Genomic DNA, 44,167 nt, shown 5'->3' on the forward strand with positions numbered 1-44,167 from the left:
CCAACGCTAGCTCGCCAAAGTCGCCTTTGAGCGTCTTGCCGCTATGGCCGTTGCGGGCATTTCCTTCTGCATTGGTCACCGCTGCGCTTTTGTCATGACCCAGATGTTCGGTCATTTCAGCTTCCAGGGCACGTTCGACCAGCATCTTGGTGAGCTGCTTGAGCAGACCATTTTCGCCGATCAGATCTTCAGGCTTTCGGTAATTGGCCAACAGACTGTCGGTCAGCTTCACCAGCTCAGGATCGGGTTTGACTCGTTTAGTGCGCTTGGGCTCGGTCATTGAGACTCCTTGGGAAAGGCAGTGTGCACCTAATGACCGTTTACACAAACTTCAGAACACCCTCCTGCTTCGCAGCCCAGCGGGGATAAATCCCCTCGCCACAATTCAGCGGCAGGCCTCATTACTGTGTTTTTTTAAGATCACGAGCAGACTCCCGTTGAGTTGCTCAAGAACGAGATTTTTTGGAGATGTGCCATGGCTGAAGAATACAAAAGTGAAGCTCTCGAATCGATTCACAACTCGGCTGAAGCGCTGCTGAAGATCGGCGCTATCGACACGGCCACTATGCGGGAGTTCGACGAAGCCTGCATTGTTGAGGTGCCTGCTGAAATCTCAGATCAGGAAAACTCTTCCGAACTCACGACCGTCCCTCAAAACTCTCGATGATGTCCCCGGGGGTGCGGTCAAAATCCGCCGACGCCCGAATCTTCCCCTTCAACCGACCTGGCTTGCGCACCTGAGGCGTATCGGCATGAGGTAGCAGATCCAGATGAGGCTTATCGGCCTTAGTGATCATCACCCTGTCGCCCTCCCACGCACGCGTACCTACGGATTTTGCGTCATCACTCATTCGATCCCCCTTGTCATCATCCTTGGCCTTCGCAATGCCTCGCAGTGTAACAACGCTCGCTTCAGGAGCAGGCTTGTCCAACATAGTCGGAACTATAATGCCGATTGTCGTGGCTCAAGCCTCCACTTCCGGCAATATAATTCCGGTTATGCACTCGCGTGGTTAAGCGAGTTGTAATTGCGACGTTGCCGTCTGTGTCCGAGCGGCGGCTTTTATTGGCTTTATGAATTGGGGGCTGCTTCGCAGCCCAGCGGGGATAAATCCCCTCACCACAGGGTGATCGTCGTGCTGGAGGAATATCAATAACGTCTCGGGCGCTGTCCATGGGCGGGGCATTGCTACAAATTTGCTCTGTTCTTAAAACAGTCAGTGCAACCCACCCCGCCTCCCGCTATTAATACCCTTCCCCCTCAAGGACCCGAGCCCGCCATGAAATTCGACCTCGCCTATTGCCGCAGCCTCGACGACAAGCTGTCGATCTATGACGTGCGCGATCTGAATTTCGACGAGACGGTGGCGTTCGATTCCGCGAAGGAACAGTTCCAGTGCCCCAACGATGCCTGTCGAATGACGTTTGATGCGGCGAATGTGTTGGGGACGTTCAACGCCAAGAATGTGAATTACGTGCGCACGCCGCACTTCAAGAACATCCCCAGCACGCGGCATATCGAGGGTTGTCCTTATGTCAGCCTGAAGGCATCGGCGTCGGGCCTGGAAGTGGATGGTGCGGAATCGGATGACGGTCGGGAGGAGCATTTCCCTTCGGAGTTGTTGCTGACTCGGCGTGAGTATGTGCGCAAGCCGTCCAACCCGACGGCGACGGCAGACGTGATACGCGATGAGCGCATGCCTTCAGCCGCCAGGCATGACGAGCACCTGGGCCGTGACTCGGCACCGGACAAGACCCATGTCTTCGCCCATCCGGTGGAGTGCTTCGTGTCGAACTTCGCGGACAAGGACCTGCTCAAGCGCATGATGCTGAAGATTGGCGAGCACACGGCGCCCTATGGCTCGTTCTTCAAGAAGGTCGAGTACCTGCTGGATAACAAGGGGCTCATTTACTGGGGCAAGATCAAGGAGATCAAGGATTACACGCAAAGCTTTCGCATCGATTTCGAACCCAAGGTCTGGTTCAAGCAGCCGGACGAGGCGAAGAAGAAGCCTTACTCAGTCAATGTTTACCTGAGCAAGAAGCTGATCGACAACTACCGCAAGCGCAAAGCGTTCCTGGAAGAGATCAAGCACGCCGCCGACAGTGACGCGCCGTTGTATTGCTTCTTTTATGGCGTGACGCCGGAGCTCAAGCAGGTACCGAGCAAGAAAAACCCCGACCAGACGTTCGGGGTGTTCAGTGCCAATATCGAGAACCTGGATCACTTCATTATTCGGGAAGCGCCGGGGTTGGATGAAAAGTAATTTCGCCTGAGAGACTGTTGTGACTCAGACGACGAGCTGCAGAGCGTCGTCGCTTTTCCTATTCATTGCGCTTCTTGCGCAAGTTGCCGTTCGAGTGCCCAGATTTCCCGTCTCACTTCCATACGTCGTTCACGAGCAGCCTCGGCGGCGGAATCATCCACGCCACCGTACACCCGCAACCAGTGAATGATCATTTCCTCATCCGGGTAGTAATAGTCCTTATGCCCCTTACTGCTTCTCGGGGTGTTATTCCTATTGCCATCGAAGCGGCCCGCAGCGTATTCATCTGTGGGTAACGTTCCCCATTCGGCGGCACGGTCCTCGAAAATCCAGGAAATTTCGTTGATGTGCTTTTGCGCACCACGATGACCACGTTTGTAAAAAACGTACTCACGGCAACTTTCCCGGAAGCGTTCCATCATCGGTTCGTCATCGACCCAGCGAAGGAGGTCGTGCTGTCCCGCGTGACGCATCAGGCCATTGATCCATCGCTCGGAAAACCGCTGAACAAAACCTTCAATATCAGCCTTTTTAGCATCGGCGAAAATCATGCAGTAACGGGTTTGCACATGGATGACGAACAACACGTGTTTGCGCTGCACGGTGATAGCATGGATCAGCCACTGTTCGGCGAACTCAACCACCACCTCATCGTCCTCGATAACGGGTGATGGTGGTTTCTCCACTGGGGTAATCTTCTTACCTTTGCTCACGCGGCTGAAGAAGTTGCTGGCCGCTTCGGTGCAGTTGAAGATTAACATTCAGACTCTCTGGAAAATGCTTGAAAAATACTTATGTGTCTTCAGCCCATTCAATCTCAAAGGGTTGGCGAACGGCGTCAGAAACCCTTTCACGCAGCTCCTCGCTCAGGACCGCCAATTCCTGATCGCTCAGCAGGTCATATGCAATCATCAATCTCAAAGATAAAGAGACGTCTCGGCGTCGAGATACATTGAATGCCATCGCCAAGTCCTTGTCCCGATTTCGCATGAGGCGATAGAGCGTACGATATCGCGCGTGAGCTGATAAAGCTTCGCTCTGAGCGATGGTCTGGGCATCAGCAAGAACGCCTTGGCAGAAGCGCTCTAGCGCCAGATCGTAGAGTTCGTTGTAACTCTTCCAGTCACTGTCGGATATCGACATGGCACCCTCCTTCACTGGATTTCGAGCAACGCCGTGCAGCGATTTATTGTATCGATATGCCCAGCATCACAATGACTAACAATCCAATATAGACCCACGCGTGCAGCCGATCCGGTATCCGCCCGATCCATGGCGTTGCCAGGCGAATGCCCAGTAACGCGCCAAGTGTGAGCGCAACAAAGGCCAGTAGATCGATATAACCGATAAACCACGGGCCGAAGTCTGTATCGGTGAAACCGGCCATGGCCATGTAGGTAACAGTACCGGCCAACGCGACGGGCAAGCTCAGCGGATTGGCCATCGACGTGGCCTGGGACATGCCCAGGCCGCAGCGGCGTAGCAACGGCACGGTCATGACGCTGCCGCCAACCCCCAGGACCGTGGCGATGATTCCGATGGTGGTGCCACCCAACGCGGTCTCCATTGTCGCCAAAGGTCGTGGGACGGCATCGCTGGTGTGTGTCAGAAAACCTCGCCGCAGCAGGCAATCCAAAATGGTCAGGCCCAGGTAGGCAATGAAAGCGTAGCGGATAATCTCGCCGCTCATCCAGGTGGCAGTAGCTGCGCCGAGGGCCGCGCCCAGGGCAATGAAGCCGCCGAACGGCCACAAATAACGACGAATCAACTGACCGGCGCGGCGTTGTTTTCGAGTGGCAACCAGGGCGTTGACGATCATGACGCAGGTGGAGGTAGCGACGGCGATGTGCATCGCCGACTCACCGATGACGTCACCGGTGTGATGGACCGTCAGCATGCGATACATCAAGGGCACCACGACAAAGCCGCCGCCGAACCCGAACAGCACGGCTGTCACGCCACTCAGGCAGCCGAAGCATGCGAGCAATATATAGAACATTCGAGGTGATTCCGTGAAATGTGGGCGCCCACGATAGGTAAGCGACGCTTGGCCTGCTGTAGCAAACAGGCCAATAATGTTCGCGTTTACGCCAATCACGAGTGGCCCGTTGATGCGCAACACTTCGATCGATTTATTGGATGCGACCCCCAGGGCAGTCGTCGCCATTGGCACCGATTACCCCCACGGACATTTGTTGCCATTGCACCGCCATCGTCGGGCGCAGTTGCTCTACGGCGCCACCGGAGTCATGCAGGTCAGCACCGCGGACGGCAATTGGGTGGTGCCGCCGCAACGGGCGGTGTGGATCCCGCCCGGGGTTGCCCATGAGGTGCTGATGCTGGGCGTCAGCACGCGAAGTTTGTATATCGAACCGGCTGCGGTAACGGCCATGGACGCCCGTTGCCAGGTCATCAGCGTGTCGCCGCTGATGCGCCAGTTGCTGATGGAAGCCGTGGAACTTGCGCCGGACTATGACGAGGCTGGACGCGACGGTGCATTAATCGATCTATTGCTGCACGAGCTGGCCCGCTGCGCGCATTTGCCGCTGCACCTTCCACTGCCCAAGGATCCGCGTCTGCTAGGCCTGTGCCAGGGATTTCTGAAACACCCCAACGCCCACGTCTCGCCCGTGCAATGGGCGGCGCAGTTACATATCAGCTTGCGCTCGTTCAATCGCCTGTTCAGCCAGCAAACCGGGGCAAGTTTCAGCCAATGGCGGCAACAGGCGTGTGTGATGTCGGCATTGTCCCGATTGGCCGTAGGCGATTCGGTAACCCGCATTGCCCTGGATCTGGGCTACGACAGCCCTGCCGCGTTCTCCACCATGTTCCGGCGGGTACTGGGACACGCGCCGAGTGCCTGGCTGGAAAAGACCGCTGGTCATTGATCAAAAAAATGAGATTGATCGGGATTCAAAACAACTGTACAAAAACACAGTACTTTTTTAATCCCCACAGCTTTGGAGCCCCCCATGGCCTCTCTCGCAATCAAAACCACCCTGCAACGCATCGCTGTCTATCAATTCACCCCAGCCCACAGCGCGCAAGCCCGAGCCATGCTGGGCTGGAGTGTCGAGGAGTTGTCGCGGCAGTCCGGTGTTTCGGTCCAGGCCATCCGCCGCTTCGAGGCTGGCGGCGAGTTACTCGACGTGACCCGCCTGGCCCTGGCCTTTCGGCTGGAGGCCGAGGGCCTGGTGTTCTTCCCCGGCTTCGCACCGGGACGCGGCATGAACATCAAGGGCGCCACGCCGGATCCGATGGAGCGCCCAGACTACGCAATGATCGAATGATCGATGCGTCGGGAGTCAGGCCATGTCGGGCTGGTCCTGATAAGCCGAGGGCTCCACATCCAGCCACCAGGCGCGGCCACGTTTCGGCTGCGTCAGGGTGAATGCTTCGCCCATTTGCGGCGTAGCGATGCTGACGTTGCGCTCCCAGGCCAAGGCCAGGATGCGATCGAAGGGTTCATACCAGGCATGCATCGCCAGGTCGAATGTGCCGTTGTGAATCGGCAGCAACCAGCGGCCCCTGAGGTCGATATGAGCTTGCAGGGTTTGCTCCGGCTGCATGTGGACATGCGGCCAGTCGACGTTATAGGCGCCAGTTTCCATCAGCGTCAGGTCAAAGGGGCCGTATTGCTCGCCGATGCGTTTGAAACCATCGAAATAACCAGTGTCGCCGCTGAAGAAAATCCGGGTACCGGCGTCGATCATCACCCACGAGGCCCATAACGTGCCGTTGCTGTCGAACAGGCCGCGACCGGAAAAATGTTGGGATGGCGTGGCAATGAACTCGATACCGTCCACTTCGGTGCCTTGCCACCAGTCCAACTGACAGACCTTGCTGGCGTCGATGCCCCATTTGATCAGGGTGTCGCCCACGCCCAAGGGAGCCAGGAAGTGGCGAGTCTTGGCAGCCAGTTTGAGAATGGCCTGATGGTCGAGGTGATCGTAATGATCATGGGAAAGGATCACTGCTTCGATCGGCGGCAGTTCTTCCAGGCTGATGGGTGGCTGATGAAAACGCTTGGGACCGACCCATTGCACGGGTGAGGCACGTTCGGAGAAAACCGGGTCGGTCAGCCAGAACTTGTCCCGCAGCTTGAGCAGCACGGTGGAATGGCCGAGGCGCCAGACACTGTTGTTCGGCGCGGCCAGCAGGGTGTCGCGCGACAGCGGTTGAACCTCGATGGCGCCCGAAGGCCGAGTGGTGCGCGGCTTGTGGAAAATCATGTTCCAGATGATACGCAGGGTGGTGCCAAAACCTTCCCGAGGCGTGAAGGCATGATTGCGATACTTGCCCTGTTCACGCCGGGATGCGTCTTGGGCGGACGGATTGTCGGTCGAAAGAGAGGGAATGGTCATGATGCGATAACTCCAAGGGCGTCGGCGCAATTGCGCTTCGCCGTCGTGGGACGCTGGATGGCCGTTGCATGCACGCTCAGCCGCTTGACTCAAAAACTACACCACTCGGTGTACTTTCTAGATTGCATGAATCCCGGTAGCAAGTAAACTGCCGAGTGTAAGTTCTCTCATCTCACCGACGAATTGCCCATGACCGTACCGCAGCGCCTCACCGAGCGAAAACGCGAAGCCATCCTCCAGGCCGCGATTGCTGAATTCCGTAGCAGCGGTTTCGAGATCACCAGCATGGACAAGATTGCGGCGACTGCCGGCGTATCGAAGCGCACGGTGTATAACCATTTTCCGAGCAAGGAAGAATTGTTCGCCGAAATTCTGAATCGGTTATGGAACAGCATTACCGCAGAACAAGACATGCCCTACAGCCCGCGAAAGCCGCTACGGGAGCAGTTGCAAACGTTGCTGCAAGCCAAGCTGCACATGCTGGCGGACGAGAACTTCCTTGACCTGGCGCGCATCGCCATCGCCGCAACCATTCATTCCCCGGAGCGGGCCCGGGACATGGTGTCGCGCATGGGCCAGCGGGAAGAAGGCCTGACGGCCTGGATTCGCCAAGCCCAGGCCGATGGCCGGTTGAAACCCGTGGAACCGGCATTTGCCGCCCAGCAAATGCATGGGCTGCTCAAGACGTTCGCCTTCTGGCCGCAGGTCTCGATGGGGCAACCCAGCCTGACCCAGGATGAGCAGGCCCAGGTGATCGAATCGGCCCTCGACATGTTCCTGAGCCGTTACCAGGCTTGATCAAGAAGTCCTGGCGTGAAGGACTACTGCACCGATGGGTTGTGCACGACCTTCTGGTGCATTTCAGTGGTCAAGTTGTCGATGCGCTCGGTCAATGCCTTGGTCATTTCCGTCAGGCGGGTGTTCTGCTCCAACAATTCAAGCAACTGCGCCGTATTCTGCGCGGCCTGGGCCTGGCGCTCGCTGTTGGCGATGGCCAAGGCTTCACGATGCTGGGCATCGGCTTCGGCTTGGGCTTTGTCCCGAGCAGCCTGACGGGTTTGTGCCAGCAAGATCAGCGGCGCGGCATAGGCTGACTGCAGGCTGAACGCCAGGTTCAGCAAAATGAATGGGTAAGCATCGAAATGAAAGACCCCCAGCAGGTTCAGGCTGACCCATACCAGCACGATCAAGGTTTGCGCGCCGAGGAACATCGGCGTTCCGAAAAAACGCGCGAACGCCTCCGCTCTCAGCGCAAAGCGGTCATTACCGAAGGTCGGCGCCAGATGCGCGTGGGGGCGATGAAAACGCAAGTGGTCAACGGGTGCGGCGGGAGTGGGTTGGGAAGACTTCGTCATCGTGATGTTCTCTGCCAAGGGCGGGTGCTTGAGGCACTATAACCGTTGGGGGACCATCATCCATTGAGTCACGCATACCCTACTCGTTAAAAGTCAGCGCCAGCGCAGATTGCGCCCCAGCTCATCGAACAAGCTCACCACAGAGCGCAAGGCCCGGCAGTCGGGGCGAGTCAGGAGCCACAGGGCGGTGTCATACCCCTCCAGCGGTTCGCCAAGGGGTATCAGGCCCTGGTTTTCATCGATCAGAAAGTCCGGCAGCGCCGCAACCCCCAAGCCGGCTCGCACCAGTTCGGTGACCGAGAGCATGCTGTTGCAGCGATAGGCGGGCACCACGGCGGGTAGATGTTGGCGGCGCCAGGCTACGGTGGGGTGATCCGGGCGGAAATCGTCCGACGCGATCCAGGTCATGGAGGCCAGGTCATCCGTATTCGCCAAGCGCAGGTAGGTGGCGCTGGCGCATACCCGGTATGCCACATCGCCCAGATTTCGACCGACCAGGTGTTCCGGCGGCGTACGGGTCAGGCGTAACGCAATGTCGGCATCGCGGCGGCTCAGGTTGGCGAAGTCGTTCGAGGTGCTCAGCTCAAGGGTCAACGCCGGATACGCGGGCATGAAACGCGCCAGCGCAGGCAGCAGCAACGCTTGCAGGACCGAGTCGCTGCACGTCAAGCGTACCGTCCCGCTGATGACCTCGCCGCCCTGCTCCACCCCCACCCGTGCCGCCTCCAAGGCCTGTTCGGCGCGCTCGGCTTGCTCGGCCAGCGCCTGGGCCAGGCTCGTGGGCAAGTACCCGGAACGGCTTTTTTCGAACAAGGGCTGGCCCAAGGCCGCTTCCAGCCGACGTACCGAACGAAACACCGTGGACACATCCACCTGCAGCAATCGAGCGGCCCGGGCCAGTGAGCCGCCACGGACCAGTGCGAGGATCAGAGACAGGTCGGGATAGTCCAGACGATAGTGCGCTGCTGCATTGATCACTTGTATAAACGCCAATATTGATTGCGTGAACGCCAATCTATAGTGGCGACCAGGAATCAACAAGCGGCGAGTCCCTCATGGAAAAACAGCGTCCTTTACACATCGCCCTGATCGGCGACCATGACCCCCAGATAACGGCTCATCGGGCAATCCCCATCGCCCTTGAGCTCATCACCAGACAAACCGGCCAAGACATTCACTTCCAATGGTTGGCAACCGACTCCATCGCTGACAACCGCGTTCTAAATGACTTCAACGGCGTCTGGTGCGTGCCCGGCAGTCCTTACCGAAGTGAAGACGGCGCCGTGCAAGCGATTCGTTTTGCCCGCGAACAGCGTCGCCCTTTCCTCGGCACCTGCGGTGGTTTTCAGCATGCCGTGCTGGAATACGCGCGCAATGTGATGGGTTGGGCCGACGCCGCCCATGGCGAAACCGACCCCGAGGCTGAACGGGCGCTGCTGACGCCGCTGAGCTGTGCCTTGATCGAAACCATCGACAGCCTTCAGCTCGATGCGGACTCGTTGATTGCCAAGGCTTATGGTCGCCAGATGGTATTCGAGGGCTACCATTGCCGTTTCGGGGTCAACCCGAACTTTGAAGAAGACTTGCTCAATCAGCGCCTGCACCCCGTGGCCCGAGACTCGGCCGGCGGCCTGCGAGCGGTGGAGCTGCAGGACCATCCGTTCTTCGTCGCCACGCTGTTCCAGCCTGAACGTGCCGCATTGGAAGGGCGCGTGCCGCCACTGGTCAGCGCGTTTGTCGAAGCCTGCGCCAGGACAACGCCATGAACGCCCACTACTACGCAGTGATTTTCACCTCCCTGCGCACCGAGGGGAACCAAGGATACGCCGAAGCCGCCGAGCGCATGCTGGCCTTGGCTCGAGAGCAGCCGGGGTTTCTCGGTGTCGAATCGGCACGTGGCGAAGATGGCCTGGGGATTACCGTGTCCTATTGGAGCGATGAAGCCGCGATCCTGGCCTGGAAGCAGCATCCCGAACACCGCGCGATCCGTGAGCGCGGCCGCTCCACCTGGTATACCCATTGCCATACGAGGGTGTGCAAGGTCGAACGCGACTATGCCTTCCAACGCCCAATCTAATGTCACAGTGTTTACCGTTGATCAATCTGTAGCGTGATAGCAGGGAAGCTTTTGTGGCGAGGGAGCTTGCTCCCGCTTGAGTGCGCAGCGCTCATCGCTTTTTTGCGGGCCGCTGCGCGACCCAGCGGGAGCAAGCTCCCTCGCCACAGGACCGTGCCATTCCAAAAATCCTTGTGGGCTCCCACAGGATCTCTGTTCAACGCAAGATTGAGGGCTTCAGCCTTCCACCAACTGCCGCACCGCCACGATTTCCGGCAGGTCGCTGCGGGCCATGTACACCCGCAAGGGTTCGGTGAGGTTGATCCGGTCGTCGATGTGCTGGTCCAGCAGCAACTGGATCCGCTCGCGCTTGAGGGCCATGGTGCCGTCCGCCACGGGGGCCCAGACAAATTCGCAGGTGGGGATGATGCCGTCGTCGGCCACGTCCATGCCGAAAGCGTCTTCGCTGAAACGCACGATGTACTGGCCAGTCTTGCGGTTCAAGCCGACAAAACCCTTGAGCTGGTCGGCGGCCTGGCAGATGAATGTCGAAGTGGTGCGCATGGTAAACCTCATGGATGCGTCCCTCAGGACGTCTGATCAATGGTTTACACGCAGGGCAAGCGGACACAGGATTTAAGGTTTCCCTCTGCCGGGGAAACTGATGCGGCAAGGGTACTGCAAAGCAGCCTGGAAATGCGTGGGAAAAATCTTCTTTGCACAGTTTTATGTCGGTATGGCGATAGCGCCGACAGCGTTCAGTTGTTAAAAGATAGTTTTTGCACACACCGACGAAAGGATTTCGAGCATGCCTGTCACCTTCACCCGCACCGCCTTGATGCTGAGCCTGTTACTCGGCTTCGGCCAGACCCAAGCGTCCGAGGCCCCGAGCCCCAAGGCCCTGGCAACCCTCCAGGGCATTCCGCACCCCGCCGTGATCGCCCACCGCGGGGCCTCGTTCGACGCGCCGGAATCTACCGCTGCCGCCTACAAGCTGGCCCGCGACCTGGGCGCCGACTACCTGGAACTGGACCTGCAACGCAGCAAGGACGGCGTGTTGTTCGTCCTCCATGACGACAGCCTGCTGCGCACCACGGATGTCGCGGTCAAATTCCCCGAGCGTAAGGACAGCACCGCCAACGAATTCACCATGGCGGAGCTCAAGACCCTCGATGCCGGCAGTTGGTTCAACACTGCTTACCCGGACCGCGCGCGCCCTTCGTTCGCCGGCCTGAAGATCCTGACCCTCGATGAAGTGATCAATATCGCCGAGGGCAATCCGCAGCAAAAGCCCGGGCTGTACATCGAAACCAAGGAGCCGAAACTGTTCCCCGGCATCGAGCGCGACCTGAAGGACAAACTGCAGGACCGCGGTTGGCTGAGCCCGGCCGGGTCGAAACTGGCCAAGCGGGCCACGGGGGTCGGCCAGGGCAAGGGCAAAGTCGTCTTGCAGACCTTTGAAAAGAGCAGTCTCGAACTGCTGCACAAAGAAATGCCAAAGGTGCCGAAGATCCTGCTGTTGTGGGTGGGCGAAGGCAACATCGAGCCCAAATCCAAGGTGCCTTTTGCCGAGTCCGGCGAAACGGACAAGGCCGCCTATTACGCCAAGCAGGAACCCAAGGACAAGGCTGAATTCGAAAAATGGATTCAGTACGCCAAGGCCCAGGGCGCCATTGGTACTGGGCCATCCGCGGCGTTGACCCATGGCGGCAGCCAGAGTTACGCGGACCTGGTGCAGCCGTGGATGAACCAGTACACCCATGACCAGGGACTGCTGGTGCATGTCTACACCGTGGATGAAGCGGTGGACTTCAAGAAAGTGATGGATGCCGGTGTCGATGGCATCTTCACCAACCGTGCCAATGAGTTGCTCAAGTACTTCCAGCGACCCGAGACAGGCAGCGTGGCGCAACTATTGGAAAACAATGGCTACTGAGTCGCAAGACGGTTGCCAGGCAACTTGCTTCAGGTTTTTTCGAATTAAGGGTGAATTAAGTTGCCACAGTTAATCTGAGCTCACTTAAACGACTCACCCTTAACGACACCAAGGAAAGAACTCATGAAAACATTGACTGCCCTGTTTACCGCCGCTGCCCTGACCCTGACTGCTGGCCTGGCCCAGGCGGATGTTCGCGTCGATCAGATTCCTCAACTGATCAAGGAAGGCAAGATCAAGTCCCTTGAGTCGATGAACGCCGAAGCCCTGAAGTTGCACCCGGGCGCGACCATCACCGACACCGACCTGGATAACCACTTCAACGGTTATGAATATGAAGTCGAATTGAAAACCACCGACGGCAAAGAGTTTGATGTTGATTTCGATGCCACTACCGGCAAAGTCTTGAGCAACAAGCAAGACACTTGATCCATCAGCAAAAGAGCCGCGCAACCTTGGGGTTGCGCGGCTCTTTTGCGTTTATCAATACCTGTGGCGAACGACCGTCAGGCACTCAACCGCGCCGTCACTTCATTCAATTGTCCCGACAAACCGTGCAAATCCCGACTGGCGGCTTCGGTGCGCTGCACATTGTCCAGGTTAGTGCTGGCGATGCAGGTGATTTCCGTCAGGTTGCGGGAAATGTCTTCGGCCACGGAAGTCTGCTCTTCGGCTGCGGTGGCGATCTGGCGGTTCATGTCGCGAATCGCTTCGACAGCCTGGGTGATGCGTTCGAGCATCACACCGGCCTGGGTCACTTGCTCCACACTTTCTTCGCTGCGCGACTACCCACTCTCAATGGCGTGGGCCGCGTCCACCGCGCCCGTTTGTACAGTCTGGATAATCTGGTTGATCTCGATGATTGACGAAGCCGTACGCTGGGCCAGGCTGCGGACCTCATCGGCGACCACCGCGAAACCGCGCCCCGCCTCCCCGGCTCGCGCGGCTTCGATGGCAGCATTGAGGGCCAGCAGGTTGGTCTGTTCGGCGATCCCGCGGATCACCTCCAGCACCTTGCCGATGCGCCCGCTGTCGGTTTCCAACTGACGGATGACCGTGGCCGTGTTGGCGATCTCGCCGCGCATCCGGGTGATGGTGTGAATGGTCCCTTGCATGACCTTCTCGCCCTGCTGCGCCGATTGATCGGCGTCATCGGCCGCCCTTGCAGCGTCAGCCGCATGGCGGGCCACTTCCTGGGCCGTGGCGGACATTTCGTTCATCGCCGTTGCCACCTGATCGGTGCGTTCGAATTGCTCGCTGGTGCCCTGGCTCATCAGGCTGGCGATGGCATTGAGCTCACCGCTGGCACTGTCCAGTTCCGTGGCACTGCGTTGCAGGCGGGTAAAGGTTTCGGCAAGGAAATCGCGCAATGTGTTGGCCGCTACCGCCAGATTGCCCAACTCGTCCTGACGGTTGCTCGTCACACGCTCGGCGAAACGCCCATGGCTGAGTCGGGTCACGTAGTCGATAGGTTACGGATCGGTTGAACCAGGTTGCGATTGACCAGCCACAGGCTGAACAGCCCAATCAGCACGCCCGACACCAGCATGATCACGGTGCCCAGCATAATCGTGCGATCGGCGCCGGCACTGATCAGCGTCGATTGCTCGGTGCCCAGCTTGCGCAGCTCCACCACCAGCGCACTCATTTGCTCACTGGCCGCACGGTCCACGCCCTTGACCGCCGCATCGCCCGCCGCCGAATCACCACCGGAGGCGACAAATGCGTCACGGCCCTTTTGGTAGGCAGCGCCCAACTGACGATGTTCATCGCGCAGGGCCACGATGCGGGTCTTGATTGGCGCCGGTACACCTTCACGCCCGCTCAATTGGCCGAGGATGTCTTGGACCTCACGCTGACGCTCCTCGAACTGCTTCCAGTATTTATCCAGGTCCGCCGGCTGCTTGCCGCGCAGCAGGGCGAGAATCTGGGCTCGAAGGGATTTTTGTAGAATCATGGGGAGCAATCTCTAAGCAAGAGGAACAGGAACGATGTCCCGCCCCCATGTCCGCAACACACCGAATACGGGGGATATGTACACGACATCGGCCTGCCCGGGGCATTCTTGAAACTTGGCGACTGCCGGTAGCGCCAGCTTTGCGGTGCGGATGGAACTGTCACAAAACCATCAAGAAAGCTTGCGAAGATGGCGTTCAAGTGAACCTGTAGCCGCCACAGGCACTTCCCGCCAGCGAGACTTCATGAATCACAGCCTTGATCAAAGCCACCGTGATCCGGACCTGTTCGGCCTGCTTTACGGGTTCCGTTTCCGCCCCGGCGAACGCGGGCAGGAAATCGATTCGGCCCAGGCCTTACGGAGCCTGCAACACCCGCAAGACTCGGATGAGTTCCTCTGGCTGCACCTGAACCTGGCCCACGCTGCGTGCGAGCGCTGGATGAAAGGTCACCTGGCCCTGCCCCAGGAATTTTTCGAAGCCTTGCACGAAGGCTCGCGCTCGACCCGCATCGAGCATGTCGACTCGGCGTTGCTGGCCGTGGTGAACGATGTCGTGTTCAACCTCAGCAACATGGTCTCCTCGGATGTCTCCACATTGTGGGTTTGCGTGCACAGCCGATTGATCGTCAGCGCGCGCCTGCAACCCTTGCATTCGGTCGACAAGCTGCGCTCGTCGGTGAAGGCCGGCGAGTGCTTTCGCTCGCCAGTGGAATTGCTCGTGCACTTGCTGCGCGACCAGGGCGAAGTGCTGACCCAGATCGTGCGCAAGACCAGCCTGAGCGTCGACCAGGTCGAAGATCAATTGCTGTCCTCGCGGCTGTCCACCAACCGCGCCGAGCTGGGCAGCAACCGCCGGGTGCTGGTGCGCTTGCAGCGCTTGCTGGCCCTGGAGCCGGGTTCATTGCTACGTCTGCTCAACCGCCCACCGCAATGGTTGCAGAAAGAAGACGTCAAGGAGCTGCGCAAATCCACCGAGGAATTCGCCCTGATCATCAACGACCTCACCGCGTTGAGTGAACGGATCAAGTTGCTCCAGGAAGAAATCGCCGCCAATCTCAACGAACAAAGCAACCGCACCCTGTTCACCCTGACGGTGGTCACGGTATTGGCGTTGCCCATCAACATCATTGCCGGTTTCTTTGGCATGAACGTCGGTGGCGTGCCGCTTGCCAGCGATCCCGAAGGCTTCTGGATCCTGGTGGCACTGGTGGCAACCTTCACGCTGATTGCCGGCCGCTGGGCATTTCGCAAGCGAGGTGACTATTGAACATGACGTGTCTAGACAATCCCTTTTGTCGGCCCGACGGGATTTAAAAGTCTTTTTGTCATTTCTCCTGCTGTATCCTGCCCAGGCTTTGTAAAAGCGCGGATCTACCAGATCTATCCACAGACCTTGCGAGGAGCGCGATATGCACGAGATCCCTAATCTCCCCTTCCCAAGCCTGCACGACACTGAGCAGACGACCACGCTACAAGCCGGGGGGCAAGCAGATGCCCAGCAACCCGAGCCAAAAGAAGCCGCTGAACGCCGCCAGGCCGACAGCGAAGACTGATTGACCCGCACCACCAGACCGTGTGGAAAGCGCTAAGATGCGCTTTCCACACCGCCTGAATCCCGAGCCCTCCATGACCGATGACACCCCTCCATTCAGCGAAGCCCAGGCCAGCGTGCTGATCGGCACTGCCGAAAAAATGGTCGAGATCTGGACCCGCCTTCCTGCCGAGAAACGAGCGGCCCTGCTGGCGCGCTTTGGCAGCGAAGAAAACGCCATCGCCGCACTGGTTACCACACGCCTGGTCAGCGGTGAGAACGGCAACTGAACCACCATTGGGCAAATAGTTTTACTTTTCCCCGCCCTGACCCCACGGTCGCCGTTATCATAAGCAGCCTACCTATCCTGCTGCTCCGTGGACCTTTACCCCATGTCAGATTCCCAGCGCCCCCTGGCGGTCACGCTGCAAGTCGTTTCCATCGTCCTGTTCACCTTCATCGGCTACCTGAATATCGGCATTCCCCTGGCCGTGCTGCCCGGGTTCGTCCACGGCGAACTGGGCTTCGGCGCGGTGATCGCCGGGTTGGTGATCAGCGTGCAATACCTGGCCACCCTGCTCAGTCGTCCTTACGCCGGGCGAATCATCGATAACCTGGGGAGCAAGCGCGCGGTGATGTTCGGCCTCGCCGGCTGCGGGCTGAGCGGTGTGTTCATGCTGGTCTCTGCCTGGACGCCCCACCTGCCCACGTTCAGCCTGATCAGCCTGCTGATCGGTCGTCTGGTGCTCGGCAGCGCGGAAAGCCTGGTGGGCTCCGGTTCGATTGGCTGGGGCATCGGCCGGGTCGGCGCGGCGAATACCGCCAAGGTGATTTCCTGGAACGGTATCGCCAGTTACGGCGCGCTGGCGATCGGCGCACCGCTGGGGGTGTGGCTGGTCAATGCGCTGGGGCTGTGGAGCATGGGCGTGAGCATTATCTTGCTCGGTTTGCTGGGGTTGGCATTGGCCTGGCGCAAAACTGCCGCGCCCATCGTCACAGGCGAACGCCTGCCGTTCATGCACGTGCTGGGGCGCGTCCTGCCGCACGGCTGCGGCCTGGCCCTGGGTTCCATCGGGTTTGGCACCATCGCCACGTTCATCACCCTGTATTACGCAACCCAGCATTGGGACAACGCGGTGTTGTGCCTGAGCCTGTTCGGCGCCAGCTTCATCGGCGCGCGCTTGCTCTTTGGCAATCTGATCAACCGCCTGGGCGGCTTCCGCGTCGCCATTGCCTGCCTGTCGGTGGAAACCCTGGGCCTGTTGCTGTTGTGGCTCGCACCGGATGCCCACTGGGCCCTGGCGGGCGCGGCGTTGAGCGGTTTCGGCTTCTCCCTGGTGTTTCCGGCGCTGGGCGTGGAAGCGGTCAACCTCGTGCCGGCCTCCAGCCGTGGGGCGGCGGTGGGGGCTTATTCACTGTTCATTGATTTGTCGCTGGGGATCACCGGACCGCTGGCCGGTGCGATTGCTGCGGGCTTCGGCTTTGCCTCGATCTTTCTGTTCGCCGCATTCGCGGCCCTGGGCGGGTTGGCATTGAGCGTCTATCTGTACCGACAGGCGCCGAGGCATCGCCAGGAGCGGGAGAAAAGCTAGAAGTCCACCTTGCCGCGACCGGCCTTGATCGAGCCGCGCTTGGTCTTGGATTCCAGGCGACGCTTTTTCGAACCCAGGGTCGGTTTGGTCGGACGGCGCTTCTTCTCGACCTTGGTGGCGCTGAGGATCAGCTCGAGCAGGCGCTCCAGGGCATCGGCCCGATTCTGTTCCTGGGTGCGGTACTGCTGGGCCTTGATGATCAACACACCGTCGCTGGTAATGCGACTGTCGCGCAGGGCCAGCAGCCGCTCCTTGTAGAACTCGGGCAGCGACGAGGCCGGAATGTCGAAGCGCAAATGCACGGCACTGGAGACCTTGTTGACGTTCTGCCCCCCAGCCCCCTGGGCGCGGATGGCCGTCAGCTCGATCTCGGCGTCCGGGATGTGCACGGTGTTGGAAATCGCCAGCATGGGAAAGGGTCCGGTATCAGGCCCCACAGGATACCGCGAATACTCCAGACAACGCTCCCACAGGGGGAGGTGTGAGCCTGAAACGACAAACCGGCACTTGGCCTAATGCGGTTCATTCAAGAAAAATGATGGACCTGTGGCGAGGGAGCTTGCTCCCGTTCGGCTGCGAAGCAGTCGTAAACTGGCGGGTGCGGTGCGTCTGATGCTCCGCCTCTGGCTGGTTTTGGGGCCGCTTCGCGGCCCAGCGGGAGCAAGCTCCCTCGCCACGGGTTTGTCGATTGCCTTGAGTGAACAGCATTACGGCACTTGGCCGGGCTTGTTGTATTTTCAGGATGGGTTACTTGGCTGCAGCCGCCACAGCCAGTTCCTGCCGCGCACTGCGCTTGTTCTTGATCCAATAGCACACGGCCATGAACACCACCCACACCGGAATCGCATAGACCGATACCTGGATGCCCGGGATCAGCAACATCACGCCCAGGATGAACACCACGAACGCCAGGCAGATGTAGTTGCCGTACGGGTACCACAGCGCCTTGAACAGCGGTGTCTGATGGGTCTGGTTCATGTGCTGGCGGAATTTGAAGTGCGAGTAGCTGATCATCGCCCAGTTGATCACCAGGGTCGCGACCACCAGCGACATCAGCAACTCCAGCGCATGTTGCGGGATCAGGTAATTCAACAGCACCGCCACCAGCGTGACCGCCGCCGACGCGAGGATCGAACGCACCGGCACGCCGCGCTTGTCGATCTTGGACAAGACCTTGGGCGCATCGCCCTGCTCGGCCATGCCCAGCAACATACGGCTGTTGCAATAGGTGCCGCTGTTGTACACCGACAGCGCGGCGGTCAGCACCACGAAGTTGAGGATATGCGCCGCGGTGTTGCTGCCCAGCATCGAGAACACCTGCACGAACGGGCTGCCGCTGTAGGCATCGCCGGAGGCGTTGAGGGTGCTCAGCAGGCTGTCCCAAGGCGTCAGGGACAGCAGCACCACGAGGGCGCCGATGTAGAAAATCAGGATCCGGTAGATCACCTGGTTAATGGCCTTGGGGATCACGGTTTTCGGTTTGTCGGCCTCAGCGGCGGTGAAACCGAGCATTTCCAGGCCACCAAAGGAGAACATGATGATCGCCATGGCCATCACCAGGCCGCTGACGCCGTTGGGGAAAAACCCACCGTGGGACCACAGGTTGGTCACCGACGCTTGCGGGCCGCCGTGGCCACTGACCAGCAAATAGCTGCCCAGGGCAATCATGCCGACAATCGCCACGACCTTGATGATCGCGAACCAGAACTCGGCCTCGCCGAAGACTTTGACGTTGGCCAGGTTGATCGCGTTGATCAGGATGAAAAACGCCGCCGCCGACACCCAGGTCGGGATATCCGGCGCCCAGTAATGGATGTACTTGCCCACCGCGGTCAGTTCGGACATGCCCACCAGGATGTAGAGAATCCAGCAGTTCCAACCCGACAGGAACCCGGCGAAACCGCCCCAGTACTTGTGGGCGAAGTGGCTGAAGGACCCGGCGACGGGCTCTTCGACGATCATTTCGCCCAACTGGCGCATGATCATGAAGGCAATGAAGCCGCAGATGGCGTAGCCAAGGATCATCGACGGGCCGGCTGATTTCAGCACCCCCGCCGAGCCGAGGAACAGGCCAGTGCCGATCGCGCCACCGAGGGCGATCAGTTGAATGTGGCGATTTTTCAGGCCGCGTTTCAGCTCGCCCGAATGCGAGTTTTGTCCACTCATGAAAAGGGTCTCACGCAAGGTTTGATGATGTTCGTTAGACGTTGCCGCTCGAATCGGATCTCAAGCAGCGCCGATCAAACCCCAGCGCAGGCACCAGGAATTCAGCGTTCTTACAACGGTCATGCGTCACCTGTTTGTTTTTATCTGTGACGAAATCGAACCCGACACGCTTGTGGCGTGGCGGAGTGAACAAGGCGGATAACCTTGAAAGTGCGTGGGTACGCGAAGGGTCACAGTAAAACGCGGCGCATTGTACACCGCTGACCCCCTGCTGCCAGACACCACCGGATCAGCGTGTCGTTTGCCGGGATTGCATGGGTCCGCCCCGGACGTGCCGGGCGGCTGCAAAAAAGTGTCCAGGCCCTTGCGAGCCCCTGAAGGGTGTAGCGCTAAAAACGCTACGACGGGAGAAATGCACTTGAGCTGCGGCGTTCATTGCGCCTCCTTCTTGTTATTCACCTGCACGACAGGCATGGGGCGCATCTCACCCTGCCCATCGATTCGAAACAAGCGGGCCAGAGCTTTGGAAACCCCTGCAGGGCGGGGCTTACGGAAGTTTTTTCTTACGCTTTGGGAAAACGACGTTTCAGCCCCTCTCGGCAGGCCGTTTTCGTCAATATTTCTTTACAACCCGTCACGCAAACTTTCCAAGTAGGAAATTTCCGTAGGCTGACTGCAAATTGACGGTAGGTAGCTACCTATTTAAAAAAACACCCAGGCGGCTGTTTTTGAATGAGTAATGTTGTCGTCAAAAATGGAACAAAAAGTTCAAACGAAAAAAATAAATTATTTTTTTGCAATACAAAAAACCCTCGACTAGGTTTTCAGCGACTTGCCAAGGCATCGTGCCGACAAGTTCTGCGGTGCCCTCGCTGGCCTGTTTCCACTCGCCGAAGCGAGCCGCTGATTTGCGTAAAAGTCATCTAGGAGATTCACTATGCAAGCATTGGACAAAGACTTGGAAACCGAACTGCAACTGGACGAATGGTTTGAAGCCCCAACCCATGAAGCCGCGGTTGAAATGATGCAGGCCGATGCCGTTGTTCCATTCGGCACGGCGATGTGGCCTCTGTAGGCACCGCCCGGCGGAGGCGATCCGGCCGGTCGACTCCGCCACTTTTGCCGGTTGTCAGGGACGTTTAATGAACTGTCAGGGAAGAATAAGCATGGACACGCAACGAGCCATCTCACATTTCCTTTACTACCTCGAACACCATCCCGCCCTGGCCGGCATCCAGCCCGCCAAGGTGTTGCTCGGCCATACCGCTGACTACGAAGCGCTGACCGGCGCCATCGCCGAACAGGCGGGCAGCGGCTCGCCTTTCCGGTTCAGTGCCATGCGCCTGGACCTCGAACCCACGGAGCGCCTGTCCAAGGCCATTGCCGACAGCGATCTGTATATTTTCTTCTACGACTCCTCCACCCTGCCCAACCCTCGTCCCGACGGCCCGGACTTTGTCCGCGCACTGCAAGGCGTGATGGCCGACAACTGGAAGAAATCGCTGCTGTTCAAGGACTACGGCGACTACTTCTACGACACCTTCAGCGTGATTCCCCAGCGTATCGCCGGGCTCAACAGTCACCTGATCCGACGCATGTCCCAGGCGACGACCCTGAGTTTCCAGGATGACCACGGCTCATATTTCGATACAGCCCTGGGCGGCGTGAAGAAGTGGACCGACATCAACGGCCTCGGCAACTACGATCTGGCGCCCGGCGAAATCGCCACCCACAGCGACACCATCAATGGCCGGGTGAATTTCGTCGGCACCTTCCTGGGCACCATCCCGTTCGCCCGCAAGTACGGTGTGCTGCAATCGCCGCTGGAGCTGTGGATCGAAGACTCCACCATCCAGAAAATCGCCACCGACGTACCGGGCCTGGAGCACGACTTCAACAAGTACCTGGACGCCAACCCGTCCAATCGCCGCATCGAGGAACTGGGCATCGGCACCAATGAAGGGATCAAGAGCCTTTATGCTCGCAACGCCGGTTTCGAGGAGCGCCATTGCGGCCTGCACCTGGGACTCGGTGGCGGGGCCAAGGGCAGCCATCACCTGGACCTGATTTTCGAGAGCGGCGTGTTGGCCCTGGATAACGAGCCGATGTTTGATGGGCGGTTTGTGCTTTAGGGGCAGTTGCAAGCGGCGAGCTTCAAGCGGCAAGAAAAAGCGAGCAGCCTCTGGATCGTGGTGTGGAGCTGCTCGCGAAGACGGCCGCACCGGCAGCGCATCAATAACGCCAGACACAAAAACGGCAACCTAGTGGTTGCCGTTTTTTCTTGCAGCTTGCAGCTAGAAGCTCACAGCTGCCTCACTCCGGCTTACGACGCCCGAACCCCGGACGCTGTCCCGAACCTGCCGGTGCACCACGGCGCTTGCCCGATGGCGCATCGCGATCGGCCAGGACGATACCCGGGCGCTTTTTCGGCGCGGGCTTGGCCGGACGCTTGGTGTCGGCCGGGCGATCGGCGACTGGCGTACCGCGGCCAGCCGGAGCACCGCGCCCCTCACCACGTTCAGTCCGACCATTGGCCGGACGCGGCGTGCGTGGGCCACGCTCACCGTCCTGGCGAGGTGCAGGCTTGCGGGCCGGGCGTTCGCCTTCGATCTGCGGCTCGCGTGAAGGACGCGGCCCCGCCGGTGCGCCTTCGGCAGCCGGACGCAGCGTACGCACGCGCTCGGTCTTGCCCATCGGGCGCGAGGATTTACGCTGCATCCGCTCCAGCTTGTCCTTGCTCTTGGCGGTCATCTGCGGCATTGCCACCGGCTTGAGGCCCACTTCGGCGGCCAGGATGTCGACTTCGTACTGGCTCATTTCGCGCCAGCGGCCCATCGGCAGGTCGGAATTGAGAAACACCGGACCGAAGCGCACGCGCTTGAGGCGGCTGACCACCAACCCCTGGGATTCCCACAGACGCCGCACTTCACGGTTGCGGCCTTCCATCACCACGCAGTGGTACCAGTGGTTGAAGCCTTCACCGCCGGGCGCCTGCTTGATGTCGGTGAAACGCGCCGGGCCGTCTTCCAGCACCACGCCAGCCTTGAGGCGCTCGATCATCTCGTCATCGACTTCGCCACGCACACGCACGGCGTATTCGCGGTCCATCTCGTAGGACGGGTGCATCAAGCGGTTGGCCAGCTCACCGTCGGTGGTGAACATCAGCAAACCGGTGGTGTTGATGTCCAGGCGCCCGATATTGATCCAGCGGCCTTCTTTGGGACGCGGCATCTTGTCGAACACCGTCGGACGGCCTTCCGGGTCGTCACGGGTGCAGATCTCGCCGTCGGGTTTGTTGTACATGATCACGCGGCGCACCGTTTCGGCGGCCTCTTCGCGCTTGATCACCTTGCCATCGATGGTGATGGCGTCGTGCATGTCGACACGCAGGCCCAAGGTGGCATCTTTGCCATTGACCTTGATCCGGCCCTGGCTGATCCAGGCTTCCACGTCACGGCGCGAACCGACGCCGATACGGGCGAGGACTTTTTGCAGCTTCTCGCCTGCTGGGCCGATTTCCTGGCTGTCGTTCTGGTCTTGGTCTTTCATTCTGGGCACCTCCCGGTGTGGTCGAGCCAGGCTTGGCCTGACGCTTTGAAAACGGGTCTTCGACGAAGGGATCGCCAAAGGGTCGCGAATCATACGCCTGTTGACGCGATTGCGCATCTGAGACTAGCTGAACAACCCAGGCTCAGCGCTTTTTCCGTCGACCGGTGGCTGAAGGCCCCTGTGGGAGCCGCGTTCCAACCCAGTTGAATCAATCGTCGAACTGGCGCCGTTCGTTTTCGATCGCTTCGGCCAGGGCGCGGGCTTCGGCTTCCTCGTCGCTCAGTTCGGGTTCCGGCGGTTGGAGGGCGGCGACGGCGGCCAGCAGTTTTTCCCGGGCTTCGGCAACGCCGAGGATGTCTTCTTCCGGCTCAGGCTCAGGCTCAGGTTCAGGTTCAGGTTCAGGCTCCGACTCGCTGTCGGGCTCCGGCAACTCATCCGTCCCGCCCGGCCCCTCACGCAGCAGGTCATCGAAATCGGTCTTCAAGCCCTCCTCCATGGTGTCCAGCTCCAGCAACAACGAATGGAAACTGGTCTCTTCCTTCGGCTCCTCAGGCTCGGCGCTGGCATCCGCCAGTTCCTGCAAGCCCTGGGGCACCGGCACGTCGTCGAACTCCAGCATCGGTTCGGGTTCCAGCTCCCGCAGTTCGGCCAGCGGCGGCAGGTCATCCAGGTTCTTCAAGTTGAAGTGATCGAGAAAGGCCTTGGTGGTGGCGAACATCGCCGGTTTGCCGGGCACATCGCGATAGCCAACGACGCGGATCCACTCGCGCTCCAACAGCGTCTTGACGATATGGCTGTTGACTGCCACGCCGCGCACATCTTCGATCTCGCCCCGGGTGATCGGTTGACGATAGGCAATCAATGCCATGGTTTCGAGCATGGCGCGAGAGTAGCGCTGCGGCCGCTCCTCCCACAGGCGCCCGACCCATGGCGCGAACTTCTCGCGGATCTGCAGGCGATAACCGGACGCCACTTCCTTGAGCTCGAAGGCCCGCCCCTCGCAGGATTTGCCCAACAGTGTCAGGGCTTTCTTGAATACGGCCGGCTCAGGTCGTTCGCCTTCTTCGAAGAGTTCGAACAGGCGCTCCATCGATTGCGGCTTTCCCGAGGCCAACAGGAAAGCTTCAAGCAAGGGGGCCAGCTCGCGGGGTTCAATCAGATTCATTGATTTGCTCGTTATTCGGCTCGTGCCCGCACATGGATCGCTGCGAACGGCTCATTCTGTACCAGCTCGACCAAGGATTCCTTGACCAATTCCAAGACCGCCATAAACGTCACAACGACCCCCAGGCGCCCTTCCTCGGCAGTGAACAGCTCGACGAACGGCACAAAACCGCCGCCCTTGAGCCGCTCCAGCACATCGCTCATGCGCTCGCGGGTGGACAGCGCTTCGCGGCTGACCTGATGACTTTCAAACATATCGCCCCGGCGCAGGACCTCAGCCATGGACATCAGCAACTCTTCCAGGCTCACATCCGGCAGCAACTTGCGCGCCCGCGCCTCGGGGGCATCGAGCTTGGGCACCACCACATCGCGCCCGACCCGGTTCAAACCATCGAGGCCTTCGGCTGCGACCTTGAAGCGTTCGTACTCCTGCAAACGACGGATCAGCTCGGCCCGCGGGTCGTCTTCTTCCTCTTCGACCTCAGCCGAGCGCGGCAGCAGCATCCGCGACTTGATTTCGGCCAGCATCGCGGCCATCACCAGGTACTCGGCCGCCAGTTCCAGGCGCACCGACTGCATCAACTCGACGTAGCCCATGTACTGGCGGGTGATTTCCGCCACGGGGATGTCGAGGATGTTGATGTTCTGTTTGCGAATCAGGTACAGCAGCAGGTCAAGCGGGCCCTCGAAGGCTTCGAGGAACACTTCCAGCGCATCCGGCGGAATGTACAGGTCCAGGGGCATTTCCATGACCGCCTGGCCATAGACCATGGCGAACGGCAGCTCCTGCTGCGCGCCGGCCTGGCTGTCTGTACGCTCCACGGCGGTTTCCACGGCGGACATTCAGGCCTCGACCATGAACGGCGTCGGATCGCCACAACCGACGCGCACCACCTGGGGCTCGCCATCGGCCAGGTTGATCACCGTGGACGCCGACATACCGCCGAAACCGCCGTCGATGATCAGGTCCACCTGGTGCTCGAGGATCTGGCGCATCTCATAGGGATCGGTCAATGGATCGGTCTCGCCGGGCATGATCAGCGTCACGCTCATCAGCGGCTCACCCAGTTCCGCCAGCAGCGCCAGGGCAATGGGATGGCTTGGCACCCGCAGGCCGATGGTGCGCTTTTTCGGGTGCAGCAACAGCCGCGGGACTTCCCGCGTGGCATTGAGAATAAAGGTGTATGGCCCCGGCAAATGCGCCTTGAGCAGGCGGAAGGTGCCGGTGTCGATCTTGGCGAACAGGCCCAACTGCGACAGGTCGCTGCAGATGAGCGCGAAGTTGTGCTTGTCGTCCAGTTGACGCAGGCGTCTGACACGCTCCACGGCATTCTTGTCGCCGATCTGGCAACCAATGGCATAGGACGAGTCGGTGGGATAGACCACCACACCACCGCTACGAATAATCTCCACGGCCTGTTTGATCAGGCGCGGTTGCGGGTTTTCCGGATGAATCTGGAAAAATTGACTCACGTGTTCTACCTGTTCAGACGGCGGCGGTAACGGGATCATGTTTGAATCTACACCATAGTGGTGGCAGATCTTCCGGCAACGGGCGGTACTCGCCAATCTCGGACCAGCCCCCAGGGCCATGGAAATCACTGCCGGCGGTGACCAGCAGGCCGAACTCACGGGCCAGGATCGCCAGGCTGCCGACCTGCTCGGCAGGCTGATGGCCGTTGACCACCTCAATGGCATGGCCCCCCGCTTGAATATAGTCGGCGACCAGGCGACGGCGCTTGCTGCGAGTGAAATCATAGTGCCATGGATGCGCCAGGCTGACCCAGGCGCCCGCGGCCCGCAGGGTCTGGACGGTTTCTTCCAGGGTCGGCCAATGCTGCTTGACGTCCCCCAGCTTGCCGGCACCCAACCATTTGCGGAACGCTTCGGCGCGATCCTTGACGAACCCTTCGCGCACCATCCAGTCGGCAAAGTGTGGCCGGGCCGGTGCGTTGCCGCTGTCGCCCAGTTCCTGCTGGATCTGCCGGGCGCCGTCCTGCGCACCGGGCATGCCCTTGAGGGCCAGTTTGCGGCTGATCTCTTCGGACCGCAGCCAGCGCCCGTCGCGCAGTTGTGCGATGGCCTGGACCAGCGCCGGCGCATTCACATCGAAACCATAGCCCAGCACATGGATGGTCGCCCCGCCCCAGGTACACGACAACTCGACCCCGTTGACCAGCTGCATGCCCAGCGCGGTGGCGGCGCTGCGGGCCTCGTCGAGGCCTTCAAGGGTGTCGTGATCGGTCAGGGCCAGGACTCGCACGCCGTGCTCGAACGCCCGCGCCACCAGAACCGCAGGCGCCAGGGCGCCATCGGAGGCCGTGCTATGGCAGTGCAAATCAACATTCACGAGAGTTTGTTACCTCAAATCAGCTGGCCCTATCGCGGCCAAGGATGTTTGTTATTATGCCGCCACATCCTGCTTCTGGCTGCCACTGTGAAACAATTCATCGACTTCATCCCGCTCCTGCTGTTTTTCATCGTCTACAAACTTGATCCCCGGGCCGTCGACTTCGCCGGTCATTCCTTGACTGTAGGCGGTATTTACAGCGCCACCGCGGTGCTGATCATCAGCTCCCTGGTGGTCTACGGCGCATTGTTCGTGTCCCAGCGCAAACTGGAGAAGAGCCAGTGGCTGACCCTGATCGCCTGCCTCGTGTTCGGCAGCCTGACCCTGGCGTTCCACAGCGAAACCTTCCTCAAATGGAAGGCCCCGGTGGTCAACTGGTTGTTCGCCCTCGCCTTCATCGGCAGCCACTTTGTCGGTGACCGCTTGCTGATCAAGCGCATCATGGGCCATGCCATCAACCTGCCGGAACTGATCTGGATCCGGCTGAACATCGCCTGGATCGCGTTCTTCCTGTTCTGCGGCGCCGCCAACCTGTTCGTTGCGTTCACGTTCCAGGACTACTGGGTCGACTTCAAGGTCTTCGGTAGCCTGGGCTTGACGCTGTTGTTCCTGATTGGCCAGGGTATCTACCTGTCCCGTCATCTGCATGATGCCGACCCCACCACGCCAAAAACCGAGGACTGACATGCTCTACGCAATCATTGCTACCGACGTCGCCAACTCCCTGGAAAAACGCCAGGCCGCTCGTCCCGCGCACCTGGAGCGCCTGCAAAAACTCCAGGACGAAGGCCGCGTAGTGCTGGCTGGACCGCATCCGGCGGTGGACAGCAATGACCCGGGCGCCGCGGGCTTCAGTGGCAGCCTGATGGTGGTCGAATTCGACTCGCTTTCCGCTGCGCAGCAATGGGCCGAGGCCGATCCGTTCGTTGCGGCCGGCGTCTATGCCAATGTCGTGGTCAAGCCATTCAAGCAAGTCATGCCGTAATGCCCCTGGCGCGATGAGCCTTCGCGGCTCATTGCTTTCAATTGCTCATTGTTCTCGTTTGCCTGCCGACAACCTGTCTAATCTCGATTGGAATTCAGGAGTTGCAATGCGCAAAGGTCCGTTGTGCCTGTTATTGGTCACGTTGGCGATCGGGGCACCCGCCCATGGCGAGGAGAACACCGAGGGCAGTCATTCGACGCCTTTGTCCCTGAGTGCCGGCAGCCAGATCGCCGAACTGCAGCAACGCTTGAAAGACAGCGAACGCCAGCGCGAAGAACTGAGCAAGCAATTGCAAAACGCTGACAGCGAACGCGAGAGCGCATTGCTGGCCCGGTTGCGCCAGGAGAACCAGCGCCTGAAGCTGCAACTCAAGGAAGCCCAGGCCAGCCCCCTGCCACGCCTGTTGACCGATCAACAGCAATGGTTTGTCATTGGTGCCGGGGTAGCGCTATTGGCCCTGCTGTGCGGTATCTTTGCCAGCGGTGGACGTAGACAACGTCGGCAATGGCTAAATTGAGTGAGTCATGAGCGAGCTGTTACTGATAGACGATGACCAGGAGCTGTGCGAGCTCCTCGTAAGCTGGTTGAGCCAGGAAGGTTTTCAGGTCCGGGCCTGTCACGATGGCCAAAGTGCCCGCAAGGCCCTGGCCGAAACCGCCCCGGCAGCCGTGGTACTGGACGTGATGCTGCCCGACGGCAGTGGCCTGGAACTGCTCAAGCAATTGCGCAGCGATCACCCGGAGCTGCCGGTGCTGATGCTGTCGGCCCGGGGTGAACCGCTGGACCGTATCCTCGGCCTGGAACTGGGCGCCGATGATTACCTGGCCAAGCCCTGCGACCCACGCGAACTGACCGCCCGCCTGCGCGCCGTGCTACGGCGCAGCCACCCGACGGCCGTGTCCACCCAGATCGAACTGGGTGACCTGACTTTCAGCCCGGTGCGTGGCGTGGTCAGCATCGATGAACAGGAACAGGCCCTCACTATTTCCGAAAGCCGCCTGCTCGAAGCGCTGCTCAAGCAGCCGGGCGAGCCGCTGGACAAACAGGAACTGGCGCAGATCGCCCTGGGCCGCAAGCTGACCCTGTACGACCGCAGCCTCGATATGCACGTGAGCAACCTGCGCAAGAAGATCGGCCCCCACCCCGACGGCCGCCCGCGCATCGTGGCGCTGCGTAGCCGGGGTTATTACTACAGCCTCTAAGCACTGCACCGATGCCTTGCTTGGACTGGGGGACATGATCCCTTTGTGGCGAGGGGATTTATCCCCGTTGGGGTGCGAAGCGCCCCCAAGTCAGTTTGCCCATTGGTGTATCAGATAACACCAAGGGGGGGCCGCTGCGCGGCCCAACGGGGATAAATCCCCTCGCCACAGATGATCTGCCTGCCACATCTTTTGCTTCGACGGTTTTGTAAGCCCGCCACCAAAACCTCTTTACCCAAGCTTTACCCACCCCTGACCGCCGCTGACCTTGATCTCCGTAATCTGCACTCATCCGGAACTGACCGGGAATGAGACAAGGAGACACACCATGCGCAAGACCCTTATCGCTCTGATGTTCGCTGCTGCCCTGCCGACCGTCGCCATGGCCATGCCTGGAGACGCCGGCCCGATGGGTCCGATGGATGGCCCGCGCCACGGCGGCATGATGCATGACAAAGGTCCCTTCAGCGATCTGGACCTGAGCCGCGAACAGCGCCAGCAGATTCGCCGGATCATGGGCGAACAGCGCCACGAACAACGCGAACTGGTAGACAAGTACCTGGCCAAGCTGTCGCCAGCCGACCAGAAAGCCATGCAAGACGAAATGCAAGCCCGGCATCAGAAGATCGATGCCCAGATCCGCGGGCTGCTGAAGCCTGAGCAGCAGAAAGAGTTCGACGCGATCCAGAAGAAACAGGCCGAGCGTCGCGCCGAGTGGGCTGAGTTCAAGGCCTGGAAAGCGCAACAGCCGCAAAAAGCGCAATAATGCACTGAAGCCCCCAGCCCAACGGCAAGTCGCCGTTGGGCTTTCTTTGTTTTCGAGGATTTACCGTGCGTTCATTGTTCTGGCGCATCCTGGCCAGTTTCTGGCTGGCCATCGCTCTGGTTGCAGGACTCTCGCTCCTGATGGGCCACATGCTCAATCAAGACGCCTGGATCCTCAGCCGCCATCCGGGTCTCAACACCCTGCCCGAAGAGTGGACGCAAACCTACGAAAGCCAGGGCGAGGACGCCGCGCAGGACATCCTGCAACAGCGCAAGCGTCAGTATCACATCGACGTCCAAGTGTTCAATGAAAGCGGCGACCCCGTGGTGCGCGGCACCTTCCCACATCGCGCCGCGGCCTTCGAGGCCCGGCAGAACAACAACGAGCGTCGCCTGCCCTGGCGACGACTGACCGACGAATTCACCAGCGCCAAAACCGGCGACACGTATCTGTTCATCTACCGCATCCCCCATCCCGAACTGGACGCCTGGCACCGCGACAGCCTGCTCTGGCCCATCAGTGCGCTGGGGATCGCGCTGGTGGTGCTGACCTTGTTCAGCCTGTTGGTGACGCTTTCCATCACTCGCCCGCTGAGTCGCCTGCGTGGTGCGGTGCATGACTTGGGCCAGGCCGCCTATCAACAGAACAGCCTCGCCAAGCTGGCCAACCGGCGGGATGAGTTCGGCGTACTGGCCACTGACTTCAACCGCATGGGCGCGCGCCTGCAAAGCTTGATCACCAGCCAGCGACAACTGCTGCGCGACGTGTCCCACGAACTGCGCTCGCCCCTGGCCCGGCTGCGCATTGCCTTGGCCTTGGCTGAACGGGCCAGCCCCGAGGAGCGGGAAAGGCTCTGGCCACGCCTGACCCGCGAATGCGATCGCCTGGAAGCGCTGATCAGTGAAATCCTGGTGTTGGCCCGGGTCGATGCCGACAACGCCAGCGCCGAAGAGGTGGAACTCAACGGTTTGCTCGTCACCCTGCAAAAAGATGCGCAACTGGCCTCACCGGAACAAACCGTGCAGCTCGAAACCGAGGCGGACCTGACCCTCAAGGGCTGGCCGACCATGATCGAGCGAGCAGTGGACAACCTGCTGCGCAACGCCCAGCGCTTCAATCCGGCCGGGCAATCGATCGAGATGCACGCGATGCGCCAGGGTGAACGGATCCTGATCAGCGTGCGCGACCACGGGCCAGGCGTGGAGGCCGCACACCTGGGACAATTGGGCGAGCCGTTCTACCGCGCGCCCGGCCAGACCGCCGCCGGCCATGGCCTGGGCCTGGCCATCGCGCGCCGTGCCGCCGAACGCCACGGCGGTGCGCTGGTGTTGGGCAACCATCCCGAAGGTGGTTTCATTGCAACACTGGAACTGCCGCTGGTGCCGGGGGCTGTTGTCCAGCCGTAATCTTCATCTAACTGGTAGGACCGGGCACATGGTAGATCTGTGGCGAGGGGATTTATCCCCGCTGGGCTGCGAAGCGGCCCCTGAGCCGCCTGATAGGACGTGGGGACCGTCACATTTTTGGGGGCGCTACGCGCCCCAACGGGGATAAATCCCCTCGCCACAATGGATCAAACTACGCCTCAAACCAAACGATAATTCCTCTTATTCAAACTCCCCGGCCCTGTTAGACTTTGCGCCCTCGTTTTCACTCATCTCCCAGGACGCCCGATGCCGTCGTTGCCTCTTCGTTTATGTGCGCTGTTCATGGCCCTGGGCCTGAGCGCCTGCGATGATGCCCCGCGCTTTACCCAGGCCGAACCGGGTGAAGCCCGGTCCGGTGGTGCCGCGACAGTACGCAAGACGGACCAGAACGCCTTTTCCCTGCCCTCGGCCAACCTGCCGCCCTCACGGCGCGTGGATTTCAGCGTCGGCAACAGTTTCTTCCGCAGCCCCTGGGTGATCGCCCCCTCGACCACCACCGCTCGCGACGGCCTCGGGCCCTTGTTCAACACCAACGCCTGCCAGAACTGCCACATCAAGGACGGCCGCGGCCACCCACCTGCGCCGGACGCGACCACCGCGGTATCGATGCTGGTACGCCTGTCGATCCCCGACACACCGCCATACGCCAAGGTCATCGAACAATTGGGCGTCGTGCCGGAACCGGTTTACGGCGGGCAATTACAGGACATGTCCGTGCCCGGCGTCGCCCCCGAAGGCAAGGTGCGGGTCGATTACAAACCGGTCCCTGTGCGTTTCAAGGACGGCACCGTGGTGGAACTGCGCAAGCCGGACCTGCAGATTACCCAACTGGCCTATGGGCCGATGCACCCGGACACGCGTTTTTCCGCCCGCGTCGCCCCGCCGATGATCGGCCTGGGACTGCTCGAGGCGATCCCCGACGAAGCCATCCTCGCAAACGCCGAAGCCCAGGCCCGGGAGAAAAACGGCATCGCCGGGCGTCCCAACGAGGTCTGGGACGATGCCCAGCAAAAAACCGTCCTGGGAAGGTTCGGCTGGAAGGCCGGACAGCCCAACCTCAACCAGCAGAACGTCCACGCGTTCTCCGGCGACATGGGCCTGACGACAAGCCTGCGCCCCTTCGACGACTGCACCCAGACCCAGGCCGACTGCAAGCGTGCGCCCAGCGGCAACGGCCCGGATGGCGAACCGGAAGTCAGCGACAACATCCTGCGACTGGTGCTGTTCTATAGCCGCAACCTCGCCGTACCGGCCCGGCGCGAGGTGAATTCACCCCAGGTGCTGGCGGGCAAGAATCTGTTCTTCCAGGCCGGTTGCCAGTCCTGCCACACCCCGAAATACACCACCTCCGCCAACGCCGCCGAACCGGAGTTGGCGAACCAGCTCATCCGCCCTTACACCGACCTGCTGTTGCACGACATGGGCGAAGGCCTGGCGGACAACCGCAGCGAATTCAAGGCCAGCGGCCGTGACTGGCGAACCCCGCCGCTGTGGGGCATCGGCCTGACCGAAACCGTCAACGGCCACACCCAGTTCCTGCATGACGGCCGGGCCCGCAACCTGCTCGAAGCCGTGCTGTGGCATGGCGGCGAAGCACAAGCGGCGCAGCGTCAGGTTTTAGCGTTCAATGCCGAGCAGCGCACTGCGTTGCTGGCCTTCCTGAATTCCCTTTAAATGCCTTTTCCAGAAGTGGGAGCACGACATGTTCCGTCCCAAGCTGTTGTTCACCAGCCTCGCCGCCATCGCCCTCGGTGCCTGCTCGCCCCAGGATCCACAAGCCGTAACCTCGGCCGCCATCGCCAAGCAAGTGATCCTGCCGACCTATAGCCGCTGGGTCGACGCCGACCGGCAACTGGCGACCAGCGCCCTGGCGTTCTGCCAAGGCAAGGAAAACCTGGAAACCGCCCGCGCCGATTTCCTCAAGGCACAAAAAGCCTGGGCCGAATTGCAACCGCTGTTGATCGGTCCGCTGGCCGAGGGCAACCGCGCCTGGCAGGTGCAGTTCTGGCCGGACAAGAAAAACCTGGTGGGCCGTCAGGTCGAGCAATTGGTCAACAGCGAGCCACAGATCGACGCCGCCGGCCTGGCCAAGTCCAGCGTCGTGGTCCAGGGCCTCTCGGCCTATGAATACCTGCTGTTCGACGCCAAGATCGACATGGCCGACAGTGCGCAAAAAGCCAAGTATTGCCCGCTGCTCACCGCCATTGGTGAACGTCAGAAACAACTGGCCGAAGAGATCCTGTCGCGCTGGAACACCAACGACGGCATGCTCGCCCAGATGAGCAAATTCCCCAACCAGCGCTACGCCGATTCCCACGAAGCCATCGCTGATCTGCTGCGGGTCCAGGTCACCGCCCTCGACACCCTGAAGAAAAAACTCGGCACGCCGATGGGCCGCCAGAGCAAGGGTGTGCCGCAACCGTTCCAGGCCGATGCCTGGCGCAGCCAGTCGTCGCTGCAAGGCCTGGAGGCCAGCCTGAGCGCGGCCAGGACTGTCTGGGCCGGCGTGGACAACAAGGGTCTGCGCGGCCTGCTGCCCAGCGACCAGAAACCGTTGGCGGACAAGATCGACGCCGCCTACGATGCCTCCTTGAAGTTGTTCGCCAGCAGCCAGCGTTCGCTGACTGAAATGCTCAACGACGATGCCGGGCGCCAGCAACTCAACGATTTGTATGACAGCCTCAACGTCGTCCATCGCCTGCACGAAGGCGAACTGGCCAAGGCGCTGGGCATTCAACTGGGCTTCAATGCCAACGACGGTGACTGATCATGTTTCGACGTCAGGTCCTGGCACTGGGCAGCTTGCTGCTCGGTGCCGTCACCCTGGGCGGCTGGACGCTGTTCAAGCAAAAGGACAAGCACCCACTCTTGCTTTCGGCACGGGACGATGGCGACGGCAAGCACTACGCCGTCGGCTATCGACTGGACGGCACCCGGGTGTTCGTCACCCAGGTCGGCCAACGCTGCCATGACATCATCAATCATCCGACACAGCCGATTGCGCTGTTCGTCGCCCGTCGTCCAGGCACCGAAAGCTACTTGATCGACCTGCGCGACGGGGCGCTGCTGCAAACCATCGCCTCGTTGCCGAACCGGCATTTCTACGGCCACGCGGTCATCCATAACAGCGGCGAATGGCTGTACGCCACCGAGAACGACACCACCGACCCGGGACGCGGCCTGTTGGGCGTTTACCGTTTCGAAGGCGAGCGGCTGGTGCACAGCGGCGAGATATCCACCCATGGCATCGGTCCGCACCAGGTCTCATGGATGCCTGACGGCGAAACCCTGGTGGTGGCCAATGGCGGCATTCGCACCGAGGCCGAAAGCCGGGTCGAAATGAACCTCGACGCCATGGAGCCGAGCCTGGTGCTGATGCAACGCAATGGCACCCTGCTGAGCAAGGAAACCCTCGCCCAATCGATGAACAGCGTGCGCCACCTCGGCATCGCCAGTGACGGCACCATCGTCTCCGGCCAGCAGTTCATGGGCGCAGCCCACGAGTCGTCGGAACTGCTAGCGATCAAGCGGCCGGGCCAGCCGTTCCAGGCGTTTCCCCTGCCTGAGGAACAATTGCAGGCCATGGGGCACTACACCGCCAGCGTCGCCGTGCACAGCGACCTGCGCCTGGTGGCCCTGACCGCTCCCCGTGGCAACCGCTTTTTCATCTGGGACCTGGACAGCGGTGAAGTGCGCCTGGATGCACCTTTACCGGACTGTGCCGGTGTGGGTGCGGTGGCCGACGGTTTCGTCGTGACGTCGGGACAAGGGCGTTGCCGTTATTACGATTGCCGGCAGACACAACTGGTTGCAAAGCCGCTGGATCTGCCGGCAGGGCTCTGGGACAACCATTTGCATCTGGCCTGAGCCAGGGAGCGAAGCCCATCGGCGCCGAGCTCCCTGATTTTTCGGAAAAATCCCACGCACCTCCAGCCCGCCAGCATCTGGAATAGCCCGCACACTCAGGGTAATGTGCCCGCCTATCTGTATTTTCTCTCAGCTCTTTTCCAAGGAAGTGGAACATGCTGCGACGCCGCATGCTGATCATGTTGGGTGTTGTCCTGCTGGTGGTGCTGTTGCTCGCCGGCTACAAGGCCTTCTCCATCTACCAGCAGATCCAGATGTTTTCTGCACCGAAACCACCCGTCAGCGTGGCCGTGGCCAAGGCCATCGAGCAGCCCTGGCAGGCACGCCTGCCCACCGTCGGTAGCCTCAAGGCCCTGCAAGGCGTGGACCTGAGCCTGGAAATCGCCGGGACCGTGCAGAAGGTGCAGTTCCAGTCCGGGCAGAAGGTCAAGGCCGGTCAGCCGCTCCTGCAACTGGACAGCGAAGTCGAAAGTGCCCTGCTGGAAACCGCCGAGGCCGACCTGGGCCTGTCGCAAGTGGATTTCGGTCGCGGCCGACAACTGGTGGGCAGCCAGGCGATCTCCAAGGGCGAATTCGACCGGCTCTCGGCGCAACTTAAGAAGAACCAGGCCACGGTCAACCAACTCAAGGCATCGCTGGCCAAGAAACACATCCTGGCACCGTTCAGCGGCACCATCGGCATTCGCCAGGTGGATGTCGGCGACTACCTGGCCAGCGGCACGGTGATCGCCACCCTGCAAGACCTCAGCAGCCTGTACGTGGACTTCTACGTGCCAGAGCAAAGCGTGCCCCGGCTGGCTGTTGCCCAGTCGGTCAACGTCAGTGTCTCGGCCTATCCCGGGCAAAACTTCGTCGCCACCATCAGCGCGATCAACCCCAAGGTCGAGGACAGCACCCGCAACGTCCTGGTACGCGCCACCCTGGCCAACCCCGACGGCAAGCTGCTGCCCGGCATGTTCGCCAACCTGCAGGTAATCCTGCCGGACGTGGCCGCCGGAATCGTCGTGCCGGAAAGCGCCGTGACCTACACCCTCTACGGCAACTCCATGTACGTGGTGGCGCAAAAGAAAGCCGCCGACGGCACAGTCGAGAAAAACGACAAGGGCCAGCCGGTCCTGATCGCCGAACGGCGTTTTGTTGAAACCGGCGAACGACGCGACGGGCAGGTGCTGGTTACCAAAGGAGTGCAGAGCGGCGAACAAGTCGTGATCGCTGGCCAGATCAAGCTCGATAACGGTACGCCGATCGCCATCAGCGACGACAAGACCCTGACCGAACAGAACAGCCCGCCGCGCGCGGACTGATCAAGGAACCCCCATGGCTTTTACCGATCCGTTCATCCGCCGTCCGGTGCTCGCCACCGTGGTCAGCCTGTTGATCGTGCTCCTGGGTTTCCAGGCCTGGAGCAAGCTGCCCCTGCGTCAGTATCCACAAATGGAAAACGCCCTGATCACGGTGACCACCGCCTACCCCGGGGCCAACGCCGAGACCATCCAGGGCTACATCACCCAACCGATGCAGCAGAGCCTGGCCAGTGCCGAGGGCATCGACTACATGACCTCGGTCAGTCGCCAGAACTTCTCGGTGATTTCGGTCTATGCCCGCATCGGCTCCAACAGCGACCGGCTTTTTACCGAGCTGCTGGCCAAGGCCAACGAGGTCAAGAACCAGTTGCCCCAGGATGCCGAGGACCCGGTCCTCAGCCGCGAGGCCGCCGATGCCTCGGCACTGATGTACATCAGCTTCTTCAGCAAGGAACTGAACAACCCGCAGATCACCGACTACCTGTCACGGGTGATCCAGCCCAAGCTGGCGACCCTGCCAGGCATGGCTGAGGCGGAGATCCTCGGCAACCAGGTCTTTGCCATGCGCCTGTGGCTGGACCCGGTCAAGCTCGCCGGCTTCGGCCTGACTGCCGCCGACGTGACCAATGCCGTGCGCCAGCACAACTTCCTCTCCGCCGCCGGTGAGGTGAAAGGCGAATACGTCGTCACCAGCATCAACGCCAACACCGAACTCAAGTCCGCCGAGGCCTTCGCCGCGATCCCGCTCAAGACCGACGGCGACAGCCGGGTGTTGCTGCGGGACGTGGCCCGCGTGGAAATGGGCGCCGAGAACTACGACACCATCAGTTCCTTTGGTGGCACACCCTCGGTGTACATCGGGATCAAGGCCACGCCCGGTGCGAACCCACTGGATGTGATCAAGGAAGTACGCAAGATCATGCCGGACATGGAGGCCCAGCTCCCGACCAACCTCAAGGCCGAGATCGCCTACGACGCCACCCTGTTCATCCAGGCTTCCCTCGACGAGGTGGTGAAAACCCTGTTCGAAGCGGTGCTGATCGTCATCGTCGTCGTGTTCCTGTTCCTCGGCGCCCTGCGTTCGGTGGTCATCCCGGTGGTGACCATCCCGCTGTCGATGATCGGCGTGATGTTCTTCATGCAGTTGATGGGCTACTCGATGAACCTCCTGACCCTGCTGGCCATGGTGCTCGCCATCGGCCTGGTAGTGGACGACGCCATCGTGGTGGTGGAGAACATTCACCGGCACATCGAGGAAGGCAAGACACCATTGGATGCCGCGATAGAAGGTGCCCGGGAAATCGCCATGCCGGTGGTCTCGATGACCATCACCCTGGCGGCGGTGTACGCGCCGATCGGCCTGCTCCAGGGCCTGACGGGCGCTTTGTTCAAGGAGTTCGCATTGACCCTGGCCGGGGCGGTGGTGATCTCCGGCATCGTCGCCCTGACCTTGTCACCAATGATGTGCGCCATGCTCCTGCGCCACGATGAGAACCCCTCGGGGCTGGCCCATCGGCTGGACATGGTTTTCGAGCGTCTGAAGAGCCGTTACCAGCGCATGCTTCACGGCACGCTCAACACACGGCCGGTAGTACTGGTGTTCGCCGTGATCGTCCTGCTGCTGATCCCGGTGCTGATCATGTTCACCAAGTCCGAACTGGCCCCCGACGAGGACCAGGGCATCATCTTCATGATGGCCAACGCCCCGCAGCCAACCAACCTCGACTACCTGAACACCTACACCGATCACTTCATTACCATCTTCAAGGAGTTCCCGGAGTACTACTCCTCGTTCCAGATCAACGGCTACAACGGCGTACAGTCGGGCATCGGCGGCTTCCTGCTCAAGCCCTGGAACGAACGCAGCCGCACCCAGATGGAAATCCTGCCAGAGGTCCAGACCAAGCTCGAAAGCGTGCCTGGCTTGCAGATCTTCGGTTTCAACCTGCCCTCACTGCCGGGCACCGGCGAAGGCTTGCCATTTGCGTTCGTCATCAACTCGCCAAAGGATTATGCGACGCTGCTGGAGATTGCCGAGCGTGTCAAAAAGCGCGCATTGGAATCCGGCAAGTTCGCCTTCATGGACATTGACCTGGCGTTCGACAAACCCGAAGTCGTGGTGGATATCGATCGCGCCAAGGCCGCCCAGATGGGCGTCTCGATGCAGGATCTGGGCGGTACCCTGGCGACACTGCTGGGTGAAGCCGAGATCAACCGCTTCACCCTCGAGGGGCGCAGCTATAAGGTCATTGCCCAGGTCGAACGGCCCTTCCGGGACAACCCGGATTGGTTGAACAACTACTACGTGAAAAATGCCAAGGGTGAATCACTCCCGCTGTCGACCCTGATCAAGGTCAGCGACCGGGCGCGACCGCGACAGCTGAACCAGTTCCAGCAGCTCAATGCGGTGACCATTTCGGGCTTTCCCGTGGTAAGCATGGGCGAGGCGATCGAGACCGTCCGCCAGATTGCCCGGGAGGAAGCCCCAGTGGGGTTCGCCTTCGATTACGCCGGGGCTTCGCGCCAATTCGTACAGGAAGGCAGCGCGTTGTGGGTGACCTTTGCCCTGGCACTGGCAATCATCTTCCTGGTGTTGGCCGCGCAGTTCGAAAGTTTCCGGGACCCGCTGGTGATCCTGGTGACCGTGCCGCTGTCGATTTGCGGCGCCTTGATTCCGTTGTTCCTCGGCTGGTCGAGCATGAACATCTATACCCAGGTGGGGCTGGTGACGTTGATTGGCCTGATCAGCAAGCATGGGATCCTGATTGTCGAATTCGCCAACCAGCTGCGCAGGGAACAGCACCTGACACCGCGGGAGGCCGTGGAACAAGCCGCGTCGATTCGTCTGCGGCCGGTGCTGATGACCACCGCTGCGATGGTGTTCGGCATGGTGCCGCTCATCTTCGCCACAGGCGCCGGGGCGGTGAGCCGCTTCGACATTGGCACGGTGATCGCCACCGGGATGTCGATTGGCACTTTGTTCACGCTGTTCGTGTTGCCTTGCGTCTACACACTGCTGGCCAAGCCCGATAAACCCTGAAGGCATATCGGGACAAGAAGCCGAGGGCTTTGTGGCGAGGGGATTTATCCCCGCTGGGTCGCGTAGCGGCCCCTTTATCGGAAACGAGGAGTGCCAGGCCAGTTAAGTTAATGTGTTTTGGGGCTGCTGCGCAGCCCAGCGGGGATAAATCCCCTCACCACAAGTTGAATGTTTGACTGGAGGTTTGTGGTGGGCCATGTAAAAACTCAAAACAAAAAAGGCCTCGCACAAGCGAGGCCTTTTGGGCTTCGTGACGTTCAACTCTGCGGCCTCATCCCCTGGGACAGACTGAACATGAACAGCAGCAGATCGTTATCCGGTCGGATCGCCTCGCTGGCCTTGGCCACCCTTGGCAAAGGGCAGTGAGCGCCAGCGTTGGAGGCACTGAGGATCTGCGAACGAGGCTGTTCCCAGACAGCCACCGCCATCGATGCAACTGCCAGGGCTCCGACTAAAAACAAACCTCTAGCAATTTCTAGTTTCATCGCTATAAACCTTTGATAGCGCTGCCAAACGCCGCCTCGTAAAAATAGACCAGTTTTTTCCAGTCAGCCTCGCTGAACGACGAGTGGCGCCGCAACTGCTTCAGGTCATGGGATGCCGCACGTTGGGCGGTCAGACGCTCGCGACACTTTTCAAAATCGAGCAAAGCCACTTCGGCCTTGGCCGCCTCGCCCTCCCCGGTCACGCGCACAAAGACGTGCTTGATGTAGATACAACCATGTTGCCAGCGGCCCTTGTGCATGCGGGCCAGGTTTTCAGCCAGTGCCTGGAGGATTTGATCATGCACGGCTTCACCATGGCGCTCGCGGCCACCCCCGGCATACCAGTGCTCGATCTCTTCAAAACCTTCCAGCGCCTGGGTTACCAGCAGCGCACGCCACTGGTGAACCGGGTCCCGTTGGGCGCCACAGAAAATGAGCTGGGGGACGCGAACACCCAGTCGGGTCAACGCCAGGAGTGCGTCTTGCTCGCGCAGCACGGTCGGTCTACCGAACGGGTGCAGCCAGCTGCGATAAATATGTCCGGTCTGACGCTTGGCATAAAGCAGCTTGCCATCCTTACTCTTGATCCGCTGTACGCCGCTTTCGCCGCCGCGACGCACATTAGGTTCTTCCACCCACTCACCCTGCTGACTCCAGAAATGTTCGAAGTCGTCGAGAAGAATCGTTGATGGTTCTGCTGCCTGTACACCCATGCCCTTACCTCTTGCGTAATACATAAACTCGCCACATGGCATAGAGCGGTAGAAAATCCAGTCGTTCCTGAATGCGAAACCCTGCCTGTCGAAACTCGTCCTCAACTGTAGCAACCGGTAACACAAATCGATTCTGGTAGTCTTTTTGCCCACGCGTGCGTTCCTGGCGCTTGCGTTTCCAGGCCTTGAAATTGCCGTCGACCCATAACGAAACGATCACGCTGTCGCGGCTGACACGCTGGAATTCCCTGAGAATCGCCAGGCGATGCTCGGGTTCCCCGATGTGGTGCAACAGGCGCATGCAAAAAATGCTATCGACGGCGTTATCAGGCAAGGCGATGTCGAACGCAGAAGTGTGCAAGGGTTGTACCCGTTTCACCACATCAGCCGGTTGAGCCTCCATTGCGGTCTTGAGCATGGCCTCGGAATTGTCCGCGCCGATGATGACCCGGTTCGGTTTTTCGGCCAACAAGGACCAGAATCGCCCGGCACCGCATGGCAGGTCCAACACCAGGCCAGGGTCACCGACAAGCGCCAATGCGCGCTGGGCCAATTGCTGGTCTCGAAGGTTGGAAAGACGGCGACTCAAGCCGCTGCGATGCTTATGAAAATACTTCTTGGCGTGCTGCTCGTCGTATTTCTCGGAAAAATCGAGTTTGATAGGGGCGGGCATTGATGGGGGCCTCCATGTCTGAATAGCTCCCACCTTATGAATCGATATGTCAGGGTCAGGTCATCACTTTGTGAAAAGTTCGTCATGTAAATGACAGAATTCTTACAGGATTTTTCCAACCTAAGCGATCACACCTTCGGATTCAACTCCACCTCGAAACGGCAACCGTTGGGTTCCATCGTGCTGAGACTCACCGTCCAGCCCTGGTTTTCGCAAATTCGTTGCACCAGGGACAGTCCCAATCCCAGCCCCTCGCCGCGCTTTTCGTTGCCGCGCACGAATGGCTCGAACATCGCCTCGCGCTTCTCCTCCGGGATGCCCACGCCGCTGTCCTCGACCACGAAGCCCGTCGCAGACAATGAAAGACGGATAAACCCCTGGTCGGTGTAGTGCAAGGCATTTCGCAGCAGGTTGCCCATGACGGCCGTCAGGAAAGTGGCGTTATACAGGGTGTCCAGGGTTTGCCCCGGTTCGAAGATCAGCGTCAGGCCTTTGGATTCGATGGGGCCGCGCCACACTCCGAGGAGATTTTCAGCCACCTGTGCAAGGTTCAGCCGAGGTGACATACCGTTGTCTTCGCGCTGGGCCCTGGCGAGCATCAGGAAGGTCTGCACCAGTTCGCGCATCTCTTCACTGGCCCTGTTGATGCGCTCGACCTGGGTACGACCACGCTGGTCCAATACCGGGTTTTCCAGCAGCAATTCACAGGAGGTTGCCAAGACCATCAACGGTGTGCGCAATTCGTGGCTCACGTCGCTGGTGAACAATCGTTCACGGGTCAGGGCCTGGCGCAAGCGCCCCAGTGTCGCGTCGAACGCCACGGCCAGTTCACCCACTTCATCGGCGGCATAATCCGGGGCCAGCGGCGGAGCCAGGCCCAGCAGCTGATCGCGATGACGCACTTGCCGGGCCAGGCGAACTACCGGCGCCATCACTCGACGTGCCAGGACCCAGCCCAGAAATACCGCCAGTGCCAGGCTGAGCACGAAACCCACCAGCACCACGGCGAACAGCACCCGTTCGCGCTCTTCGAAGTCGCTCTGGTCCTGCAGCAACACGTAATGCCGACCGTCAACGATCTCGACCATGGCGTGATAAGACAATTGCTCGCGAAACACCTCGTGGAAACCACGCTCCAGATGACGCAGGTCCTTAGGCAATTCGAAATCGCCCGGGCCGCCGCTGAAATAAAACAGCTGGTCGGGTTCAGGCCGGTGATTCCAGTCCGAGACACTGTCCATCAACAGCAAGCGCTGCAGGTCGCCTCCAAGCCCGGCGGAAATCAGTTTCTCTTCCACCAGGTGGACCGTCGCCACGATGCCCATGGCGAAAGCCCCTGCCACCAATGCGCTCATCAGCGCAAAGGCGATAATGATCCGTTGGGCGAGGCTCTGCTTAAACTCCATCGCGGCCCTCGGCCAAGCGATAGCCGACGCCGTGTACGGTGTGCAACAACGGTTTATCGAACGGTTTGTCGATCACCTGGCGCAGTTGATGGACGTGGCTGCGCAGGCTGTCGCTGTCCGGGCAGTCATCGCCCCACAAGGCTTCTTCGAGGATTTCGCGGCGCAGCACGTGGGGGCTTTTCTGCATCAGTACCGCCAGCAGCTTGAGGCCTACGGGGTTGAGCTTGAGCAGCTTGCCTTCACGGGTCACTTCCAGGGTGTCGAGGTCGTAGCTCAGGTCGCCAACCTGCAAGGCACGGCGGCCACCGCCCTGGGCCCGACGCATGACAGCTTCGATCCGTGCGGCCAGTTCCGACAGGGCAAACGGTTTGATCAGGTAGTCATCGGCCCCGGATTTGAAGCCCTGCAAACGATCGTCCAGCTGATCCCGGGCGGTGAGCATGATCACCGGTGTATCGCGCCGGGCGTCTTCGCGCAGGCGCTTGCACAAGGTGTAGCCGTCGATGCCAGGCAGCATGATGTCGAGCACGATCAGGTCGTAGTGTTCGGTCGCGGCCAGGTGCAATCCCGACAAACCGTCCTGGGCACAATCGACGGTGTAGCCCTTGAGCCCCAGGTAATCGGCCAGGTTGGCCAGGATATCGCGGTTGTCTTCGACCAATAGAATTCGCATGGGCACCTCTGTGTACACAGTTAACGGCCATCTTGGCCCGCGCAGCTTACGGCCAAGTTTGGCTGACGGCTAGGATTGTATCGGCTGTGGCAGCCTGGACCCACAGCCGGACTGCAAGGCATTGACGAGTTTTTCACCCAACATTCACACCGTCCCGACGCAACGCAGACCAGACTGCGCAACGCGCTGCTTACGAAAACCTCCATCAAAGGTACTGCCATGGTTTCCACCGCCATCCGCCCCGCTTCCAGTCCACTGAATTTCTGGGTTGCCCTGGGCCTGCCTGCCGTTGTCGCAGCGATTCTGGTGTTACTGGAACTGACCACGCTGGACATGGACCTGGCCAAGCTGTTTTACGACCCGATGGCGGGTGGATTCATCGGCCGGCACAGCTTTTTCCTGGAGGACATCCTGCACGACCGGGCCAAAGAGGTGGTCATCGTGTTCTCCGTGCTAGCGGTCCTGGGATTCATCAGCTCGTTCTTCATCGCCCGGCTCAAACCGTTCAAGCGCGAGCTCGGTTGCCTGGTGCTGTCCCTGGCACTGGCGACGTCCTTCGTCACGCCGATGAAAGCAGTGACGGCGGTGCAATGCCCTTGGAGCCTGAAGGAATTCGGTGGCAAGGAAACCTATAGCGAACTGCTGAGCCCACGCCCGGCCACGGACAAACCCGGTCGATGCTGGCCCGGCGGTCACGCCGCCACCGGGTTTTCGTTGTTTGCGCTTTTCTTCGCCCTGCGCGACCGCCGCCCGCGCCTGGCCCGCCAGACTCTGATATTCGCCTTCACGTTGGGAACGGTGTTCTCCCTGGGGCGGATGATGCAAGGGGCGCATTTCTTTTCCCATAACGTGTGGACGGCGCTGTTCTGTTGGCTGATTTGCCTGGGATGTTACTACTACATCCTGTACCGACCGGCCGCCACGGCTGATCACGTAGCTGTAACCAGTCCCGCCAATGCCTGAACTGAACCACATCCCACAGGGGATTGGCACCGCGTCATGAATCCAAGCACGATCGAGTAGGAGGCGGCCTCACGGCCGCCGTCCTCTCACACCACCGTACGTACGGTTCCGTATACGGCGGTTCCTGCCTACTGATAAACAGCTTCAGCGAGCTTGGTTCCGTTGATGTGTCGCCTGTGGTATCTAAGCGCCCAGACCGGCCCTCGGAGCTTCCGGCTCCTACCTCCTGATGGTCTCGACCCCCGCTGCGCGGAGTTTCTGCTTTACGCTCCAACAGAGATCACACCCGACTGTCCACTCATGGCAGGTTCAGCCCTTCGTCACTCCGGCTTCGAGCAACTACTACGGCCTCGGCTGACTTCTGTTCGCCCATCCC

At 60.4% G+C, this 44,167-nt stretch carries 49 protein-coding genes and 1 pseudogene; 27 read left to right on the forward strand and 23 right to left on the reverse strand.

Going from position 1 to position 44,167, the window contains the following annotated elements; genetic code table 11:
- Positions 1-280: transposase (locus tag BT116_RS25790; protein ID WP_175557961.1), on the reverse strand; the 280-nt coding region annotated here is incomplete at its 3' end.
- Positions 281-475: 195 nt separating this feature from the next.
- On the opposite strand from BT116_RS25790, the gene BT116_RS25795 reads away from it, so the two are divergent.
- The gene (locus tag BT116_RS25795) at positions 476-667 is read left to right on the forward strand and encodes a DNA-binding protein (protein ID WP_072348212.1); all 192 of its coding nucleotides are present in this window, start codon (positions 476-478) and stop codon (positions 665-667) included.
- Positions 668-1,280: 613 nt separating this feature from the next.
- Entirely contained in the window at positions 1,281-2,267 is a 987-nt protein-coding gene (locus tag BT116_RS25805) for a hypothetical protein (protein ID WP_072348214.1), read from the forward strand.
- 62 nt (positions 2,268-2,329) lie between these two features.
- Here the strand turns inward: BT116_RS25805 and BT116_RS25810 are convergent, their stop codons facing one another.
- Genes BT116_RS25810 through BT116_RS25820 form a run of 3 tightly spaced genes read right to left on the reverse strand, consistent with a single transcriptional unit; the run spans position 2,330 to position 4,266 of the window.
- Positions 2,330-3,028 carry a DUF6933 domain-containing protein gene (locus tag BT116_RS25810; protein WP_072348216.1) on the reverse strand — a complete coding sequence of 233 codons (699 nt, stop codon included), beginning with the start codon at positions 3,026-3,028 and terminating at the stop codon, positions 2,330-2,332.
- 31 nt (positions 3,029-3,059) lie between these two features.
- On the reverse strand, positions 3,060-3,410 hold the full coding sequence (locus BT116_RS25815) for a hypothetical protein (RefSeq protein WP_063324699.1): 351 nt from the start codon (positions 3,408-3,410) through the stop codon (positions 3,060-3,062).
- 43 nt (positions 3,411-3,453) lie between these two features.
- On the reverse strand, positions 3,454-4,266 hold the full coding sequence (locus BT116_RS25820; protein WP_072348218.1) for a sulfite exporter TauE/SafE family protein: 813 nt from the start codon (positions 4,264-4,266) through the stop codon (positions 3,454-3,456).
- A 112-nt stretch (positions 4,267-4,378) separates the two neighbouring features.
- On the opposite strand from BT116_RS25820, the gene BT116_RS25825 reads away from it, so the two are divergent.
- Both BT116_RS25825 and BT116_RS25830 read left to right on the forward strand, forming a co-directional pair.
- A complete protein-coding gene (locus BT116_RS25825) occupies positions 4,379-5,155 on the forward strand; it encodes an AraC family transcriptional regulator (protein WP_072348220.1) in 777 nt (258 codons plus the stop codon).
- A gap of 84 nt (positions 5,156-5,239) precedes the next feature.
- Positions 5,240-5,557, forward strand: coding sequence for a helix-turn-helix domain-containing protein (locus tag BT116_RS25830; protein WP_063324696.1), 318 nt, complete (start codon positions 5,240-5,242; stop codon positions 5,555-5,557).
- 15 nt (positions 5,558-5,572) lie between these two features.
- Here BT116_RS25830 and BT116_RS25835 read toward each other — a convergent pair whose 3' ends face one another.
- A complete protein-coding gene (locus tag BT116_RS25835; RefSeq protein ID WP_072348222.1) occupies positions 5,573-6,631 on the reverse strand; it encodes an MBL fold metallo-hydrolase in 1,059 nt (352 codons plus the stop codon).
- A 189-nt stretch (positions 6,632-6,820) separates the two neighbouring features.
- Between BT116_RS25835 and BT116_RS25840 the strand changes: the two genes are divergently transcribed.
- The gene (locus BT116_RS25840) at positions 6,821-7,429 is read left to right on the forward strand and encodes a TetR/AcrR family transcriptional regulator (protein WP_072348224.1); all 609 of its coding nucleotides are present in this window, start codon (positions 6,821-6,823) and stop codon (positions 7,427-7,429) included.
- A 23-nt stretch (positions 7,430-7,452) separates the two neighbouring features.
- Here BT116_RS25840 and BT116_RS25845 read toward each other — a convergent pair whose 3' ends face one another.
- A complete protein-coding gene (locus tag BT116_RS25845; RefSeq protein WP_072348226.1) occupies positions 7,453-7,986 on the reverse strand; it encodes a DUF1003 domain-containing protein in 534 nt (177 codons plus the stop codon).
- Positions 7,987-8,079: 93 nt separating this feature from the next.
- A complete protein-coding gene (locus BT116_RS25850) occupies positions 8,080-9,027 on the reverse strand; it encodes a LysR family transcriptional regulator (RefSeq protein ID WP_072348228.1) in 948 nt (315 codons plus the stop codon).
- Between the two features lie 14 nt (positions 9,028-9,041).
- Here BT116_RS25850 and BT116_RS25855 point away from each other — a divergent pair, with 14 nt between their 5' ends.
- Together BT116_RS25855 and BT116_RS25860 are read left to right on the forward strand one after the other, a co-directional pair.
- The gene (locus BT116_RS25855) at positions 9,042-9,752 is read left to right on the forward strand and encodes a CTP synthase C-terminal region-related (seleno)protein (RefSeq protein ID WP_072348230.1); all 711 of its coding nucleotides are present in this window, start codon (positions 9,042-9,044) and stop codon (positions 9,750-9,752) included.
- Positions 9,749-10,063 carry an antibiotic biosynthesis monooxygenase family protein gene (locus BT116_RS25860; RefSeq protein ID WP_072348232.1) on the forward strand — a complete coding sequence of 105 codons (315 nt, stop codon included), beginning with the start codon at positions 9,749-9,751 and terminating at the stop codon, positions 10,061-10,063. The genes BT116_RS25855 and BT116_RS25860 overlap by 4 nt, the downstream gene beginning before the upstream one ends.
- Positions 10,064-10,279: 216 nt before the next feature.
- Here BT116_RS25860 and BT116_RS25865 read toward each other — a convergent pair whose 3' ends face one another.
- Entirely contained in the window at positions 10,280-10,606 is a 327-nt protein-coding gene (locus tag BT116_RS25865) for a DUF2025 family protein (RefSeq protein ID WP_063324689.1), read from the reverse strand.
- 244 nt (positions 10,607-10,850) lie between these two features.
- Between BT116_RS25865 and BT116_RS25870 the strand changes: the two genes are divergently transcribed.
- Together BT116_RS25870 and BT116_RS25875 are read left to right on the forward strand one after the other, a co-directional pair.
- Positions 10,851-11,978 (forward strand): glycerophosphodiester phosphodiesterase, encoded by a 1,128-nt coding sequence (locus BT116_RS25870; protein WP_072348234.1) that lies wholly within the window; start codon positions 10,851-10,853, stop codon positions 11,976-11,978.
- A gap of 123 nt (positions 11,979-12,101) precedes the next feature.
- Positions 12,102-12,407, forward strand: coding sequence for a PepSY domain-containing protein (locus BT116_RS25875; RefSeq protein ID WP_072348236.1), 306 nt, complete (start codon positions 12,102-12,104; stop codon positions 12,405-12,407).
- A 77-nt stretch (positions 12,408-12,484) separates the two neighbouring features.
- Here the strand turns inward: BT116_RS25875 and BT116_RS31945 are convergent, their stop codons facing one another.
- The 3 genes and pseudogenes from BT116_RS31945 to BT116_RS31955 form a co-directional block, all read right to left on the reverse strand.
- Entirely contained in the window at positions 12,485-12,745 is a 261-nt protein-coding gene (locus BT116_RS31945) for a hypothetical protein (RefSeq protein WP_371856186.1), read from the reverse strand.
- Between the two features lie 83 nt (positions 12,746-12,828).
- Positions 12,829-13,252 (reverse strand): annotated as a pseudogene (locus tag BT116_RS31950) (methyl-accepting chemotaxis protein); the annotation flags it as partial.
- 182 nt (positions 13,253-13,434) lie between these two features.
- Positions 13,435-13,935, reverse strand: a complete 501-nt coding sequence (locus BT116_RS31955) for a hypothetical protein (RefSeq protein ID WP_371856187.1) — start codon at positions 13,933-13,935, stop codon at positions 13,435-13,437.
- A gap of 244 nt (positions 13,936-14,179) precedes the next feature.
- Here BT116_RS31955 and BT116_RS25885 point away from each other — a divergent pair, with 244 nt between their 5' ends.
- The 4 genes from BT116_RS25885 to BT116_RS25895 all read left to right on the forward strand — a co-directional run bounded on the left by BT116_RS25885 (position 14,180) and on the right by BT116_RS25895 (position 17,058).
- The gene (locus BT116_RS25885; RefSeq protein WP_063324685.1) at positions 14,180-15,202 is read left to right on the forward strand and encodes a transporter; all 1,023 of its coding nucleotides are present in this window, start codon (positions 14,180-14,182) and stop codon (positions 15,200-15,202) included.
- 142 nt (positions 15,203-15,344) lie between these two features.
- Positions 15,345-15,488 carry a hypothetical protein gene (locus BT116_RS31120; protein ID WP_170845991.1) on the forward strand — a complete coding sequence of 48 codons (144 nt, stop codon included), beginning with the start codon at positions 15,345-15,347 and terminating at the stop codon, positions 15,486-15,488.
- 37 nt (positions 15,489-15,525) lie between these two features.
- Entirely contained in the window at positions 15,526-15,756 is a 231-nt protein-coding gene (locus tag BT116_RS25890) for a hypothetical protein (protein WP_072348238.1), read from the forward strand.
- Positions 15,757-15,858: 102 nt separating this feature from the next.
- On the forward strand, positions 15,859-17,058 hold the full coding sequence (locus BT116_RS25895) for an MFS transporter (protein WP_072348240.1): 1,200 nt from the start codon (positions 15,859-15,861) through the stop codon (positions 17,056-17,058).
- Here the strand turns inward: BT116_RS25895 and arfB are convergent.
- Together arfB and BT116_RS25905 are read right to left on the reverse strand one after the other, a co-directional pair.
- Positions 17,055-17,468, reverse strand: a complete 414-nt coding sequence (arfB, locus tag BT116_RS25900) for an alternative ribosome rescue aminoacyl-tRNA hydrolase ArfB (protein WP_063324683.1) — start codon at positions 17,466-17,468, stop codon at positions 17,055-17,057. The two genes, BT116_RS25895 and arfB, sit on opposite strands and share 4 nt — an antisense overlap.
- 337 nt (positions 17,469-17,805) lie before the next feature.
- Positions 17,806-19,224, reverse strand: a complete 1,419-nt coding sequence (locus BT116_RS25905) for an amino acid permease (protein ID WP_072348244.1) — start codon at positions 19,222-19,224, stop codon at positions 17,806-17,808.
- A 937-nt stretch (positions 19,225-20,161) separates the two neighbouring features.
- Here BT116_RS25905 and BT116_RS31125 point away from each other — a divergent pair.
- Both BT116_RS31125 and BT116_RS25910 read left to right on the forward strand, forming a co-directional pair.
- Positions 20,162-20,299, forward strand: coding sequence for a hypothetical protein (locus tag BT116_RS31125; RefSeq protein WP_003178782.1), 138 nt, complete (start codon positions 20,162-20,164; stop codon positions 20,297-20,299).
- Positions 20,300-20,390: 91 nt separating this feature from the next.
- Positions 20,391-21,356, forward strand: a complete 966-nt coding sequence (locus BT116_RS25910; protein ID WP_072348247.1) for a M29 family metallopeptidase — start codon at positions 20,391-20,393, stop codon at positions 21,354-21,356.
- 181 nt (positions 21,357-21,537) lie between these two features.
- Here the strand turns inward: BT116_RS25910 and rluB are convergent, their stop codons facing one another.
- The 5 genes from rluB to BT116_RS25935 all read right to left on the reverse strand — a co-directional run bounded on the left by rluB (position 21,538) and on the right by BT116_RS25935 (position 26,287).
- A complete protein-coding gene (rluB, locus tag BT116_RS25915; protein ID WP_072348249.1) occupies positions 21,538-22,773 on the reverse strand; it encodes a 23S rRNA pseudouridine(2605) synthase RluB in 1,236 nt (411 codons plus the stop codon).
- A 208-nt stretch (positions 22,774-22,981) separates the two neighbouring features.
- Positions 22,982-23,938: an SMC-Scp complex subunit ScpB gene (gene scpB / locus BT116_RS25920; RefSeq protein WP_072348252.1), complete on the reverse strand. Its 957-nt coding sequence runs from the start codon at positions 23,936-23,938 to the stop codon at positions 22,982-22,984.
- A gap of 11 nt (positions 23,939-23,949) precedes the next feature.
- Positions 23,950-24,648 carry a segregation and condensation protein A gene (locus tag BT116_RS25925; protein ID WP_170845992.1) on the reverse strand — a complete coding sequence of 233 codons (699 nt, stop codon included), beginning with the start codon at positions 24,646-24,648 and terminating at the stop codon, positions 23,950-23,952.
- A 132-nt stretch (positions 24,649-24,780) separates the two neighbouring features.
- Entirely contained in the window at positions 24,781-25,410 is a 630-nt protein-coding gene (locus BT116_RS25930) for an L-threonylcarbamoyladenylate synthase (protein ID WP_072348290.1), read from the reverse strand.
- Positions 25,411-25,423: 13 nt separating this feature from the next.
- Positions 25,424-26,287 (reverse strand): PHP domain-containing protein, encoded by an 864-nt coding sequence (locus BT116_RS25935; protein ID WP_072348256.1) that lies wholly within the window; start codon positions 26,285-26,287, stop codon positions 25,424-25,426.
- Positions 26,288-26,374: 87 nt separating this feature from the next.
- Between BT116_RS25935 and BT116_RS25940 the strand changes: the two genes are divergently transcribed.
- From BT116_RS25940 to BT116_RS25990, 11 genes are all read left to right on the forward strand, one after another.
- On the forward strand, positions 26,375-26,971 hold the full coding sequence (locus BT116_RS25940) for a septation protein A (RefSeq protein WP_072348258.1): 597 nt from the start codon (positions 26,375-26,377) through the stop codon (positions 26,969-26,971).
- A 1-nt stretch (position 26,972) separates the two neighbouring features.
- Entirely contained in the window at positions 26,973-27,272 is a 300-nt protein-coding gene (locus BT116_RS25945; protein WP_057452480.1) for a YciI family protein, read from the forward strand.
- 106 nt (positions 27,273-27,378) lie between these two features.
- Positions 27,379-27,789: an SH3 domain-containing protein gene (locus tag BT116_RS25950; protein WP_063324676.1), complete on the forward strand. Its 411-nt coding sequence runs from the start codon at positions 27,379-27,381 to the stop codon at positions 27,787-27,789.
- 7 nt (positions 27,790-27,796) lie between these two features.
- Positions 27,797-28,474, forward strand: coding sequence for a response regulator transcription factor (locus BT116_RS25955; RefSeq protein ID WP_063324675.1), 678 nt, complete (start codon positions 27,797-27,799; stop codon positions 28,472-28,474).
- Positions 28,475-28,802: 328 nt separating this feature from the next.
- The gene (locus tag BT116_RS25960) at positions 28,803-29,240 is read left to right on the forward strand and encodes a Spy/CpxP family protein refolding chaperone (protein ID WP_072348260.1); all 438 of its coding nucleotides are present in this window, start codon (positions 28,803-28,805) and stop codon (positions 29,238-29,240) included.
- 65 nt (positions 29,241-29,305) lie between these two features.
- Entirely contained in the window at positions 29,306-30,646 is a 1,341-nt protein-coding gene (locus BT116_RS25965; RefSeq protein WP_072348262.1) for a sensor histidine kinase, read from the forward strand.
- 267 nt (positions 30,647-30,913) lie between these two features.
- A complete protein-coding gene (locus BT116_RS25970) occupies positions 30,914-32,341 on the forward strand; it encodes a di-heme oxidoreductase family protein (RefSeq protein WP_072348264.1) in 1,428 nt (475 codons plus the stop codon).
- A gap of 28 nt (positions 32,342-32,369) precedes the next feature.
- Positions 32,370-33,434, forward strand: coding sequence for an imelysin family protein (locus tag BT116_RS25975; RefSeq protein ID WP_003204891.1), 1,065 nt, complete (start codon positions 32,370-32,372; stop codon positions 33,432-33,434).
- A 2-nt stretch (positions 33,435-33,436) separates the two neighbouring features.
- On the forward strand, positions 33,437-34,534 hold the full coding sequence (locus BT116_RS25980; RefSeq protein WP_072348266.1) for a DUF1513 domain-containing protein: 1,098 nt from the start codon (positions 33,437-33,439) through the stop codon (positions 34,532-34,534).
- A gap of 155 nt (positions 34,535-34,689) precedes the next feature.
- Complete coding sequence (locus BT116_RS25985) at positions 34,690-35,838, forward strand: efflux RND transporter periplasmic adaptor subunit (RefSeq protein WP_072348268.1); 1,149 nt, start codon at positions 34,690-34,692, stop codon at positions 35,836-35,838.
- 13 nt (positions 35,839-35,851) lie between these two features.
- Positions 35,852-38,878 (forward strand): multidrug efflux RND transporter permease subunit, encoded by a 3,027-nt coding sequence (locus BT116_RS25990; protein WP_072348270.1) that lies wholly within the window; start codon positions 35,852-35,854, stop codon positions 38,876-38,878.
- A gap of 257 nt (positions 38,879-39,135) precedes the next feature.
- Here BT116_RS25990 and BT116_RS25995 read toward each other — a convergent pair whose 3' ends face one another.
- The 5 genes from BT116_RS25995 to colR all read right to left on the reverse strand — a co-directional run bounded on the left by BT116_RS25995 (position 39,136) and on the right by colR (position 42,828).
- Positions 39,136-39,363: a hypothetical protein gene (locus BT116_RS25995; protein WP_072348272.1), complete on the reverse strand. Its 228-nt coding sequence runs from the start codon at positions 39,361-39,363 to the stop codon at positions 39,136-39,138.
- Positions 39,364-39,365: 2 nt separating this feature from the next.
- Positions 39,366-40,076 carry a lipopolysaccharide kinase InaA family protein gene (locus tag BT116_RS26000; RefSeq protein ID WP_072348274.1) on the reverse strand — a complete coding sequence of 237 codons (711 nt, stop codon included), beginning with the start codon at positions 40,074-40,076 and terminating at the stop codon, positions 39,366-39,368.
- Between the two features lie 4 nt (positions 40,077-40,080).
- Positions 40,081-40,749, reverse strand: a complete 669-nt coding sequence (locus tag BT116_RS26005; protein ID WP_072348276.1) for a class I SAM-dependent methyltransferase — start codon at positions 40,747-40,749, stop codon at positions 40,081-40,083.
- Positions 40,750-40,877: 128 nt separating this feature from the next.
- On the reverse strand, positions 40,878-42,155 hold the full coding sequence (locus BT116_RS26010; protein WP_072348279.1) for a sensor histidine kinase: 1,278 nt from the start codon (positions 42,153-42,155) through the stop codon (positions 40,878-40,880).
- Positions 42,145-42,828 (reverse strand): two-component system response regulator ColR, encoded by a 684-nt coding sequence (colR, locus tag BT116_RS26015; protein ID WP_025215158.1) that lies wholly within the window; start codon positions 42,826-42,828, stop codon positions 42,145-42,147. Before colR ends, BT116_RS26010 begins: the two co-directional genes overlap by 11 nt.
- A 219-nt stretch (positions 42,829-43,047) precedes the next feature.
- Here colR and BT116_RS26020 point away from each other — a divergent pair, with 219 nt between their 5' ends.
- Complete coding sequence (locus BT116_RS26020) at positions 43,048-43,791, forward strand: phosphatase PAP2 family protein (RefSeq protein ID WP_072348284.1); 744 nt, start codon at positions 43,048-43,050, stop codon at positions 43,789-43,791.
- Positions 43,792-44,167: the final 376 nt, after the last annotated feature.

It is taken from the genome of Pseudomonas sp. NFACC16-2, assembly GCF_900119205.1.
In the GTDB taxonomy this organism is placed as follows: Bacteria; Pseudomonadota; Gammaproteobacteria; order Pseudomonadales; family Pseudomonadaceae; genus Aquipseudomonas; species Aquipseudomonas fluorescens_Q.

What these genes read in the sequence shown, in the direction of transcription:
- BT116_RS25795 (WP_072348212.1), top strand. Translation starts at nt 476, where the DNA reads ATGGCTGAAGAATACAAAAGTGAAGCTCTCGAATCGATTCACAACTCG.
- BT116_RS25805 (WP_072348214.1), top strand. Translation starts at nt 1,281, where the DNA reads ATGAAATTCGACCTCGCCTATTGCCGCAGCCTCGACGACAAGCTGTCG.
- BT116_RS25810 (WP_072348216.1), bottom strand. Translation starts at nt 3,028, where the DNA reads ATGTTAATCTTCAACTGCACCGAAGCGGCCAGCAACTTCTTCAGCCGC.
- BT116_RS25815 (WP_063324699.1), bottom strand. Translation starts at nt 3,410, where the DNA reads ATGTCGATATCCGACAGTGACTGGAAGAGTTACAACGAACTCTACGAT.
- BT116_RS25820 (WP_072348218.1), bottom strand. Translation starts at nt 4,266, where the DNA reads ATGTTCTATATATTGCTCGCATGCTTCGGCTGCCTGAGTGGCGTGACA.
- BT116_RS25825 (WP_072348220.1), top strand. Translation starts at nt 4,379, where the DNA reads ATGCGCAACACTTCGATCGATTTATTGGATGCGACCCCCAGGGCAGTC.
- BT116_RS25830 (WP_063324696.1), top strand. Translation starts at nt 5,240, where the DNA reads ATGGCCTCTCTCGCAATCAAAACCACCCTGCAACGCATCGCTGTCTAT.
- BT116_RS25835 (WP_072348222.1), bottom strand. Translation starts at nt 6,631, where the DNA reads ATGACCATTCCCTCTCTTTCGACCGACAATCCGTCCGCCCAAGACGCA.
- BT116_RS25840 (WP_072348224.1), top strand. Translation starts at nt 6,821, where the DNA reads ATGACCGTACCGCAGCGCCTCACCGAGCGAAAACGCGAAGCCATCCTC.
- BT116_RS25845 (WP_072348226.1), bottom strand. Translation starts at nt 7,986, where the DNA reads ATGACGAAGTCTTCCCAACCCACTCCCGCCGCACCCGTTGACCACTTG.
- BT116_RS25855 (WP_072348230.1), top strand. Translation starts at nt 9,042, where the DNA reads ATGGAAAAACAGCGTCCTTTACACATCGCCCTGATCGGCGACCATGAC.
- BT116_RS25860 (WP_072348232.1), top strand. Translation starts at nt 9,749, where the DNA reads ATGAACGCCCACTACTACGCAGTGATTTTCACCTCCCTGCGCACCGAG.
- BT116_RS25865 (WP_063324689.1), bottom strand. Translation starts at nt 10,606, where the DNA reads ATGCGCACCACTTCGACATTCATCTGCCAGGCCGCCGACCAGCTCAAG.
- BT116_RS25870 (WP_072348234.1), top strand. Translation starts at nt 10,851, where the DNA reads ATGCCTGTCACCTTCACCCGCACCGCCTTGATGCTGAGCCTGTTACTC.
- BT116_RS25875 (WP_072348236.1), top strand. Translation starts at nt 12,102, where the DNA reads ATGAAAACATTGACTGCCCTGTTTACCGCCGCTGCCCTGACCCTGACT.
- BT116_RS31955 (WP_371856187.1), bottom strand. Translation starts at nt 13,935, where the DNA reads ATGATTCTACAAAAATCCCTTCGAGCCCAGATTCTCGCCCTGCTGCGC.
- BT116_RS25885 (WP_063324685.1), top strand. Translation starts at nt 14,180, where the DNA reads ATGAATCACAGCCTTGATCAAAGCCACCGTGATCCGGACCTGTTCGGC.
- BT116_RS31120 (WP_170845991.1), top strand. Translation starts at nt 15,345, where the DNA reads ATGCACGAGATCCCTAATCTCCCCTTCCCAAGCCTGCACGACACTGAG.
- BT116_RS25890 (WP_072348238.1), top strand. Translation starts at nt 15,526, where the DNA reads ATGCGCTTTCCACACCGCCTGAATCCCGAGCCCTCCATGACCGATGAC.
- BT116_RS25895 (WP_072348240.1), top strand. Translation starts at nt 15,859, where the DNA reads ATGTCAGATTCCCAGCGCCCCCTGGCGGTCACGCTGCAAGTCGTTTCC.
- arfB (WP_063324683.1), bottom strand. Translation starts at nt 17,468, where the DNA reads ATGCTGGCGATTTCCAACACCGTGCACATCCCGGACGCCGAGATCGAG.
- BT116_RS25905 (WP_072348244.1), bottom strand. Translation starts at nt 19,224, where the DNA reads ATGAGTGGACAAAACTCGCATTCGGGCGAGCTGAAACGCGGCCTGAAA.
- BT116_RS31125 (WP_003178782.1), top strand. Translation starts at nt 20,162, where the DNA reads ATGCAAGCATTGGACAAAGACTTGGAAACCGAACTGCAACTGGACGAA.
- BT116_RS25910 (WP_072348247.1), top strand. Translation starts at nt 20,391, where the DNA reads ATGGACACGCAACGAGCCATCTCACATTTCCTTTACTACCTCGAACAC.
- rluB (WP_072348249.1), bottom strand. Translation starts at nt 22,773, where the DNA reads ATGAAAGACCAAGACCAGAACGACAGCCAGGAAATCGGCCCAGCAGGC.
- scpB (WP_072348252.1), bottom strand. Translation starts at nt 23,938, where the DNA reads ATGAATCTGATTGAACCCCGCGAGCTGGCCCCCTTGCTTGAAGCTTTC.
- BT116_RS25945 (WP_057452480.1), top strand. Translation starts at nt 26,973, where the DNA reads ATGCTCTACGCAATCATTGCTACCGACGTCGCCAACTCCCTGGAAAAA.
- BT116_RS25950 (WP_063324676.1), top strand. Translation starts at nt 27,379, where the DNA reads ATGCGCAAAGGTCCGTTGTGCCTGTTATTGGTCACGTTGGCGATCGGG.
- BT116_RS25955 (WP_063324675.1), top strand. Translation starts at nt 27,797, where the DNA reads ATGAGCGAGCTGTTACTGATAGACGATGACCAGGAGCTGTGCGAGCTC.
- BT116_RS25960 (WP_072348260.1), top strand. Translation starts at nt 28,803, where the DNA reads ATGCGCAAGACCCTTATCGCTCTGATGTTCGCTGCTGCCCTGCCGACC.
- BT116_RS25970 (WP_072348264.1), top strand. Translation starts at nt 30,914, where the DNA reads ATGCCGTCGTTGCCTCTTCGTTTATGTGCGCTGTTCATGGCCCTGGGC.
- BT116_RS25975 (WP_003204891.1), top strand. Translation starts at nt 32,370, where the DNA reads ATGTTCCGTCCCAAGCTGTTGTTCACCAGCCTCGCCGCCATCGCCCTC.
- BT116_RS25980 (WP_072348266.1), top strand. Translation starts at nt 33,437, where the DNA reads ATGTTTCGACGTCAGGTCCTGGCACTGGGCAGCTTGCTGCTCGGTGCC.
- BT116_RS25985 (WP_072348268.1), top strand. Translation starts at nt 34,690, where the DNA reads ATGCTGCGACGCCGCATGCTGATCATGTTGGGTGTTGTCCTGCTGGTG.
- BT116_RS25990 (WP_072348270.1), top strand. Translation starts at nt 35,852, where the DNA reads ATGGCTTTTACCGATCCGTTCATCCGCCGTCCGGTGCTCGCCACCGTG.
- BT116_RS25995 (WP_072348272.1), bottom strand. Translation starts at nt 39,363, where the DNA reads ATGAAACTAGAAATTGCTAGAGGTTTGTTTTTAGTCGGAGCCCTGGCA.
- BT116_RS26000 (WP_072348274.1), bottom strand. Translation starts at nt 40,076, where the DNA reads ATGGGTGTACAGGCAGCAGAACCATCAACGATTCTTCTCGACGACTTC.
- BT116_RS26005 (WP_072348276.1), bottom strand. Translation starts at nt 40,749, where the DNA reads ATGCCCGCCCCTATCAAACTCGATTTTTCCGAGAAATACGACGAGCAG.
- BT116_RS26010 (WP_072348279.1), bottom strand. Translation starts at nt 42,155, where the DNA reads ATGGAGTTTAAGCAGAGCCTCGCCCAACGGATCATTATCGCCTTTGCG.
- colR (WP_025215158.1), bottom strand. Translation starts at nt 42,828, where the DNA reads ATGCGAATTCTATTGGTCGAAGACAACCGCGATATCCTGGCCAACCTG.
- BT116_RS26020 (WP_072348284.1), top strand. Translation starts at nt 43,048, where the DNA reads ATGGTTTCCACCGCCATCCGCCCCGCTTCCAGTCCACTGAATTTCTGG.